The sequence below is a fragment of the Roseovarius sp. CAU 1744 genome (genome assembly GCF_039839345.1).
Classification (GTDB): Bacteria; Pseudomonadota; Alphaproteobacteria; order Rhodobacterales; family Rhodobacteraceae; genus Roseovarius.
Genome location: NZ_JBDOQV010000001.1, coordinates 562,064 through 617,258, shown reverse-complemented (window position 1 = coordinate 617,258; position 55,195 = coordinate 562,064). Strand labels below are relative to the sequence as shown.

Sequence of the window (55,195 nt, the reverse complement as noted above, 5' to 3'; positions counted from 1 at the left end):
TGATGATGGGCATGATTTCCTGCTCCTTAATCCGGTTTCGGGCGCACGACATGAAACGCCCCGCTCATGTAGGTCAGAGGCTGCTCGCCCGCGTCCGAAATCCCGGTCACGTCACCGATGCAGATCGCGTGGCTGCCATGGAGGACAGTGCGATTCAGCGAACAGGTAAAGGCCGTGGCCCGCGGCAGGATCGGCCCTTCGGCAGTTTGCGTCACCACAACACCCTCAAAGCGGTCCGGCGAGGTTGTATCGAAGGCGCCGGCAAAACGCGTGGCGACATCCACGGCATCCTCGCTCAGGATGTTCACGCAAAACACGCCGTTGTCCTGCACCGCCCGCGCGATCCGGCTGTCCGCCTTAAGGCATACCAGAACCGAGGGCGGATCAGCGCTGAGCGACGAAAACGCGCTGACCGTTGCCCCGGCCTGCCCCGCCGGGCCATCCGTGGTGACGACGGTGACGGTCGACGCGACCTTGCGCATCGCCGAAATGAAAGCCTGGCGCGCCTTGCTCATTGCGCTGCGTCCCGAACCGCAGATAGCCCGGTGAAATGCGGCATGACTTCCTCGGCGAAACACTGGATGGCGTCCAGCGACGCCGACGCGTCAAGCCCGAAGTTGAAATTCAGGATAACCCGGTCGATCCCCAGATCGGCATAGGGGCCCAGCTTGTCGATCATCTCCTGCGGCGTGCAAATCAATAGACTTTCTCCCAGCTCTTCCACGGTCTGCGCGCGTGGCAATTCGCGCACCATACCGTTATCCACGATTCCGGGGCCGGTAAAGACGTTGTCGAAACGGCTGTAGTAACGATAGGCCGCCTCGATCTTGCGCTGCCGTTCCGCCGCGTTTTGCGCCACATGCGCCACCCGGCTGAGCGAAAGCGTAAGATGTTCTCCCTCCCCGCCCATCTCATCCTTGGCCCGCCTGAAGCCGCTGACCTGGTCCAGAAGCAACTGGTGATTGCCTGATAGCGGCGTGGTCTGGATGTGAAACCCGCGCTTGGTGCAGTGATAAATGCCTTCTGGATTCATCACCGCCATCATCATCGAAATCGGGCGCACTGGCCGTGGCATGATCGTGAGCGGCTCGAACTGGTAATACTTTCCGTCCCAACTAACCTCCTCCTCAGAAAGCAGCGCCTGCAGGATATCGAGCGATTCGTTGAACCTTTCCTGGGTTTCCGCCATCGGCACGCCCAGCCGCTCCATCTCATAGGCAAAGGCGCCACGCCCGACCCCCAGCATCAAACGCCCCTCGGTGAAGATATCGGCCACGACGACCTCACCCGCATAGGTGCGCATGTCATGCAGCGGCAGCACGACGATCGACGTCATGATCCTGATGCGGCTGGTATGCGCCGCGATCTTGACGGCAAACTGCAGCGGTGCAGGCATCATCAGGCAGTTCATCAGGTGATGTTCGGTGATCGACACCGCGTCGAACCCCAGACGGTCCCCCAGAATCGCCTGGTCCAGCATGTCCCCATAGACACGGTCCCCGCCATAACTCTTGTCGGGATAATCGGCTGAAAGCTGAAGGCTGAATTTCATCGCTGCTTCTCCTGTCGCCCCGGCAGGATGGCAGAAGAATTTGAATAAATAAAACGAATTTAATCTATATTTAGAATCAGAAATTTTGCATTATTACCCCTATGAACATCAGCGCGATCCAGACATTCCTGACTGTTGTGCGCACCGGCAACCTCAACCGGGCGGCCGAGCAACTGAACGTGACGCAATCCGCCGTTACCGCGCGGCTCGATACGCTGGAACAGTCGCTTGGCGCCAGGTTGCTGATCCGTTCCCGCAAGGGGGCCAGCCTTACGAAACCCGGTTACGCCTTTCTGGAACAGGCCGAGGTGATCGTACGCAGCTGGGAGAACGCCCGCGCCCGCACCAGCCTGCCGCGCGGGGTGACGCGCATGTTCAGCCTGGTCTGCCATCCGACATTATGGAGCTGCCACGGTGCGAACTGGCTGGCGCAGGTGCGTCGGTCACATCAGGGCACCGCATTCGAGGTCTGGGCCGGGCTGCAGGGCGATGCCCGCAGATGGCTGCAAAGCGGGATGAGCGATGCGGCCCTGCTGCCCGAACCTCTCAGCGAACCGGGTATCGAAACCCGTGAATTCGACACCGATCGTATTGTGCAGGTTGCAACCCGGCCCCGCAGTCGGACGGAGTGGGATCCGAGCTACGTCTATGTCGATTACGGCCCGGCTATCCGGGCCCAGCACGCCCAGACCTGGCCTGGCGAAGACACCGCGGCATCATCCTATTCGAGCCCCGATTGGGCATTGGCGCATCTCTTGTCCGAGGGCGGCTCGGCTTACCTGCCGCAGAGCCTGGTCGCGGATCTGTTGACGCGTGAACGGCTCTTTGCGGTCGAAGGGGCACCGGAATTCACCCGCCGGTCCTTCCTCAGCTGGCGCGAATCCTCCGAAGCGGCGTTCTCCTGGCTGGTGGACGGCGACACCGGTCTAGCGGCGCCGCCCTAAAGGCTGGTCATCGGCCATCAACGCTGCCATAGATACCGCCATGACCCAGATCATCGAGTCCCTGTCCGAAATTTCCGACCGCTACGAAGCTCTGTTCGTTGATCTCTGGGGGTGCGTCCACAACGGCATTACCCCCTTTCCCGGTGCCGTTTCGGCGCTGCAGGCCTACCGGGCCACGGGCGGCAAGGTGGTGCTTGTCACCAACTCGCCCCGCGCCCGCGACCGGGTGGAAAAACAGCTTGCGCAGATCGGCGTGCCGGCGGACTGCTGGGATGCGATCGCCACCTCGGGCGACAGTGCCCGCGCGGCCATGTTCCGTGGCGTCGTGGGTGAAAAGGTCTATTTCATCGGCCAGGACGGGGACCGCAAGATTTTCGACCCGATCAGGATCGTCGAGAACCCGGTCAACGTCACGCCGGTCCCCCTTGAAGAGGCCGAGGGCATCGTCTGTGCCGGGCCGTTCGACCCCACGGCCGACCCCGACGTGATGCGCCCGGATTTCCTCTATGCCAAGCAGAAGGGGCTGAAGCTGCTTTGCGCCAACCCCGATATCGTCGTCGATCGCGGCGATCATCGCGAATGGTGTGCCGGCGCGCTGGCGCGGCTCTATTCCGAGATGGGCGGCGAAAGCCTGTATTTCGGCAAGCCGCACCCGCCGATCTACGACCTTGCCCTCCGCCGGCTGACCGCGCTTGGCAAGGTGGTCGATTCCGAGACGATCCTGGCCATCGGCGATGGCATTCTGACCGATATCGCCGGGGCGATGGGCGAGGATATCGATTCCCTCTTCATCTCGGGCGGGCTATCGGCAGCCGAGACCAAAACGTCGCACCAGCCGGATGAAACCATCCTAAGAGATTATCTTGAAAGAGAAAAATCCTCTCCGACCTACACGATCGGCCATCTGCGCTAGGCAAAAAAACACTTGATTTTCTGCGACTGCGAAGTAATAAAGTTCCAACTTTTTGCGCAAACACGATTTAAAATTGCGCGCCACGCCTGATCTGGAGGGTCGAATGTTGGACAATATGCCCCGCGGAACCATCACCATCGAAGAAATCGAGATGGGCATGACACGCAGCCTGCGCAAGGTTGTGACCGATCAGGATATCGAGATGTTTGCCGAGGTGTCCACGGATCGAAACCCGGTGCATCTGGACGATGATTATGCGCGCGACACGATCTTTGAAGGCCGTATCGCCCACGGCATGCTGACCGCCGGCCTGATCTCGGCCGTGATCGGCGAGCAACTGCCGGGCCACGGCACGGTCTATATGGGGCAAACGCTCAAATTCCTGGCCCCGGTGCGCCCCGGCGATATGGTCGAGGCCGAAGTCGAGGTTGTGGGGATCGACTATGCCAAGCGCCGGGTACAGCTTGATTGCCGCTGTCTGGTCAACGGCAAGAAGGTACTGATCGGCGAGGCCACGGTGCTGGCACCGACCGGCAAGTTCGACTGACCTCGCACAGGCACACCAGCAAAATCCAGATGTTTGAACGATCTGCGTGCGATCCTGCACGGTGAGCCATTAATCGTACGACAGTCCTGTTTTATCTGATTGCCACCACATCAGACATGACAGGAGGGTTTCATGCCCATCAAATTCGTAACCAAGAACATTCACGCCTATCTCGACTACCCCGTCGCGCTTGCCCTGATCGGCCTGCCTTTCCTCCTCGGGCTCGGGGCCGTCAACCCGATGGCACTGTGGCTGTCGGTGGCCACGGGTGTCGCGGCGTTCCTGCTGACGGTGCTGACCGATCACCACCTGGGGCTGATCCGGGTCGTACCTTACCCGGTGCATATGGCGGTCGACCTGATCGTCGGGCTGACGTTTCTGGCCGCGCCCTTCCTCTTTGGCTTCGCCGGCCTGGAAGCTGCATATTACTGGCTGAACGGTGCGGCCGTCTGCATCGTCATCGCCGCCCACAAGGCCGACGCTGCCACGCAACCTGCCGAGTGATTGCCGCGTACCGACTATCGCGCTTGCACAGTCTCGCATGGGGCGCTACCCCTGCCCCATGCGTATCATCCGTGACTATGATTACCTCGACCCGTCCGACCGTGGCGCTAGCGTGGCCATCGGCAATTTCGACGGTGTGCATATCGGGCATCGCACGGTGATCGACCTGGCCCGCAAGGCCGCCCGGGCAAATGATGCGCCGCTTGGCATTCTTACGTTCGAGCCGCATCCAAGACAGTATTTCGCGCCCGATGCCCCGCCCTTTCGCCTGATGGGATCCGAGGCGCGCGCCCACCGGCTTGAAAAGCTGGGCGTCGAACGGCTTTATGAATTGAACTTCAATGCGTCGCTGTCGGCCCTTTCGCCACGCGAGTTCGCCCGCAATGTCATCCATGACGGACTGGGGCTGACCCATGTGGTCGTGGGGTCCGATTTCTGCTTTGGCAAGGGCCGCGCGGGCGACGCCTCGGACCTGCGGAAATTCGGCGAAGAAATGGGGTTTGGCGTCACCATCGCGAAACTGCTCGAAGGTGACCGCGGTCAGGTTTCCTCGACCGCGATCCGTACCGCCCTGTCCGAGGGCCGCCCCCGCGATGCCGCCGCGATGCTGGGCCACTGGCACCGGATCGAGGGCCTGGTCGTGGGCGGCGAACAACGCGGGCGAGAGCTGGGCTATCCCACCACCAACATGTCCATCGAGGGGCTGCACCCGCCCCGGTTCGGCGTCTACGCGGTGCTGGTGGACGTGCTGGACGGCCCCCATCAGGGCAGCTATCAGGGCGCGGCCTCGCTTGGGGTCAGGCCGATGTTCAACGGCGAGGTGCCAAATCTCGAGACCTTCATCTTCGACTTTTCCGGCGACCTCTACGGTGCCGACCTGTCGGTTGCGCTGATCGACTATCTGCGGCCCGAGGAAACCTTTGACAGTCTTGATGCCTTCATCGCCCAGATGGATGCCGACTGTGCCCGGGCGCGGGATATTCTGGCCGCCCTATGACCGAGCCGATCGACCGAACGGGCCTGCGCCCCCGCTATTGGGAAACCGTGCGACCCGACCGCATGACCCGCAAGGAATGGGAGGCGCTCTGCGACGGCTGCGGCAAATGCTGCATGAACAAGCTCGAAGACGAGGACACCGCCGAGGTGGCGCTGACCTGCGTGGCCTGCCGCCTTTTCGATGATACCAGCTGCCGCTGCACCCAGTACGACATCCGCCATCAGTTCGTGCCGGAATGCGTGGTGCTGAGCCCGCAGAACATGGATCGGAACCTCTATTGGATACCTGAAACCTGCGCCTACAAGCTGATCTGGACGGGCCGGCCGCTTTTCGACTGGCATCCGCTGATTTCCGGCGACCCGCAAACCGTGCATGACGCGGGTGTTTCGATGCAAAACCGTACCGTGCCCGAGTTCGAGACCGACGAGGACGACTGGGAAGAACATATCATCGAGGAACCCGTTTAGATGTATTTCGCCTCAGACAATTGCGGACCGGCGCTGCCCTCGGTGATGCAGGCGGTCATGGATGCCAATGACGGCTATCAGCCCTCTTACGGCGATGACGCCCTGATGGGTGAGGTGCGCGCGCTCATCCGCACGCAATTCGAAGCGCCCGATGCGGCGGTCTATCTAGTCGCCACCGGAACCGCCGCCAATTCGCTGGCGCTTTCGACCCTGGCACAGCCCTGGCAGACCGTCTTTTGTACGCCGCTTGCGCATATCAACACGGATGAATGCCACGCGCCCGAGTTTTTCACAGGCGGCTCCAAGCTCAGCCTTGTGGGCGCATCAGACAAGATGACGCCGGATCAGCTGCGCGCGGCGATCGAACGCTGGACCTACGGCGACGTGCACGTGTCGCAGCGCGGGCCGGTATCGCTGACGCAGGTGACCGAGATGGGGCACGTCTATTCGCTGAAGGAACTCGCCGCGCTGACCGGCCTGGCCAAGACCTATCGCCTGCCGGTGCATATGGACGGGGCGCGCTTTGCCAATGCGCTGGCCGCGCTGGAGTGCACCCCGGCCGAGATGACCTGGCGCGCGGGCATCGACGTGCTCAGCTTTGGCGGCACGAAGAACGGCTGCATGGGGGTCGAGGCGGTGATTTTCTTCGATCCCAAACACGCCTGGGAATTCGAGCTGCGCCGCAAGCGTGCGGCACATCTCTTTTCCAAGCACCGGTACCTTTCGGCGCAGATGCTGGGCTATCTGAAGGACGGAACCTGGCGCCAGATGGCCGCCCGCGCGAACGCGGCCTGCGCGCGTCTGGCCGCCGGGCTACGCGATGCGCCGGGGGCCGTGCTGCAAAACGACCCGCAGGCCAACATGATCTTTGCCACCCTGCCCCGCGCCGCCCATCAGCGCCTGCATGATGCGGGCGCGGTCTATGGTCTGTTCGCGCCGCTCAAGGGGGATGACGCCAAAGAAGCCCTGCCGATGCGCCTGGTCTGCGACTGGTCGATCACCGACGATTTGATTGACCGGTTCCTGGATATTCTCACAGCCTGATGCAGCTTGATAGCATCGCCGCCTAGCGGCAAGGGCCGCGTCTTGTTGCCCTGAGGGCCGGCGGGGGTTGCGGTGGTTTCAGTGCCGCCGCAGGAACTGCAATATCTCGGCGCCGACGGGTCCCGCATGGGTCAGTGGCGCCATGTGACCGGCCCCGGCAACGATCGCGCGCCGCGCATCGGGCAGCCGCCTTTCCAGCCCCTCGCAGATCGCACCCACGATCGGCGGCGATTCCGTCCCGTTCACGATGAGAACGGGCATCGCGACCCGCGCCAGGCGATCCGGTTGCAGCAGGCCGCCGGGATCCTGGTGGAGCGCCGCGTTGCCTGCCGCGACCACGGGCATCCGTGTGGCCAGTTCCTGTTGTTTGGCCTTGGTCAGCGTGGAAAACGGTGCCCCCTCGCCCCAGATGCCAGTGAATTCGCGCGCCGCCTCCAGATGTTCCCCGGCGGTCATCGCAGCCTCGTACCCGGCCATCAGCCCGGTATGTTCCCGCGCCAGTTCGGGCTGGTCGGCAAAGGCCACGGCGAAAAACACCGGCTCGATCAGGGTCAGCGTCCGCACCATTTCAGGCTGTTCGGCCGCCAGCCGCAGCGCCACCGTCGCGCCGAAGGAATGGCCGATCACATCCGTCGGCGCGTCCAGAAAATCCCCTGCGATCCGGGTCGTGACACCCTGGATCTCGCCACGTGCGTCCCAATCCGCGCTGCGCCCGTGCCCGGGCATGTCAAAGGCCGTCATCGTCAGCGCGCCCGACAGGTGCCGCGCCAGACCGCCCCAGGCCGCACAAGACGCCAGCGAGCAATGAATCATCAGCCCCGCGCGCGGCCCCTGTCCATAGCTGGTCCAATAGGTGTCGAACCCCGCCTTCGATGCATTCGGCATAAGTTACAGTTTGCCGGCCAGATGCGCGTCCAGATCGTCCAGCCGATCCTGCCCCCAGAACAGCTGCCCGCTGTCTGCAACGTAGAATGGCGCACCGAACACGCCCACCTTGACAGCCTCTTCCAGGTTGGCGGCATAGGTCTCGGCCCCGGTCAGCAGGCCGCTATCGGCAAGCGCGGGGTCGAACCCGGCCGCGTCCAGGCATTCGCGGATCACATCATCCTGGGCGATGTCGCGATCCTCGGCCCAGACCGCGCGGGTAAAGCCGTGCGCCAGCGCCCCAAGGTCACCCGCGCCGTCCGACTGCGCCGCGATGATTGCATAGCTCGACGGAGCAGAATTTGTCGGAAAATGCGCGGGCTTCGGGTTCATCGGCATTTCGCGCTTGCGCGCCTGCCTTTGCATCTCCTGCGCACGGTAGCTCTGGCGCGACGGGTGCCTGTCGGCCGGAGCCACGCCACCGGTGCGCGCGAACAGCGCCACGATATCAAGCGGCTTGTAGGTGATTGTCGCACCGTGCCGGGCCGCAATCTGTTCTAGTGTTGTGCCCGCCAAATAGGTGAATGGCGACATGGTCGAGAAATAGTAGTCAATATGTGCCAATTTTGCGTCCCCTGCCCTTAGCATAGCTTTGCCAGACCCTAAGCCCATGTTAAGCGGTGTCAACGTCACGATTCTGTTATGCAGACCACTTTGGGGAAGTCGCCAATGCCAGCCAGACCAGAGCCGAAACTTATCTCGGGCAACGCCAACATGCCGCTCGCCACCGCCATTGCGCGACGCATGTCGATGCACCGGGGAACAAGCGTGGGTCTGTGCGACGCAAGGGTCGAACGGTTCAACGACGGCGAGATTTTCGTCGAGGTATACGAGAACGTGCGCGGCGAGGATATGTTCATCATCCAGCCCACCTCGAACCCCGCCAACGACAACCTGATGGAACTGCTGATCATGGCGGACGCGCTCAGGCGCTCCTCCGCGCAGCGGATTACCGCCGTGATCCCCTATTTCGGCTATGCGCGGCAGGATCGCCGATCCCGCGCGCGGACACCGATTTCGGCCAAGCTGGTGGCCAACATGATTGTCGAGGCCGGGATCGAACGGGTACTGACGATGGACCTGCACGCGGCGCAGATCCAGGGCTTTTTCGATATTCCCGTCGACAACCTCTATGCCTCACCGGTCTTTGCCCTCGACATCATGAAACAGTTCAAGGGCGCGCTGGGCGACATCATGATCGTCTCACCAGATGTGGGCGGCGTGGCGCGGGCGCGCGAACTGGCCAAGCGGATCAATGCGCCGCTGAGCATCGTCGACAAGCGCCGCGAGAAGCCCGGCGAGGTGGCGGAAATGACCGTGATCGGCGATGTGAAGGGCAAGAAATGCCTGATCGTCGACGATATGGTCGACACCGCCGGTACGCTTTGCAAGGCCGCCGAGGTGCTGATGGAAAACGGCGCGGCCGAGGTGCATTCCTACATCACCCACGGCGTCATGTCCGGCCCGGCCGTCGAGCGCGTGACCAAATCGGTGATGAAATCACTGGTGCTGACGGACACGATCGCCCCGCGCAAGAGCTTTGCCGACGCCCCCAACATCCGCACCGTCCCGACCGCACCGATCTTTGCCCAGGCGATCCTGAACATCTGGAACGGCACCAGCGTTTCGTCGCTCTTCGATACCGAGACCCTGGGCCCGATCTACGAAGGCCTCTACGCGGCAGAATAGCGGCTCTGCGGAAGAAGCTGTCATTGACGGAAACGGAATTTTTTGAAAATTCCGTGCTGGAAAATTTAAATTTTCCTTCCCGTTTTCTTCGAAGAAAACGGTTTGGGCCTCTACGACGAAGGCTGCAGCGAAGGGCGCTAGGTAAACGCCCGTGTCTTCCTGTACGCTATTGTCATGATCCGGCTGGCACCCCGGCCCTCTTCGTGGCAAACCTGAGTCGCGAAGCCAGCGGGACGTAGGGGGCACATCATGACAACGCAATTCGGCAAGGGCTGCCATCTGCACCTGATCGATGGCTCGGCGTTCATTTTCCGCGCCTATCACGCATTGCCGCCGCTCACCCGCAAATCCGACGGGTTGCCCATCGGTGCGGTCTCGGGCTTCTGCAACATGCTGCAGAAATACGTGGCCGACAATACCGGCTCTGAAGCGCCCACCCATGTCGCCGTGATCTTCGACAAGGGCAGCCACACTTTCCGCAACGACCTCTATCCCGACTACAAGGCCAACCGCGAGGCGATGCCCGAGGATCTGCGCCCGCAGATCCCCCTGACCCGCGCCGCGACCGAGGCGTTCAACATCGCCTGCAAGGAAATCGAAGGTTTCGAGGCCGACGACATCATCGCCACCCTCGCCCTGCAGGCCCGCGATGCGGGGGGCCGCGTGACCATAATCAGTTCCGACAAGGACCTGATGCAGTTGGTCGGCGGCGGGGTCGAGATGCTGGATGCGATGAAAAACAGGCGGATCGACAGCGAAGGCGTCGAAGAGAAATTCGGCGTCGGCCCTGACCGGGTGGTCGATGTGCAGGCGCTGGCCGGTGACAGCGTCGACAACGTCCCCGGCGCCCCCGGGATCGGCATCAAGACCGCGGCCCTACTGATCAACGAATTCGGCGATCTGGAAACGCTTCTGGACCGTGCCGGGGAAATCAAGCAGCCCAAGCGCCGCGAAACCCTGATCGAGAAGCGCGAACAGATCGAGCTGAGCAAGAGGCTCGTGCAGCTCGATACCAACACCCCGCTGGATTTCACACTGGACGATCTCGAGGTGCGCGACCCCGAGGCCGACAAGCTGTTGGCCTTTCTGGCCGAGATGGAGTTCCGCACGCTCAGCAAGCGCGTTGCCGACGCGCTTGGCGCCGAACCGCCGGTGATCCCCGACGCCCCCGCCCCCGCGGCCGAGGACACCGCCCCGGACTGGCCCGCCATCGCCCCGGATACATATGAATGCGTCCGCGACATGGGTGCGCTCGACACATGGATCCAGCGCATCAATGCGCGCGGTTACGTGGCCGTGGACACGGAAACCACGTCCCTGAATGAAATGCAGGCCGAACTGGTGGGTATCTGCCTCAGCGTCGAGCCCGGCCAGGCCTGTTACATCCCGCTCATCCACAAGGACGGCGACGGCGCGGGCGATCTCTTTGCCACCGAAACGCTGGCCGAAGGTCAGCTTGGCACCGAAGAGGTGCTGAAGGCGCTGAAGCCCGTGTTCGAGGACGACGCGGTGCTGAAGATCGGGCAGAACATGAAATACGACGCCAAGATCTTTGCCCGCAACGGGGTTGAAATCGCGCCCATAGACGACACCATGCTGATGTCCTACGCGCTCAACGCCGGCACTCATAACCACGGCATGGACACGCTGGCCGAGCGTTACCTTGGCCACACGCCGATCCCGATCAAATCGCTTCTGGGCACCGGTAAATCCGCCATCACCTTCGACCGCGTGCCGATTGACGAGGCGGTGAAATACGCCGCCGAGGATGCCGATATCACCCTGCGTCTGTGGCACATCTTCAAGCCGCAGCTTCACCGCGAGAAGGTCACGACGGTCTACGAGACCCTTGAACGCCCGTTGGTGCCGGTGCTGGCGCAGATGGAACGGCACGGCATCAAGGTCGACCGCGAGGTCCTGAGCCGGATGTCCAACGCCTTCGCCCAGAAAATGGCCGGGCTCGAGGCGGAAATCCACGAATTGGCGGGACGACAGTTCAATGTCGGCTCGCCCAAGCAACTGGGCGAAATCCTGTTCGATGAGATGGGGATCGAGGGCGGCAAGAAGGGCAAGACCGGCGCCTATGCCACCGGTGCCGATGTGCTCGAGGACCTGGCGACCGAACACGAGCTGCCCGCCCGCGTGCTGGACTGGCGGCAGGTGTCAAAGCTCAAATCCACCTATACCGACGCGCTGCAGGATCATATCGACCCGGACACCGGCCGCGTGCACACCTCTTATGTCCAGACCGGGGCCAGCACCGGGCGCCTGGCCTCGACCGATCCGAACCTGCAGAACATCCCCGTGCGCACCGAGGAGGGCCGCCGCATCCGCGAGGCCTTTGTGGCGGAGCCTGGCAACACCCTGCTATCGCTTGACTATTCCCAGATCGAGCTGCGAATACTGGCCCATGTCGCCGGTATCGACGCGCTGAAACAGGCCTTTGCCGACGGGCTGGATATCCACGCCATGACCGCCTCGGAGATGTTCGACGTGCCGCTGGACGAGATGACGCCCGAAGTGCGCCGCCGCGCCAAGGCGATCAATTTCGGGGTGATCTACGGCATTTCCGGCTTTGGCCTGGCGCGCAACCTGCGCATCCCCCGGTCCGAGGCGCAGGGTTTTATCGACCGCTATTTCGAACGCTTCCCCGGCATACGCGATTACATGGACGACACGGTGAAATTCGCCAAGGAACACGGGTTCGTCCAGACCCTCTTTGGCCGCAAGATCCACACCCCCGAGATCAACGCCAAGGGCCCCCATGCGGGCTTTGCCCGCCGCGCGGCGATCAACGCACCGATACAAGGGACCGCCGCCGACATCATCCGCCGCGCCATGATCCGGATGCCCGCCGCCATCGAGGGGCTGCCCTGCAGGATGCTGCTGCAGGTCCACGACGAATTGCTGTTCGAGGCCCGGGAAGACGCCGCCGAAGATGTAATCACCGCCGCCCGCGAGGTGATGGAAGGCGCCGCCAAGCCGGCGGTCAAACTCGACGTGCCGCTGATCGTCGATGCCGGCCAAGGCATGAACTGGGCCGAGGCACATTGATTTTCGTCCTGTGAGTTAAGAGGTAACCGATGTTCAAAACCCTGCGCGTCTCGCTCTGTCTGGGACTGGGCTTATGGCTGTCCGCCCCAGCCCTGGCGGGTGACAGCCCGTTCACCCGCCCCATGACCAACGACTCCGCATCCGGCGGCATGCGGTTTTCCTCGGGCGGAGAGGTGCATATCGCCGCGATGATCGTCAATGTAGATGGGCGGGTGGCTGTCTGTGGGTTCTGGAAGGAAGCCAACAGGGTTTCAAGCGCCAGCAAGTCGCTCTCGATGATGAAGAAGGGCATGGCGGTCGGTGTCATCCAGCACGGCAACAGAACCCTCTTGCGCGGCCTGACCTTCATGAACCAGGTGTCCGAGAAGGACTACGTGGTCGGTACCAGAGCCAACTGCAAGCTAACGCGGAAGAGCTGGCAACCGTCCTATTCCAACAAGAAGCTGAAAGTGCGCATTCCCCGATTCAGGTCGGTCGGCTGAACTGCAGGTGTTGTGTCAGTAAAGCTGCCAGTCATCGTCATGCGCGACCGCGCCGATCGCCATCCAGCGGGCGCGGGCGCGGGCGATACGGCTGTCGCCCCAGGTGCGGAACACCATGTCGAAACCGGTCTCGGTGATGTTTTCGGCCGAAATATCGGCACGGGCATTGGTGGCGCTGTCCATGTCCCACATCGACAGGGCCACATGCACCAGCGGGGGCGAAGTGAACGGCTCGCGGAATGTCAGGGCATGGCGCCGCTCGCGCGGGCCATTGCCGGTCCACATCTCGCCGCCATCCTCGTAATCCGAGAACAGCACATCTTCGCCCTGATCGACGCCAATCGCCTGTTTCAAAAACTTTTTCATCGGCCACACACTCAACACATGCGCTTTGCCCTACTATGACTTTTCGGCGAAATTGAGAAAGAAAAAAGAAAAGGGGCCGGAAAAGGCCCCTGATCCCGTTGGTTTACAGAACCGGTCAGTTCGCGCCCAAGCCGATCTCGCCGCCCATTGCGACCATATCCGCCAGAAGTTTGGCGGCATCGTCCACTGGGCCGGGTTCGTTGACGAAGGTTTCCTGCGCCTTGGCAAGCTTGTCCTTGGCTTCGCTGACCATCTCGTCAAAGGCTTCCTGGGTCATCTCGCCCTTGGGCACGGCGCGTTCGGCCAGAACCGAAATACCGCTGGGGCTGATCTCGGCGAACCCGCCGGTCACGACATATTCCGCCTCGCCTTCGCTGCTGATGACCCGCAGCACGCCGGGGCGCAGCGTGGTGATCAGCGGGGCGTGCTCGGGCAGCGCCGTCATGTCACCCTCGGCGCCCGGTATCTGCACTTCCTTGGCTTCGACCGAGGACAGCAGACGCTCGGGGCTTACCAGATCGAATTGCACTGTATCAGCCATATCGGCCTCCTCTAGTGGTGGCAGGTGGGGTGAGGCCCCACCCTACACCTGACAATTCCCGTAGGGTGCGTGCCTGCACGCACCGTCCGCTTACGCCGCGTCGGCAGCCATCTTCTCGGCTTTGGCTTTCACCTCGTCGATGCCACCCACCATGTAGAAGGCGCCTTCGGGCAGGTGGTCGTATTCGCCGGCAACCACCGCCTTGAAGGACGAGATGGTTTCCTCAAGCGGCACCTGCACGCCGGGCGAGCCGGTGAAGACCTGCGCCACGTCGAAGGGCTGGCTGAGGAAACGCTGGATCTTGCGGGCACGGGCCACGGTCAGCTTGTCCTCTTCGCTCAGTTCATCCATGCCGAGAATGGCGATGATGTCCTGCAGCGACTTGTAGCGTTGCAGGATCCCCTGCACGTCACGGGCCACCTTGTAGTGCTCCTCGCCCACGACCGCCGGGTCCATCAGACGCGAGGTACTGTCGAGCGGATCCACCGCCGGGTAGATGCCCAGCTCGGAAATCGCACGGCTGAGAACGGTGGTGGCGTCGAGGTGCGCAAACGAGGTCGCCGGCGCCGGGTCGGTCAGGTCGTCCGCAGGGACGTAGACGGCCTGCACCGAGGTGATCGAACCCGCCTTGGTCGAGGTGATGCGTTCCTGCATCGCGCCCATGTCGGTGGCCAGCGTCGGCTGGTAGCCCACGGCCGAAGGAATACGGCCCAGAAGCGCCGAACATTCCGACCCCGCCTGGGTGAAGCGGAAGATGTTGTCGACGAAGAACAGAACGTCTGTCCCGGACTGGTCGCGGAACTGTTCCGCCAGCGTCAGGCCGGTCAGGGCCACACGCATCCGTGCTCCCGGAGGCTCGTTCATCTGGCCATAGACCAGCGCCACCTGGGATTCTTCCAGGTTGTCGGGTTTGATGACCTCGGATTCAATCATCTCATGGTAGAGGTCGTTACCCTCGCGGGTCCGTTCCCCCACACCGGCGAAAACCGAATAGCCCGAGTGCACCTTGGCGATGTTGTTGATCAGTTCCATGATAAGAACGGTCTTGCCAACGCCGGCGCCGCCGAACAGGCCGATCTTGCCGCCCTTGGCGTAGGGCGCCAGCAGGTCCACCACCTTGATGCCGGTCACAAGGATCTCCGACGTGGTCGACTGCTCATCAAATGTGGGCGCGTCCTGGTGGATGGCGCGGGTGTCAGTGGCCTTGACCGGTCCCTTTTCGTCGATGGGTTCGCCAACGACGTTCAGGATGCGGCCCAGGGTGGCGTTGCCCACGGGCACGGTGATCGGCCCGTCCATGTCGGTTACTTCCTGACCGCGCACCAGCCCCTCGGAGCTGTCCATCGCGATGGTGCGGACGGTGTTTTCACCCAGGTGCTGAGCTACTTCCAGAACCAGGCGCTTGCCATTGTTGTCGGTTTCAAGCGCATTCAGAATTTCGGGCAGGTGGTCGTCAAACTGCACGTCCACCACGGCGCCGATCACCTGCGTGATTTTGCCTTTTGCGTTTGCCATTTCTCGTCTCTCCGGTTTCTCGTCAGAGCGCTTCCGCGCCCGAAATGATTTCAATAAGCTCGTTGGTGATCACGGCCTGGCGCGAACGGTTGAACTGGATCGTCAGCTTGTCGATCATCTCACCCGCGTTCCGGGTGGCGTTGTCCATGGCAGACATCCGTGCCCCCTGTTCCGACGCACCGTTTTCAAGCAGCGCGCTGAAGATCGCCGTGGCCACACCACGCGGCAGCAGCTCCGCAAGGATCGCCTGCTCATCGGGCTCGAAATCGTAGAAGGTGCTGTCATCGGCATCTTCCGCGCTCGTGTCCACATCTGCAGGAATGATCTGCTGCATGGTCGGGATCTGGCTGACCACGTTTTCGAACTTCGAATAGAAGATCTTGGCCACGTCAAATTCACCCGCCTCGAACCGATCCAGAATGCCCGCAGCGATCGACTGCGCGTCGCCATAGCCGACATTCTTGACCTCGGACAGGTCAACATGATCGATGAACAGGTCGCCAAAGTCGCGTTTGATCGCGTCCCGGCCCTTCTTGCCCACGGTGACGATCTTGACGGTCTTGCCTTCTGCCTTCAGCTTTTGCGCTTCGGCCTTGGCCAGCTTGGCGATGTTGCCGTTGAAGCCACCGCACAGACCCCGCTCGGCGGTCATCACCACCAGCAGCTGGGTCTGGTCGCTGCCCGTGCCGCTCAGCAGCTTGGGCGCATTATCGGACGACCCGACAGATGCCGCAAGCTTGGCCATCACGGCGTTGAACCGCTCGGCATAGGGGCGCGACATCTCGGCCTTTTCCTGGGCGCGGCGCAGTTTTGCGGCAGCCACCATCTGCATGGCCTTGGTGATCTTGCGGGTCGATTTGACCGACTCGATCCTGGTTTTAAGGTCCTTAAGACTTGGCATAGGCCCTCAGTCCTTCCCTTAATTGAAGTCGGCGGCGAACTCGTCGATCGCGGCTTTCAGCTTTTCTTCAGCCTCGCCCTTGATCTTGGGATCTTCCTTGGTGAGCCAGTCCAGCACGTCTTTCTTCTTGCTGCGCATGTGGTTCAGAAGACCCTCTTCGAAACGGCCGACCTGATCCACTTTGAGCTTGTCCAGATAGCCGTTGGTGCCCGCGTAGATCACGCAGACGATTTCGGCATTGGTCAGCGGCGAATATTGCGGCTGTTTCATCAGCTCGGTCAGGCGCGCGCCCCGGTTCAGCAGCTGCTGGGTCGCGGCATCGAGGTCGGAACCGAACTGCGCAAAGGCCGCCATCTCACGATACTGCGCCAGCGACAGCTTCACCGGACCGGCGACGGATTTCATCGCGTTGGTCTGGGCTGACGAGCCCACACGGCTGACCGAAAGGCCGGTGTTTACCGCCGGGCGGATGCCCTGGTAGAAGAGTTCCGTTTCCAGGAAGATCTGGCCATCGGTGATCGAGATCACGTTGGTCGGGATAAAGGCCGACACGTCGCCGCCCTGGGTTTCGATGATCGGCAGCGCGGTCAGCGACCCGGCGCCATTGTCCTCGTTCAGCTTGGCCGAACGCTCCAGCAGGCGGGAGTGGAGATAGAAAACGTCACCCGGATAGGCTTCGCGCCCCGGCGGACGGCGCAGCAGCAGCGACATCTGACGGTAGGACACGGCCTGTTTGCTGAGGTCATCATAGACGATCAGCGCGTGGCGGCCATTGTCACGGAAATGCTCGGCCATCGCGGTTGCCGAATAGGGCGCCAGGAACTGCATCGGCGCGGGGTCCGAGGCGGTCGCGGCCACAACGATCGAATATTCCATCGACCCGGCCTCTTCCAGCTTCTTCACCAGCTGCGCCACGGTCGAACGCTTCTGCCCCACGGCCACGTAGACACAGTAGAGCTTCTTCGACTCGTCGTCGCCCGCGGCTTCGTTGTAGGATTTCTGGTTCAGCATCGTGTCCAGCGCCACGGCAGTCTTGCCGGTCTGACGGTCGCCGATGATAAGTTCCCGCTGGCCCCGGCCAATCGGGATCATCGCGTCAACCGATTTAAGGCCGGTCGCCATCGGCTCATGCACCGATTTGCGCGGGATGATGCCCGGCGCCTTGACGTCGGCCAGGCCACGGGTCTTGGTCTTAATCGGGCCCTTGCCGTCCAGCGGGTTACCCAGGGCGTCAACAACACGGCCCAGCAGTTCGTCACCAATCGGCACGTCCACGATCGACTTGGTCCGCTTGACGGTGTCGCCTTCCTTGATGTCCCGGTCGGAACCGAAGATCACGACACCCACGTTGTCCGACTCAAGGTTCAGCGCCATGCCCATGATCGAGCCGGGGAATTCCACCAACTCACCGGCCTGCACATTGTCCAGCCCGTGCACACGCGCGATACCGTCACCGACCGACAGCACGCGGCCTACTTCGGTCACTTCGGCCTCTTTACCGAAATTCTTGATCTGGTCCTTCAGGATCGCAGAAATCTCTGCTGCTTGGATACCCATTTATCCGACCTCTTTCATTGCATTCTGGAGGGAGTTGAGGCGCGAGCGGATCGACGTGTCGATCATTTTCGAGCCCACCTTAACGACAAGACCGCCGATGAGGCTTTCATCAACGGTCGCATTGATCTTTACATCTTTGCCCATGCGGGCCTTCAGCGTCTGGGCCAGCTTGTCGGCCTGCGCGATCGTCAGTTCACGGGCGCTGGTCACCTCGGCGGTCATCTCGCCCTTGTCTTCCGAGATCATCTCCTGCAGCTGCTTTACCAGCTGGGGCAGGACGAACAGGCGCCGCTTGTCGGCCATCAGGCCAAGGCCGTTCTGCAACACGGTCTCAAGGTCCATCTTCTTGCCCAGTGCGGCAATCGCGGCACCCTGATCGGCCCGCGAGATAACGGGGCTGCTGATCAGGTCACGCAGATCGGCGCTGTCGGCAAGGGCTGATTGAAGGTCGCCGAGGTTGGCCTCGAGCTTGTCGAGAGATTTGCCCTCTTTCGAAATCTCGAAAATGGCTGTGGCATAGCGCGCGGCGATGCCGGAAGAAATCGAAGCTGGTTCGGACACGTCCACCCTTCCGATAATCTGGCCCCGGTTTGCTGCCGCCGCGATGGCGTCCTCCGGGGGCGTTTCCTGACGATGGTTTTTTCGTAAAACATCGAAATCCGGCGTGGGTGTAACAGAGCCGTGCGCACCTCGCAAGCCGCTTAGATTAACCTTCTGAAAAGCGAAAAATGTTTGTTTTCAGACCGTTGACGGACATGCGACCGTTTGCACCATTTTAATTGCCCCGCTCAGGGCCCTGAATTCCGCGTTTTGCGCGATTCCTTGGCGTGATCGCCGTCATATTTCGTGAGCAGCCGTTTCCGCTAACAGCATTTACGCGTGGCAGTTCGACATCGTCATGCACGTACCGAAAACCCAAAGATGGAACGACACGTTCAGTTGAGCCACTTGTTAAATATGTATGCGCAGCGGCAGTGAGATAAGCATCGTTATGGCAGGCTGGATTTCGCAGTTGCACGCCCGCCGCCTTATCCGGCGTTTCGCCATCGCCTGCGCGAACTCACGTCGAATCCTAGTTTAGTACGAGCTTTTCGAGTTGATCGATTTGTTCTTGGGTGGCCTGCGTCCGTATCTTCTCCGGCCATGTGCCGCCGTATTTCTCCAGCATCTTCGCATTTTGCTGCCGAACAAAGAGCACGCCTGCGAGATAGGTAATGATCGGACCAAGGAAAACCCATGACAACAAACCTAGTACAAAACTCTGTTCCTTTCGGACGGAATGTGGTTCGTTGATGATCGCCTCATCTCTCGCCTGTTCCATGACACGCAGGGCAAGCTCTACAACCTCGAACTTGAGCCGGTAGTGATCCATAACTGACAGTTTGATTAGCGGTGGGCTGGCGAGCGCGCGGAAAACCAAACCCACATACTGTCCGGACAATGAGACATACGCGGTCTCCCTCCCAAAAACAGCGTTCACGAACCGCCCCAAGCGTCTGACCTCTCGTGCCCGGTTGCGCGCGACCTGATCGGCGGCGACCCGAATATAAGCATAAAACTCTTCTGCTTCGATCCGCGACAGCTTAAGGCCCTGCCTCGTTCCGTCCCCATTCAGCAATCCACCCGCCTGCCATCCAATCGTGGGTTTTGGATTGCCCTTCGTCGCGACTATCACCGGCAGTTTCTTTACCATTCTTCCACGCACTCGTTGATGATGTAACCGTCGTCGTTCCCTATTGGGGCCCATGTCGGAGTGCAAGACTGATCTGTCTTGCCAGCTTACTCTCGGAATGACAGGCGGCGTTCCAGCCCGCCACCCTCACCTTGCCACCAGAAGCGGGAATGGTGGGCCATTCATTCGGAAACAGAGAACCCTGCAAGAGCGCTTGGCGGCTAAGTTTGTGACCGAAGCGGACGTCGTGTGCCACCCTTGATGACGGCCTCCCGAACGAAATGGGGGGACCTGTGCCCGGTCCGGCCCTTGCGCCCCCGTCAGATTATGGTTCCTGATGTTTCCCACCTAGATGCGGTACGGCTTGCTCGTTTCGAGTGTTATTCCAGCAGGGCGACGGGCGCGTCCGGGGCGCGATAGAAATCCAGCGGCTGGCGGTCGGCGGCCTCGGTCGTGCGCTTGTATTCGAACTCGATCTCGTCACCCTCTTCGCCGCTGGCGATGATCAGGCAACGCGCCAGGTGCCGGGTGCCGTCAAACAGATCGACCAGCCCGCGCAGATGCGGCGCCTCCTCCGCGTCGAGGGAGAAACCGTTTTCCCAACTGCGCAGGATCTTGTACTGCACATCCCCTGCCCGCACGTTCAGGCGGCTGCTTTTCTTCAACGCAGCCTTGCGCGCGGCATCAAGGCCGGCCTGCACTTCGGGGGATAGAAACGTCGACATGGTACGATTCCCTGGCGAATACCGGTCAAGAATGTCGCACAGCTTCGTAACGGTCACGTTAAATCTTGTGAATTCCGGTATTTAGGACCGCTGCGTCGCTTTTCGACCCTGAGCACGCGCCACAATAAGACTGCAAACCGCTCATTGTTTCCAAAACCCGAACAACCTTCCGCCCCGGCGCGGGCTAATCGTAAGGTTTTGTATTCTCGGGGTAAAACCAGACCAGGCAAACGGACCCGCCACCGCCATGATCACCGATGAAGACACCATCGGCATGGGCAAGATAGGCGGCGATGGCGGTGTATTCCTCGGCCTGCTTGCGCGACGCCTTGCCACCGCGGGTCAGCAACTCGCTGATTTCCTGGAGGTCGCCATAGCGCTGCGCGGCCCAGGCCGCCTGTTGCAGCGGCTGCGGCACCGACGGATGCCCCCAGCCCCACATGAAAGAGCCGTCATCCGAAAAGGTGCCCGCGACCTGGGCCCATAGAGTCAGTGCGTCCTGTGCCTCGGACCGAAGGACCAGAGCACCGGTTTCAAGGTCCAGCTCGAATCCCGACACCACGGGCAGGGGGTTCTTCTGTTTGACGTCGGCGACATAGGCCTTCGCCTCCCGGCTCAGCTTCTTGTAGGTCTTGGGAATTTTCCGAACACCCTGATCCGCCTTACGGTTCACGAACTCTGCCAGAAAATCTCTCATCTCCACCCTTTGCTGCCGGCTATCGCTTGATCCGGCTCCATTGCAGCACCGGCGCCAGCTTGTGCCACACGATTCCGTCGGCATCCGCATCCGCCCGTTCAACCGCCAGCTTCACCAAATCACCACCATGGCGGCGGTGCAAGCACTGCAAGAGCGTTTCGTCGTCACCGGTAACGGCATTGCACACCATCCGGCCCAGCGGCCGCAGGGCCGACCAGGCGGCCGAGACGGTCGCTTCGGCAAGGCCGCCACCGATGAAAATCGCATCCGGCGCCTCGAGGCCCTGAAACGCCTCCGGCGCCGTGCCCGCGACCAGTTCCAGCCGCGGCACCCCCAACGCAAGCGCGTTCGCCGCCGCCATGGCCCGCCGGTCCGCGCGCGGTTCGATCCCCACGGCGCGGGCGTACCGCGCGCCGCGCATCCATTCGACAGCGACCGAACCACACCCGGTGCCTACATCCCACAGAAGTGCCCCGCGCATCGGCATCAGCTTGGCCAGCGTTGTCGCGCGCACCTCCTGGCGGGTCATCGTTTCATCGCTTTGAAACAGCGCGTCGGCCAAGCCGGGAACCCGCGGCAGCAGCGCGGCATCGGTGGCCGCCACGCAATCGACCGCCAGCGTGTTGAATGCCGGCACCGTGTGGCTCCAGCTATCGGCCCTGCCGTCAAATCGGATTTCATCCGCGCCGCCCATCGCCGCCAGCACCGTCATCGGCGATTTGCCAAAACCCCGCTCCGTCAGGAAACGGGCGATCCGGGCCGGGGTGTCCTCGCCGGTTGTCAGGATCAGCAGCCGGGCACCGGGCTGGATAAAGGCAATCATCTGTTCCACCGGGCGGCCGTGCACGGTCAGGGTTTCCAGGTCCGCCATCGACCAACCCATGCGCGCGGCGGCCAGCTGAAAGGCGCTGAGCTGCGGATGATATGTGATCTCAGCGGGATCAATCGCCCGGCCGATCCGCGCGCCGATGGAAAACCACAGCGGATCGCCCGTGGCCATCACCACGACGCGCCGGTCGCGAAGCGCCCGGAGCAGTTCGATCAGCGCGTCGAAGGTTTCGGGCCAGTCCAGGCGTTCCGCGGTCAGCCCGTCGGATAGTGTTTCGTGCCGATCTCCTCCCACGATCACCTGGGCCGATTCAACGACCGCACGCGTGGCCGGCAGCAACCCGGCCATACCGTCCTCGCCGATGCCAACGATATGCAGCCATGTCTCAGACATCCCGTGCCTCCTTGCGGGCAGATTTCTGCGTTCAGCAAACGCTGCGGTACCGTCTACGGTGCCGGACCCCACTTGCAAAGAGGTAACCGGCGCTTGTGCGAATACGCACCGACCCTGCGCGGCCAACCGGGTTTCGGCCCGGCGCGGAAGTTCTAGATTTGCCGCAGAAGGAGAGTGCATTATGGGCCAACTGGTAAACGGCGTCTGGGAAGACAGCTGGTACGACACCAAATCATCAGGTGGAAAATTCAAGCGATCCACCGCCACATTCCGCAACTGGATCACGCCGGACGGCGCGCCCGGCCCCTCGGGCACAGGCGGGTTTCCGGCGGAAACCGGGCGCTATCACCTCTATGTCTCCTATGCCTGTCCCTGGGCGCACCGTACGCTGATCTTTCGCGCGCTCAAGGGGCTGGAGGAGCATATCGGCGTGTCGGTCGTGCACCCGGATATGCTGTCCGATGGCTGGAGCTTTGACGACGGTTTCCCGGGGGCGACGGGTGACACGCTCTATGGCCTGCCCTTCGCGCGCGACATTTACCGCAAGGCCGATCCGAAAATTTCGGGCCGGGTGACGGTACCGATCCTCTGGGACAAGAAACGCGAAACAATCGTCTCGAACGAAAGCTCCGAGATCATTCGGATGTTTGACAGCGCCTTCGACGGCCTGACGGGCAACACTCTCAGCTTCTGGCCGGAAGATCTGCGCGCGGCGATCGACCCCGTCAACCAGCGCATCTACGCTACCGTCAACAACGGTGTCTACAAGGCCGGGTTTGCCACCTCGCAGGCGGCCTACGACGCCGCGGTTGTTCCGCTCTTCGACAGCCTCGACTGGCTGGAGGAACGCCTGGGCACCAGCCGTTACCTGATGGGAGACCGCCTTACCGAAGCGGATTGGCGTCTCTTTACCACGCTGATACGGTTCGACCTCGTCTATCACCTGCATTTCAAATGCAACCGCGCCCGGATTATCGACTATCCGAACCTCTGGGGGTATCTGCGTGAGTTGTATCAATGGCCAGGCGTCGCCGGGACAGTTCATTTCGATCACATTGTCCGGCATTACCACTACAGCCACGAGACGGTGAATCCGAACCGCATCATCCCGATCAACCCGGTCATCGATTTCGATGCGCCGCATGGGCGCGATAGATCTTAGCAGGCGCGGCCGTAATGCTCGACCATCGCGGTCAGATCTTCGGGCGGCGTGTCGGTCTGCAGATAGGCGCACGCATTTGCGCTGAGGTTGAAAATCGAGCCGTCCGAGAAAAAGGACGTATCGGTGACGAAAATGACCTGGGTCTTGGGATAGCGGTAGCTGGCCAGATCGGCGATCGCAAAGGCACTTCCCTGGTCCAGCACCAGGTCCAGGACGATGATATCGAACCGTTGCGTCTGTAGCGCGCTGACCGCTCCCGCCTGGCTCTGTTCCAGGCGCACTTCCAGCCCCTGGCGTTCCATGTGTCTTTTCCACAAGCCACCCAAATCCGGCTGGCTTTCAACAATCAATACTTTCATGCCCGCTCCATTCGAGTTGTCAAAACTACCAATATTCGAGCCAAAATACCTATACCAACACCTTCCGTGATTGACCCCATTCGTTAACAAATGATTAACGGTTGCAGTTTGTGTTCGACGCCGGTTGCCGAAGCGGGCGAATTGCGCGAAATTCCGCCGGAATGAGCCGGGATGACCGGTTTCGTACCTGAGAATTGACTCAAGCCCGTGAAAACACGGCAGAAACCAGAGCCGGGATTCGGTAGGCAGTTTGGCCCATGATGACATCCGATCCCAATAAAGAAAGGGTCCGAAGGCAATGAAGCCAGCCCGAGACCACGGCGGCGGTGTGGATGCCGCAATCGTGCTTTACGGCGGAGAGCGCGCCGCCTGGCTCGATCTGTCGACCGGGATCAACCCGCAGCCATACCCGTTGCCGGAAATCCCCGCGCAGTCGTGGAACAACCTGCCCGACCACGCTGCTGCGGCCGCGCTGGAACAGGCCGCGCGGTCATTCTGGCGCATACCGGATGGCTGCGGCGTACTTGCGGCGCCGGGGGCGTCGGCGCTGATTGCCCGCCTGCCGGGCCTGACGCCGCCCGGTGTCGTCGACATCCCCGCCCCCACCTACAATGAACACGCTGCCGCGTTTTCCGCACATGGCTGGCGGCAAGGCCAGGACGGCGCGCAGGCAAAGGTCATCGTGCATCCCAACAACCCGACGGGCCACTGGTACAGCCCGGCGGACCTGAGCGCGTCCTTCATGGTGATCGACGAAAGCTTTGCCGACGTGGATCCGGCGCGGTCGATGGTGGCCTTCGCGGATCAGCCGGGGCGGATCGTCCTGAAGAGCTTTGGCAAGTTCTGGGGTCTGGCGGGGCTGCGCCTGGGTTTTGCGATCGGGCCAACCGACCTGATCGAAAGGCTCGCGCAGATGCTGGGGCCCTGGCCGGTTTCCGGCCCCGCCCAGGTGATCGCCACCGCCGCCCTGCGCGATTCCGATTGGGCGCAGGCCACACGGGACCGTCTGCAGCGGGACACGGATCGGCTGGATACGCTCATGCTGTCCGCAGGCGCCTCGCTCGAGGGGGGAACGACGCTCTTTCGTCTCTACCGTGTGAATGACGCCGCCGCCTGGCAGGACCGGTTTGCGCGCCACCATGTCTGGTCCCGCATCTTCCCCTATTCCAACACGCTGTTCCGCCTTGGCCTGCCCGGACCGGATCGCTGGCAACAGCTTGAGGCCGCTTTATGAGCGCGGCGCTGGTTCTCGCACTGGCGATGATATTGGACGCGGTGCTGGGCGAGCCGCGCTGGCTTTGGTCCCGCGTGCCGCATCCTGCGGTGCTGATGGGCCGCCTGGTGGGTCAGGTTGATCGGCACTTGAACAGGGGCAGCGCCCGAAGGGCGCGCGGCATGTTGGCGGTAATCATGCTGGCGGGCGCTGCGATCCTGCTGGGTTACGTGCTGTCATGTTTCGGCGCGCTGGTCGAATTGATCGTCCTCGCGATCTTGCTGGCGCATAAATCGCTGGTGGACCACGTGCGGGCGGTGGCGGATGCGCTGCGGATCTCGCTGGGGGATGGACGGCTGGCCGTGGCCATGATCGTGGGGCGCGACACCGCCGGGATGGATGCACCCGCGATTGCGCGCGGCGCCATTGAATCAGCTGCCGAAAACTTCTCTGACGGGGTGATCGCTCCTGCCTTCTGGTTTCTGATCGGCGGGTTGCCCGGATTGCTGCTCTACAAGATCACAAACACCGCTGACAGCATGATCGGCTATCGCAACGAACGCTATGCAGAATTCGGCTGGGCCGCCGCGCGGTTCGACGATCTGCTGAACCTGATCCCCGCGCGACTGACAGCGGCGATGATCGCGCTCAGCCACCGGGCGCATGACTGGCAGGCGATTGCCTGCGATGCCGGCCTGCACCGGTCGCCCAATGCCGGCTGGCCCGAGGCCGCCATGGCCCGGGCGCTCGGGGTGGCGCTGTCGGGACCACGCTCTTATGACGGGCAGATGCGCGACTTTCCCTATGTAAACGCCACCGGCAAGACCGCGATCGGCGCGCCCGAGATCGACGCCGCCTGCGCCGCGCTGTGGCGCACATGGGCAACAGCGCTCGTTGCAATTATGGCCGCCGCGGTTGTCATAGGCTGATGCCGCCCCTAGTTTGGCCGGATTGAAATGGCCCGGAGAGATCATGCGCATCCTCAGTCTTGTCGCCGCCATCGGTCTGGCTCCCCTTGCCGCTCACGCAAACTGTGGCGGCAGTTTCGACAGTTTCGTCAAGAACATGAAGGCCGAAGCGATTGCACTCGGCCACGGTGCGACCAGCGTCGATCGCTTCTTCGCCACGGTCAAACCAGATCAGAAGGTTATCGACGCGGACCGGCGGCAAGGTGTCTTTCAACTGAATTTCACCGAGTTTTCGCGCCGCCTCATCAGCCGAAGCCGCCTGAATACCGGGGCTGCCAAGGTGCAGGAGTTCGAAAGCACCTTCAAGCGGATCATCGACGATTACGGCGTGTCCCCGGGTGTGCTGCTGGCCTTCTGGGCGTTCGAGACCGATTACGGCTCGTTCCAGGGGGATTTCAACACGCTGAATGCCCTCGTTACGCTGGCCCATGATTGCCGCCGTCCCGAGCTTTTCCGCCCGCAGGTCTTTGCCGCGCTGAAACTCTTTGAGCGTGGCGATTTCGACCCCGTAAACACCACCGGCGCCTGGGCCGGTGAAATCGGCATGGTCCAGATGCTGCCCCAGGACATCCTGGACAACGGCGTGGATGGCGATGGCGACGGCAAGATAAGCCTCAAGACTTCCGCACCTGACGCGCTTTTGTCCGGCGCCAAGATGCTGTCGCATCTGGGCTGGCACCCGCATGAGCCCTGGCTGCAGGAGGTTTCGGTTCCGGACAATCTGGACTGGTCCCAGACCGGATTGCGCACCACGAGACCCGCATCGGAATGGGCTGCCCTTGGGGTCACCTCGCTTGACGGCAAGATCGCGGGCCCCCTGCCCGCCAGCATCATCCTGCCGCAGGGCCGCAAGGGCCCGGCCTTTCTGGCCTACCCGAATTTCAACGTCTATTTCGAGTGGAACCAGAGCTTTACCTACGTCCTGACCGCCGCCTATTTCGCCAACCGCCTCCAGGGGTCACCAATCTTTACCCCGGGCAATCCAGATCCCGGTCTCAACGGGGCAGAGATGAAACAGCTGCAGCGGAAACTGTCGGATCGCGGATATGACGTGGGCAAGATCGACGGCATCCTGGGTGCGGGGACACGCGCCGCCGTTCAGGCCGTTCAGGCCGAGCTTGGACTGCCCGCCGATGCCTGGCCGACCAAGGCGCTGTTGTCCAGACTGTGAAACATTGCCCGCCGCCGCGGAACGTCTCAGCGGCACGCATTATCAGAAATGTAACACATCTCTCACGCCTGTGATGACGCGAGAAGATCTTCAAGGCATTGTTTTTTATATATATTTAGGTAATCACAGCGCCGTGATATCTATTTTACCGCCAACATGAAATTATTTCGGGCGGTCAACCGTATCTATTCCAACTGCACACAAGCAAGGGCATGCGCCCGTTGGACAGAACATGATACGGAACGGCACAATTCACCTGAATGACGGGATCGCGCGACAGCTCGGCCTGTCCGCGCCTTCGAAGGCAGCCCTTGGCGCGATGGCGGCCTGGGTTGCGGTGTTCATCTATGCCGCGTCCAACTCGATCGTGACACTCCTCGTGAATATCGGCGAGGCCAACCCGCTGGCCGGGGGCGGCAATGCGATCACCTACACCAATCTCTACCTGATCGGCTCGCTGCTTTCCCTGCTGCCGATGGTGCTGCTCTACCGCCGCGATCTGACCCGGGCCAAGCTGCGGCGACTGACGCCGCGCCACTGGCGTCTGCTGATCGTCTCCGCCATCCTGTCCTCGGTCCTGACGCCGGGCCTGTTCTTCTATGCGCTCGAACATACGACGGTGACCAATATCGTGCTGGTGGGCCGGATCGAACCGCCGCTCTTTCTTCTGGCGACCTGGCTGTTGCTGCGTGAACGCCTGAATCCCTGGGCGATGCTGGCGGGTCTCATTGCGCTTGCCGGCGCAATCGTGGTGATCGGCACCGGCAGCAATGCGGGCACGTTCACCTTGGGCAAGGGAGAAGTGGCCACCGTGGCCGCGACCCTTTCCTTCATCGCTTCAACCATCGTGACGCGCGCGGGGCTGCGCGACGCACCCATCGGCATCTTTGCGGTGTTCCGCACGGTGATCGGTGCCAGCCTGTATTTCCTGCTCGTCGCGGCACTGTTCGGCCCCACCCAGTTCCAAGGCATCTTCGAACCGGTCGTCTGGCAATGGGTCTGGCTCTATGCGTTCATCGTCATCGTCTTGGGGCAAATCGCCTGGAATTACGGGCTGAAACATGCCCGCGCCGAAGATGTCTCTCTGGCCACGTCATTTTCACCGCTGGCCGCGATCCTGATCGCGATGATCCTGCTGGGCGAAGATCCCGGGCCCGGCCTGATCCCCGGCGCGGCGATTATCCTTGTGGCCATCGCCATCGGTCATTTCGGCAGAAACGCGGACGATCGCGCAAGCGCCACAGCCAAGGACCAAACGGCTGTCATCCGTCCTCATTGGGAGAGTGCGGGATGGGCGCACAGCCCGATGGCGGTCCGGCCCCTTGTCAGCCAAGCTGTGTTTGCCTCTCCTCCAGGAGGCAAATACGCTGCGACAAGGGGTCGGGCTGGACCATCTCTTGCACTGCCCCTTCGGCATCGGAATCGCCCGTCATTCCCGGGGCAGTCGCTGAACAGCAGTTAGCCGGCCTCCGGGCGATCGCCTCAGGCGACCATCTGCTCGGCTTTCTTGAGATCGACGCTGACCAGTTGACTGACACCCTGCTCCGCCATCGTCACACCAAAGAGCCGGTCCATCCGGCTCATCGTGACCGCATGGTGGGTGATGATAAGAAAGCGCGTTTCGGTCCGGCGGCACATCTCGTCCAGCAGGTCGCAGAACCGGCCGACATTGGCATCGTCCAGCGGAGCATCGACCTCGTCCAGCACACAGATCGGCGCCGGGTTGGCCAGGAACACGGCAAAGATCAGCGCCAGCGCGGTCAGGGTCTGTTCGCCCCCTGACAACAGGCTCAGCGTCGCCAGTTTCTTGCCCGGCGGCTGGCACATGATCTCCAGCCCCGCATCCAGCGGATCGTCGCTTTCGACCATCACGAGGTTGGCCTCGCCGCCGCCGAACAGGTGTTTGAACAGCATCGAGAAATTGCTGTTCACCTGCTCGAACGCGGTCAAGAGCCGCTCGCGTCCTTCGCGGTTGAGGCTGGCAATGCCGCTGCGCAGTGTCTTGATCGCCTCTTCCAGGTCAGTCTTTTCCGTGAGCAGTGACTGATGTTCTTCTTCGACCTCGCGGGCATCTTCCTCGGCCCGCAGATTTACTGCCCCCAACGCATCGCGCTGGCGTTTCAGCCGGTTCACATCCGCCTCGATCGCATCCGCGGCGGGCATGTTCTGCGGATCTGCATTCAGCGTCTCCAACAGGCGGTCGGGGGTGGTCTCCTGGTCTTCGCTGATGCGATCGGCCGCGTGGCCCAATGTCTCGCGGGCGGCTTCGAACCGCGCCTCGGACCGCGCCCGTGCCTCGCGTGCCTCGCTGGCGGTCCGCTCCGCGTTCCGTTCGGCCTCGACAGCCTGCCGAGCAGCGGCCTCGGCGGAAGACAATGCATCGGTGGCCTCTGCCCGGCGCGCCTCGGCCTTGTCGATCTCTGCGCCCAGTTCGCTGCGCCTGGCGGCAATCTCGTCGGGCGCGGCCATCGCCTGGGTCAGCTCGGTCTCGGACGCTTCCTTGCGGGCGGCCAGTTCGGTGCTGCGTTTCTCGGCGGTCTCGAGACGGTGCCGCCAGCCGCTGAGCTCCTTGGTGACCTCCTGCGCGCGCCGTGTCCGGGCCTCTCCCTCGCGGCGCAGTTCGTCATGCGACGACCGTTTCGCCATCATCGTCATGCGCGCGGCCTCGACCGTCATCTTGACGTCCTCGACACCGGCCCGCGCCGCGTCCAGATCCCCCAGATCAGCCAGGCCTTTCTCGGCCTCGGCCAGCTGCGCACGCGCGCTCATCGCTTCTTCTTCGTGGCGCGTGACCGCCAGCCCCAGCGACTCCAGCCGCGATTGCGCCAGGTTTCGGTCAGCCTCGGCCCTGGAAAGCGCCCGGTTGGCCTCGTTCACCGCCACATCCGCCAGGCGCCGGGCCTGGCGTGCATCGGCATCAGCCTTGGTGACATCGGCCAGCTTGACGCCCAATGCCTCATGCGCCAGCCGCGCACCATCGGCCCGCGCCGTGGCATGTTCCAGCTCCTGTTTCAGGACTTCCAGGCGATTGAGTTGCTGCAGCCGAAGCGCCGCCGCGCTTGGTGCATCCTCGGCCCAGGCGCGGAACCCGTCCCACCGCCAGAGGTCGCCCTGAAGGCTGACCAGCCGCTGGCCGGGTTTCAGATCGGCCTGCAGCCGCGGGCCATCCTCGGCCTCGACCAGCCCGATCTGGCTCATCCGCCGCGCCAGAACCTCGGGCACTGACACATAGTTCGACAGCGCGTTGACCCCGTCGGGCAGTGGCTGCGCCTGCGCATAGCCCGCCAGCGCGACCCAGCCCGACGGGCCATCGCCGCGGACCTCGGGGGCGCGCAGATCGTCGGCCAGCGCCGCCCCGAGCGCCTTTTCGTATCCAGAGTCGACCTTGAGCCGGTCCATGATCTGCCCGCCCTCGGCGGTGTCACGCTCGACCAGCTTGGCGAGCGCCGTGACCTCGGCGCGCAACGCATTGACTTCGCCTTCCGCCTCGGAACGCTCGGCGCGCGCCTCGGCCTCTTTCGCCTGGGTATCTGCCCTGGCATCATCGGCGGCAATCAGCGCGTCCTCCGCGGCCTGCGATGCGGCGATGGCAGCCTGTTCGGATACCTGTGCGGCGTCGTGATCCGTGCGCGCCTTCTCCAGCGCCTCCTGCGAGGCGGCCACGGCGTCACGGGCGCGCGCGGCCTCGGCCTCGGATTTCTCAAGCGTCTTCCGGCTGTCGCTCAACAGGCGTTGCGCCGACTGGTGGCGCGCGGCCAAGCGGGCCACGTCTTCGGTCAACTGGCTCAGATCGCTTTCGCGCTGCTGCAGGATGTTTGCCGCGTCGCGCGCTTCCTCCGACGCCGCTTCAAGGCGCGCTTCGTGGCCCTCGCTGGCCTTGCTCAGCTCAGTCGCTTCCCATTCCAGCCGTTCGATGGTCTCACCCGCGTCGCGATTCAAACCGCTTTCGCGTTCGATGTCATGGGCAAGCTGCTCGATCCGGTTCTGCAGCGTTTCGATCCGGTCGCGCGCCCCGGCTTCCTGCTCGTTGAGTGTATCGCGCTGCACCTGAAGGCGTTGCAGGATGGCCGCGGCAATCGCCTCTTCCTCGCGCAGGGGCGGCAGGGCCTCGTCGGATTTCTGCCGCAGCTTTGCGGCCTCCCGCGCCGCGCTTTCGGCCTGTGCCGCCGCGGTCGTGCGTTCGCGCAGTTCCGCCTCGGCCCGGGCGCAGGCCTCGTCCGCCTCTTTCCAGCGCCGATAGAGCAGCAGCCCCTCGGCCTGCCGCAGCTCTTCGCCGATCGCCCGGTACCGCGCCGCCTGCCGCGCCTGGCGCGCCAGCTGCGCCAGTTGCCCGGCCAGCTGTTCGATCACGTCATCGACGCGGGTCAGGTTGGTTTCCGCCCCTTTCAGCTTCAGCTCGGCCTCGTGACGGCGCTGATAAAGGCCCGAAATCCCCGCCGCCTCTTCCAGAATACGCCGTCGCGCCTTGGGCTTGGCGTTGATCAGCTCGCTGATCTGGCCCTGCCGCACCAGCGCCGGGCTGTGCGCCCCGGTCGAGGCATCGGCAAACAGCATCTGCACGTCGCGCGCGCGCACATCCTTGCCATTGACCTTGTAGGCGCTGCCCACGTCGCGGGTGATCCGGCGCACGATCTCGATATGATCGGCATCGTTGAACCCGGCGGGCGCCAGCCGGTCGGCATTGTCGATATGCACGCTGACCTCGGCGAAATTGCGCGCCGGCCGCGTCGCGGCCCCGGCAAAGATCACATCCTCCATGCCGCCGCCGCGCATCGCCGTCGGCCGGTTTTCCCCCATCACCCAACGCAACGCCTCCAGCAGGTTCGACTTGCCGCAGCCATTGGGGCCCACAACCCCGGTCAGCCCGTCCGCGATGAACAGGTCAGTCGGGTCGACAAAGCTCTTGAAGCCGGTCAGTCTGAGCTTGGAAAACTGCAATATCGCGCCCTGGTCAAATGATTCCGTATCATTCGGAATGTGACGATGCGAAACCTCATCTGTCAACGCAATACCACTGGATATGGCGTATCCGGCCCACTTATCCACAAGATTATGGGGCTCGATGGCGAAATCCTGCAGACAACCGCGCGTCATGAGGCAGCGGCCCTGCAGGCCAGAATAACCAGTGAAATTAGTTTCATTGGCAGCTATCGCGCACCTTCGCCCAGAACTCGGAAAGATTGTTTCCTAAAAAACGAAAACAAATTGCTTTGAACCAATCCGGCACGCCTTCGGGATGATAACCGCATAAAATCGCCACATTCGAAACTAAACTTAGAGGAGAGGTGGTGGCGTCAATTACCTATTGGAGTTGAGTCATGTTCTCAATCACTTCCACTAAGAAATCTAAGATATTACCAGCGTTCATTCTGGCCTCGGGCCTTCTGATTCCAAACACATTCGCACTGGCCGAGGGTGGGGGTGGCGACAATGGCGGAGGTGGCGCGGGCGGGGGCGTCGGTGGCGCGGTTGGCGGCGTCGGTGGCGCAGTCGGCGGGGCGGTCGGCGGGGCCGTTGGCGGCGGCGCTGGTGCCGGTGGTGCAGGTGCCGGCGGTGGTGTTGGCGCAGGGGCGGGTGTCGGCGGGGGTGTTGGCGCCGGGGCTGGTGTCGGCGGTGGTGTTGGTGCTGGTGCCGGAGGGGTCGGCGCAGGTGTCGGCGCAGGTGTTGGCGGCAGCGTCGGCGGTATCGGCGTAGGTGTTGGCGCAGGTGTCGGTGCCAGCGTCGGCGGAAGCGTCGGCGGTGGGACATCCGGCAGCTCCGGTAACACCGGCAGCAGCAGTAGCAGCTCTGATACCGCAAGTACCGGCTCTACGACCGGAAGTTCCAGCGCAACCAACAAGCGAAACGTCTCTGCCGCCAGTCTGGTGGGTCTTGTCCTTGTGTCTTCGGACCGCAAGGTACTGGGGATTATTCAATCCGCGACTGCGAACGCCAAGGGATACCAGGTCAAGGTGCAATTGAACAACCAGCTCGGCCTGAAGCGGCAGAATGTGACGCTAGATCTGCCCTCGGCAACGCCGCGCTACGGGCAAGTACGACTCGGCACACCGATGCGCCGGCTGGTCGAGATCATCGGCTAAACTGCATCTTCTGCTCCACATTGCCCGGACCGCAGCCAAAGCCGGCCCGGGCAATGTGCAGAATACGTTCTTGCCGGCCTCGTATCACCTTGGCGACCCCGCGCGGGGGACGCCTTGCCAAACCGCCCTGGCCATGTGACATTCGCGGACCAGATGCCGCCGCTGCGCTGTCAGCCCATTCCGCAAAAAAATCCGTCTCATGCCCAGACCGCTCATTTTTCTGCTAATCGGCCTTTTCTTTGGTACAGGATTGGGTTTCCTGCTGGCTGCGGGTACCGGGGCCGGTACGCCCGAACCCACGGACAGTGTCCACGATCACAGCGCACATGCCCATGACGGCCCGGCCCACGATCAGCTTACGGAGGCTGCTCGCCCCTATCCGGTGCTGACCATCAGGCTTCATCCCGACGGCACCCAAAGCCGGAACCTGGAGATCGGCGTCACCAATTTCGCCTTCGCGCCGGAGGCCGTGAACGGGCCGCACGTGCCGGGCCAGGGCCACGCCCATGTCTACGTCAACGGGGTCAAGATCGCCCGGGCCTACGCGCCCTGGGTGCATCTTGGCGCGCTGCCCAAGGGCAGGCACGTCATCCACGTTACGCTGAATGCCAATGATCACACGCAGCTGGCCCGGGACGGCGTACCGATGGAAGCCAGGACCGAAGTTACCATCGAATGAGCCCGACCCCATGATCGTGATTGAACCTGCCGACCCCCGCAGCCCCGGCCCCCAGACGCTTCTGGAGGCGAGCCAGGCGCTGATGCAGGCGCTTTATCCGCCCGAGGAGAACTTCTCGCTCGGCATCGAGGCGCTATGTGGCCCCGACATTCATTTCTTCGTGGCCCGCGATGGCGAACGCACCATCGGCACCGGCGCGCTTTGTGTTTGCGATGGGTATGGCGAGGTCAAATCCATGTTCACCGCCCAAGAGGCGCGCGGCAAGGGCGTCGCCGCCGCGCTCCTGCGGCAGATCGAGGATCAGGCCCGAGGGCTCGGCCTGCCAGTTCTCAGGCTTGAAACCGGCGCGGAACTGGCCCAGGCGGTGCGCCTGTATGAACGTCACGGCTTCAGCCTGCGGGGTGCATTCGGAGACTATGCCGAAAACGAAACCAGCATCTTCATGGAGAAATCCATTTGTGACTGACCTGCCCCCCAATGCCGCCCATCATGCCGGCAGGCGTCTGGCGCGGCAGCTTGAACAGCGGGGTTAGATGGGTTCGCAGGTCAGGTCCGCGAAGCTTTCGTAGACCACATCGATCGAACATTCGAATTCGAACGCACGCGGCAGCGGCTCCAGCCGCCCGCCACAATCCAGCCAGGCCCGCATCACCGCGGCATCACCTTCAATCCTGCGCACCCGGCAACCGCTGACCTTTTCGATCGCATAAACGCCGCGCGGGGCGACCGCCGCCAGGCGCGGGGCATATTCCGTATTCAGGCGGATCGCCTCGGCACGGGTGCCCTTGACCCGGATATCGAAGCTGCTCTTGCCGATATGGATGCGCGTCGCGGGTGTGTCGCGAAACTCCGGACCGGGTGCGTCACACCCAACCAGGGCCATCACCATCGCTGCTGTCAATCGCTTCATGGCGGCAGGGTCCGCCAAGCCGGTTAACAAACTGTTATCCGTCACCGTTCATGCCAAAATGCGCTTGCGTCTCTCTGCCACGCTGCGCAAATTCGCCGCAACCAAGGAGGGGGCGATGCCGAAACACCGCGTATTGACCGAATTCGGCATGGGCAGCAGCCTGCGCCGGCAGGATTACACCGAGGCTGCTAAACGCGCTGTCAAGGACGCGCTTTGGCACAATTCGATCAACATGGCCGAGCTTTTCGGTTTCGGAAAAGAGGCGATGCTGATCGACGTGGAAATCGCCGTGCAGCAACCGGAAAAGGTGGATACCGGCGCGCTGTCCGGGATCTTTCCCTATGGTCAGGTCAATGTCACCACATCGTTCGGCGGGCTCGACATTCCCCGTCCAGACGGCCATCCCACGGTGGTTGCCAATGCCGCCATTTCCGTGAGTTTCGACATGGCGCGCAAACAATGAGCGATCAGCGTTTCATCATCGAGATGGGCATGGGCAACGACCTGCACGGGATGGATTACACCAAGGCCGCCCGACGGGCGATCGAAGATGCCATTCGACACGCCACCCTGCCGATATTCGACACAACCGGCCTGGACCATACCGAGATGCGGGTGCAGGTAACGGTTGGTGTACAGGAGCCGGACAGGATCGACGCGGATGCGCTGGCAAAGGTGCTACCGCGCGGCCGCGCCAGCGTCTCCGCCGTCCGGGGCGGGCAGAACGTGACCAATCCCGAAACCGGTGAAACATTGGTGATCGCCACTGCCGCGGTCGAGGCATTCCTGCCCTACCAGGGCGATGACTGGCGACCGGCAGACTGCTAGCGCAGGCGCCGCCCTCTTGGCGAGGGGAGACCTGTGCATGGGTGATTCTTGTTCCGGGGGCGCTTGTTCCGGGCCGCATGTGGTCATACAATCTGACCAATCACCAAGGACGCGCCGATGCCCTTCCAGAAAGTCACACCTGAGAAACTCTCGACCGCGGTCACGCGGCAGATCGAAAAGCTGATCCTGCGCGGCATCCTGCGCCCTGGCGAACGGCTGCCGGCGGAACGGGAACTGGCCGAACGGCTGGGCGTTTCCCGCCCCTCTCTGCGCGAGGCCGTGGCTGAGCTGCAGAACAAGGGCTTGCTGGCAACCCGCGCCGGGGCGGGCATCTTCGTGGCCGATGTCCTGGGCAATGCGTTCTCACCCGCGCTTGTCCAGCTCTTTGCCGAACATGACGACGCAGCGATTGATTACATCGCCTTCCGCCGCGATCTCGAAGGGCTGGCGGCCGAGCGCGCCGCGCGGTTTGCTTCGGACACCGATCTGAAGGTCATTCAGACAATTTTCGACAAGATGGAAGCCGCCCATGCCAAACCCAACCCGCGGGATGAGGCCCAGCTGGACGCGGATTTCCACATGGCCATCATCGAGGCCAGTCACAACGTGGTGATGCTGCACATGATGCGCTCGATGTTTCAACTGCTGCGCGAAGGGGTTTTCTACAACCGGCAGGTCATGTTCAAGCAGCGCCTGACCCGTGAAATGCTGCTGGAGCAGCACCGCGCGATCAATACGGCCCTGCAGGCCCGTGATCCACGCGCTGCCCGCGCCGCCGTCACCGAACATCTGAACTATGTCGAGACCTCGCTGCTTGATCAGCACAAGGCCGACCAGAACGAGGCTGTCGCCCGGCAGAGGTTCGAACACGAGAAAACCCGCTGAGCATTGCCGCGTCGAGTGTCCGAGTAGCGCGCTCTTTGCCGATCAAGCGCCATCCTGAAAATCCGTCATCCGGTCATCGTGGCCCGGCCCTGATTTCGGCGCTGGTTTGGCGATTCTGAAAATAAAAAATTTTACCAATTGATAAAATTTCAGAATGTGGCACACTGAATGAAACTGAAAGCCACCCATGAGGAAGCCATGACCAATACTGCGCTGACCCCCGGTATCGCCGCTGGACGGCTGGATCAGGCCGGCTATGCGGATAATTTCTCGGACCTGCACCCGCCGCTGGAAGATCACGAAGCTCTTGTCGCTGCGGATCGTTGCTATTTCTGTCACGATGCGCCCTGCATCACGGCTTGCCCGACGGATATCGACATACCGCTTTTCATCCGGCAGATCTCGACCGGTACGCCCGAGGCCGCGGCAAGAACCATTCTGGGCCAGAACATCCTGGGCGGCATGTGCGCCCGTGTCTGCCCGACCGAGACCCTGTGCGAGCAGGCCTGCGTACGCGAGGCCGCCGAGGGCAAGCCGGTCCTGATCGGCCAGCTTCAGCGCTACGCGACCGACACGCTGATGAACCAGGGCACCCATCCGTTCACCCGGGCCGAGCCGACGGGGAAAACCGTCGCCGTTGTGGGCGCCGGGCCCGCAGGCCTGTCCTGCGCGCACCGGCTGGCGATGAAAGGTCACGATGTCACGCTTTACGACGGCCGCGACAAGCCCGGCGGGCTGAACGAGTTCGGCATCGCCTCCTACAAGACGGTCGACGGTTTCGCCGCGCGCGAGGTCGACTGGCTGATGCAGATCGGGGGCATCACGCTGGAAACCGGCAAGAGGCTGGGCCGGGATCTGAACCTTGACCAACTGAAAGCCGGTTTCGATGCGGTCTTCCTGGGCATCGGCCTTGGCGGGGTCAACGCGCTTGGCCTTGATGGCGAGGACAAGGACGGCGTGCTGGACGCGGTCGATTTCATCGCAGAGCTCAGGCAAGCCAGTGATCTGGCAGCCCTGCCGATCGGGCGGGACGTGGTGGTTGTCGGCGGCGGCATGACTGCCGTGGATGCCGCCGTGCAGGCCAAGCTGCTGGGCGCGCTCAATGTCAGCCTGGTCTATCGCCGGGGCCGCGACCGGATGAATGCCAGCGAGTTCGAACAGGATCTGGCTGCGTCCAAGGGGGTGCGGATCATCACCAACGCCTCGCCCAAGGCCGTGCATGGCAACGGCGCCGTCCGCGAGATCGAATTCGAATACACCGATGACGACCTGACCCCGACCGGCCAGACGGTCCGGCTTGCGGCGGACCAGGTGTTCAAGGCAATTGGCCAGACGCTCGCCGGTGACAACCTGCCCGATCTGGATGGCCGCAAGATCGCCGTCACCGGCGCCGGCCGCACCAGCATTGCCGGCTTCTGGGCCGGGGGCGACTGCGCAGCCGGGGGTGACGACCTGACCGTCACCGCGGTGGCCGAGGGGCGTGACGCGGCAGAGGATATCCACGAAACCCTGGTTTAATGATAGGCTGAGGGCATATTTCAGAACGCTGGAGGGAATTATGCCATGACCGATATCGAGACCCTTGTTGCCCGGCATTATTCGGGCGAAACCCTGCTCGACAGCATTCGCGCGGCCCTGAAGCAATCCGGTGTTGACCCCGACGCGCCGGGAATTGAAGACCTCAAGCCCGTGGATGAATTTCACACCGGCGGATTGGAAGCCACAGATGCCTTGCTGGACCAGCTTGAGATCACACCGCAGACCCGTGTGCTGGATATCGGCTGTGGCATCGGCGGCGCTGCCCGCCATGTCGCTGCACGTACCGGCGCACATGTACGCGGCTTCGACCTGACACCCGATTTCGTCGACACGGCCTCGGCGTTGTCCCGTCTTGTGGGTCTTTCCGATGCTACCCGGTTTCAGGTCGGCAGCGCGCTGGACATTCCCGAGCCGGACGACAGCGCCGATCTGGCGCTGATGTTCCATGTCGGCATGAATATCGAGGACAAACCTAAATTGTTTCAGGAGGCGGCGCGGGTTCTGGCGCCGGGCGGCACCTTTGCGCTCTTTGACGTCATGCGGGCGTCGGACACGCCGCTGACATTCCCGTTCCCCTGGGCCGAAGAGGCGGCGTTTTCCTTTGTCACGCCGCCCGAAATCTACCGCGCTGCGGCCAAAGCCGCCGGGTTCGAGTTGCAGGCGGAACGCAACCGGTCCGCCTTTGCCAGGGAATTCTTCGACCGCGTTCTTGCCCGCATCGCCGAGGCCGGCGGGCCACCCCCCGTGGGCATCCACCTGCTGATGCACGAAACCGGCAAAACAAAAATCGAAAACTATGTCACGCATCTGACAGCCGGGGATATCGCCCCGGTCGAGATGATCTTTCGCCTGCCGGGATAAGGCACGCGACAACAGGGAAAGGAAAGCCGATGGCTGATCTGACATCCAATTTCATCGGGATCAAATCCCCCAACCCGTTCTGGCTGGCCTCGGCGCCGCCGACGGACAAGGAATACAACGTGCGCCGCGCCTTCGAGGCCGGATGGGGCGGCGTGGTCTGGAAAACACTTGGCGAGGCGGGCCCGCCGGTCGTCAATGTCAACGGGCCGCGCTACGGCGCGATCTGGGGGGCCGACCGGCGCCTTCTGGGACTCAACAATATCGAACTCATCACCGACCGACCGCTTGAGGTGAACCTGGAAGAGATGACGCGGGTCAAGAAGGATTACCCGGATCGCGCGCTCATAGCCTCGCTGATGGTGCCGGTGAACGAAGACGCGTGGAAAGAGATCCTGCACCGGGTCGAAGATACCGGCTGCGACGGGGTCGAGCTGAATTTCGGCTGCCCGCACGGGATGAGCGAACGCGGCATGGGCAGCGCCGTGGGCCAGGTGCCGGAATATGTCGGGCAGGTCGCGCATTGGTGCAAGAAACACTCGGACCTTCCGGTTATCGTCAAGCTGACGCCGAACATCACCGACATCCGCAAACCCGCCCTCGCGGCGATGGAGGGCGGTGCCGATGCGGTCAGCCTGATCAACACGATCAACTCGATCACAAGTGTCGATCTGGACCTCTTCGCGCCCGAACCCACCATCGACGGCAAGGGAGCGCATGGCGGCTATTGCGGCCCGGCGGTCAAGCCCATCGCCCTGAACATGGTGGCCGAAATCGCCCGTTCACCCGAAATGACCGACCTGCCGATCAGCGGTATCGGCGGGATCACCACCTGGCGCGACGCCGCCGAATTCATGGCGCTTGGCGCGGGCAACGTGCAGGTCTGTACCGCGGCCATGACCTATGGGTTCAAGATCGTGCAGGAAATGATCTCGGGGCTGAGCCAGTGGATGGACGAGAAGGGCATCACCGACACCGCGCAGATCGTGCGCCGCGCGGTGCCCAATTGCAGTGACTGGCAGCACCTGAACCTGAACTACGTCGCCAAGGCGAAGATCAACCAGGATCTGTGTATCAGCTGCGGGCGGTGCTATGCCGCCTGCGAGGATACCTCGCATCAGGCAATTTCCATGTCCGATGACCGCGTGTTCGAGGTGCTGGACGACGAATGCGTGGCCTGCAACCTCTGCGTCAATGTGTGCCCGGTCGAGGGCTGCATCACGATGGAGCAGATGACCCCCGGCATGACCGATCCGCGCACCGGGAAGGTGGTTGAAAAGGAATACGCCAACTGGACGACCCACCCGAACAATCCGAACACCTGCGCGGCGGAATAACCCGCTCAATAGACGACAAGGGCTGTCCGGCGCCGTTTTGCGGCGCCGGTTTTTTCAGACAGGCCGCTGCGTGTCGATCCCTTTGTCGCGCAACTCTTCCAGCGCGGCTTCAGACTTGCTCAGCCCGGCCTGCCCCATCGCCGCCAGAACCTCCGGACGTTTCATGAACTGGATATCCGGGTAGGCGACGATCTCGACCCGGTTGCCCCAAGGGTCCAGGAAATCGAACCGCTTTTCCGACACGAAGGGAACGCCGTCCGCCTCCATCCGTGCGCGCAGCCCGTCGCGATCATCGACGACAAGGCCGAAATGCCGGGTTTCGTCGGTCTGGATATCGTCCACCTGCATCAGCGCCAGGAACTGATCGCCCATGTCGATAAACGCCGCCCTCTCGCCACGCCCACGCAGGTTGAACCGAAAGTATTTCCCGTAGAACGCAAGTGCCGCGTCGATATTGCCGACCTCGAGCGCCACGTGATTGATACCGATGAGATTGGGCCGAATTTCCGACATGACGTGCCTCCGCTTTTGTACCGGAAGGAGCCTAATACGCCGTCGCACCGGGGCAAACATGCGTCAGGGCACAAGCAACCTGCGGAAAAGCGCATCCAGATAGGTACCGGCGCCCTCATGCGCGGGTGTGCCTGCCATCAACACCTCGATCTGGGCCTCGAAATCGGCGTAATGCTGCGTTGTCGCCCAGATCGAAAAGATCAGGTGGCGGGGGTCAACCGGGGCCAGCCTGCCCGCGTCGATCCATTGCTGGATCACCGCCGCCTTTTCGTCCACCAGCGGTTTCAACCCGCTTTCCAGATGCGGCGCCATGCGCGGCGCGCCCTGCAGTATCTCGTTTGCAAACAGGCGGCTTTCGCGCGGGAATTCCCGGCTCATTTCCAGCTTGCGGGACACATAGCGCATTATTTCCTCAAGCGGGTCGCCGGTCGGGTCGATCTTGTGCAGCGGCGCCAGCCAGGTATCCATCAGCTGGTTCAACAGCGTGACATGGATGTCTTCCTTGCCGTCGAAATAGTAGAGGATGTTGGGCTTGCTCAACCCGGCCTGCGTGGCGATCTGATCCAGCGTCGCACCGCGAAAGCCATGTTTCGAAAACACCTCGAGCGCGGCATCCAATATGATCAGCCGGTTGCGCTGCTGTATCCGGCTGGGTTTCTTGGTGGGGGAACTGCTGGCCATGCAATCGTCCGCGTACTGTGTTCGTTCATACAATGAGGCATTTCCGGCCCCGGGAAAAGAGCGGGCTGCACGACAACCGGCTAGCTCTCGGCCCCGATCCCCTTGAGAATGATCGACTTGACCGACGCCTTGGCAGCCTCCCACTGATCGTCGCTCAGGGCAGCGCCGCCATTCAGCGTCTCGATCTGGTGGCCGAAATCGGCATAATGCTGGGTCGTGGCCCAGAGCATGTAGAGCAGGTGGCGCGGGTCGATCTGATCCATCTTGCCCTCGTCGATCCAGCGCTGAATCACCGCCATGCGCCCTTCGGTCCATTCCACCAGCGTGGTTTCCAGATAGTCCTGGATCACCGGTGCCCGGTGCATGACCTCCGATGCCCAGACTTTCGACCCGGCGGGGTGGCGCCGGCTGATTTCCATCTTGGCATCGATATAGGCGCCGATTCCCTCGACCGGGCCCGGGGCGTCATCAAAGATATCGGCAGCCTTCAGCCAGTCCTGGAAAATTGCCTGAACGACCTGCCGGTAAAGCGCCTCCTTGGTCGGGAAATAATAGTGCAGATTGGCCTTTGGCAGCCCCGCCAGATCGGCAATCAACTGCATCGTCGCCCCGCCAAACCCCGCCTCTGCAAAGACTTTTTCCGCAGCCTCAAGAATGACGCGCTCATTCTCCTGCCTGATTTCTTTCTTGCTCAGCGGTCGGGCGGTTTGCGGCATCTTTGGGCAATCTCAGAAATATCTTGACCAGTTGGTCAGGGTGTGGTGGTCTACTTCTTGACCATACGGTCAGGATGTGACCGATTGCAAGAGGGCCGGCAGATGCCCCGAGACAGGGAGAGAAACAGATGGCCGCAACCAGCGCAGCCCCCGGCGAAAACCTGAAAATCAATGGCGACCGCCTTTGGGACAGCCTGATGGAGATGGCCAAGATCGGCCCGGGCGTTGCGGGCGGCAACAATCGCCAGACCGTCACCGACGAAGACGGCGAGGGGCGCGCGCTGTTTCAGAAATGGTGCGAGGCAGCGGGCATGACCATGGGGCTCGACACGATGGGCAACATGTTCGCCCGGCGCGAAGGGACCGACCCCGACGCCCTGCCCGTCTATGTGGGCTCTCACCTCGACACGCAGCCGACGGGCGGCAAGTATGATGGCGTGCTTGGCGTTCTGGCAGGGCTGGAACTGATCCGCACGCTGAATGACCTCGACATCAAGACCAGGCACCCGATTGTCGTGACCAACTGGACCAACGAGGAAGGCACCCGATTTGCCCCCGCCATGCTGGCCTCGGGCGTGTTTGCCGGCATCCACGAGGAAGACTGGGCCTACGCGCGCGAAGATGCCGAGGGCAAGACATTCGGCGATGAGCTCAAGCGCATCGGCTGGCGCGGCGAGGAGCCGGTGGGCAGCCGCAAGATGCACGCGTTTTTCGAGCTGCATATCGAACAGGGCCCGATCCTGGAGGCCGAGGAAAAGGATATCGGCGTCGTCACCCACGGCCAGGGCCTGAGCTGGACGCAGGTCACGATCGAGGGCAAGGACAGCCACACCGGCTCCACCCCGATGCCGATGCGCAAGAACGCAGGGCTCGGCATGGCGCGGGTGCTGGAAATGGTGGAACAGATCGCCCTTGGTCACGCACCTGACGCGGTGGGCGCCGCGGGCCATATCGACATCTACCCCAATTCGCGCAACGTGATCCCGGGCAAGGCGGTTTTCACTGTCGATTTCCGTTCGCCCAACAAGGACGTGATCGAGGATATGGAGAACAAGCTGCGCATGGCCGCCTCAGAGATCTGCGGCCAGATGGGGCTGAGCGTCGCGTTTGAGAAGGTCGGCGGCTTTGATCCCGTGACCTTCGACGAGGGCTGCGTTACCGCCGTGCGCAACGCCGCCGAACGTCTGGGCTATTCGCACCGCAACATCATCTCGGGCGCGGGCCACGACACCTGCTGGATCAACCGCGTCGCCCCCACGGCGATGGTGATGTGCCCCTGCGTCGATGGCCTCTCGCACAACGAGGCCGAGGAGATTTCCAAAGACTGGGCCACGGCGGGCGCGGATGTACTGCTCCACGCGGTGGTGGAGACGGCGGGGATTGTGGAGTGACCCCTTGAGCAAGTTCCTGACATTCGGAAACATCGCCTCCGCCGTCACCTTTCTGGCAGCAGGATTTGCGATCGGGATCGTCTTGGGCAATCGCCAATCCTACGAAAGTGGTGTGCGCGCAGGCAGCGGAGAACTGGCAATCGCCTACGACACGCTTGAGAAATATGGCGACATCATCAATCAGCCGCCGGTCATGGACCAATACGACAAGGACAGCCGCGCGCAAATCCTCGAGATCATCAGCGAGGTCAACGACAAGAACTTCGTCCGGGTTCAGGACCTGATGCGCAAAAAGCTGACCTTGTTGAAGAAGGACGGATGCAAGGGCAACGGAGACCTCTTCACCGTCACCGAAGCCGAGCCCAGTTTTCGAAATTGCGAAACAGATCTAGTTGCTTTGTTTTCGATCAAGGCCACGAACTACGTCAATGTCTCGGTCGGAAGCGAACTCAAATCGCTCTATGAGGGACAACCGAAAACATGGCATGCTGAGGACGGTTCTTGCACAATCGCTATAGCCTCCATTTCGAACGAGAGCGGGCAAGGAACAGCCAAAGCCATGTTTCAAGGATGCAAAGGGAGTTAGCAAATGACCAAAGTCATCAAGAACGGCACCGTCTGCACAGCGGATCGCACGTGGAAGGCCGATGTTCTGATCGAGGGCGAGAAGATCAAGCAGATCGGCGAGGACCTCAAGGGCAACGAATATATCGACGCCGAAGGCGCTTATGTGATCCCCGGCGGCATTGACCCGCATACCCATCTGGAGATGCCCTTCATGGGCACCACCGCCGCCGAGACCTTCGAGACCGGCACCTGGGCGGCGGCCTGTGGCGGCACCACCATGCTGGTGGATTTCTGCCTGCCCGGTGCGGACGGTTCGATCAAGAACGCGATCAACGAATGGCACCGCAAATCCGCGCCGCAGATCTGCTCGGATATCGGCTATCACATGGCGATCACCGGCTGGAATGAGGATATCTTCAACGAGATGAAGGATGCCGTCGACATGGGCGTCAACTCGTTCAAGCATTTCATGGCCTACAAGGGCGCGCTGATGATCGAGGATGACGAGATGTTCGCCTCGTTCAAGCGCTGCGCCGAGCTGGGCGCGCTGCCGATGGTTCATGCCGAGAACGGCGATCTGGTGGCCGAGATGCAGGAGAAATATTTCAACCAGGGCATCACCGGCCCCGAGGGGCATGCGTATAGCCGCCCGCCGGAATTCGAGGGTGAGGCCGCCAACCGCGCGATCACCATCGCCGATGCCGCCGGCGTGCCGCTCTATATCGTGCATGTCAGCTGCGAGCAGGCGCATGAGGCGATCCGGCGGGCGCGCCAGAAGGGCATGCGGGTCTATGGAGAGCCGCTCATTCAGTTCCTGACGCTGGATGAATCTGAGTATTTCAACAAGGACTGGGACCATGCCGCGCGTCGGGTGATGTCGCCGCCGTTCCGCTCGAAGGACCATCAGGACAGTCTCTGGGCCGGGCTGCAGGCCGGGTCGCTGCAGGTCGTCGCCACCGATCACGCGGCTTTCGACACCGAACAGAAACGTGCAGGCCGCGAGGATTTCCGGATCATCCCCAACGGATCGAACGGGCTGGAGGAGAGGATGCCGGTGCTCTGGACCCGCGGCGTGGAAACCGGCCGCCTGACGCCCAATGAATTCGTCGCAGCCACCAGCACGAACGTGGCCAAGATTCTGAACATTTACCCCAAGAAGGGCGCGATCGTCGAAGGGGCGGATGCCGATATCACCGTGTGGGATCCGAAAATTACCAAGACGATCTCAGCCTCGAACCACCATTCGATCCTTGACTATAACGTGTTCGAGGGATTCGAGGTGACGGCCAATTCGCGCTACACGATCTCGCGCGGCGAGGTGATCTGGGCCTGGGGCCAGAACTCGCAACCCCAACCGGGCCGCGGCCGCTTCGTCCCCCGCCCCGCCTTCCCCTCGGCCCATGAAGCCCTGAGCAAATGGAAGGCCCTCACCGCGCCCAAGATGATCGAACGCGATCCGTTGAACATCCCCTCGGGGATCTGAGAAGAAAGCCAGTCACTTGAGCGAGCAGACCGTAATCCGCGCTGAAAACCTCAGCCTGACCTTCCAGACCAATGACGGCCCGGTTCATGCGCTGAAGGACGTGAACCTTGACGTCGAGAAGGGCGATTTCGTCAGCTTCATCGGCCCCTCGGGCTGTGGCAAGACCACCTTTCTGCGGGTCATGGCCGATCTGGAGCGGCAAACGGCGGGTACGATCACCGTGAACGGCGTGAGCCCCGAAGAGGCGCGGAAATCGCGCGCCTATGGCTATGTATTCCAGGCGGCGGGGCTGTATCCGTGGCGCACCATTGGCGGCAATATCCGCCTGCCGCTTGAAATCATGGGCTATGACCGGGCCGATCAGGACCAGCGGGTCAGCAGCGTCCTCGACCTGGTCGAACTGTCGGGGTTCGAGAAGAAATTCCCGTGGCAGCTCTCGGGCGGGATGCAGCAGCGGGCCAGCATCGCCAGGGCGCTGGCCTTTGACGCCGATATCCTGCTGATGGACGAACCCTTTGGCGCGCTGGACGAGATCGTGCGCGACCACCTGAACGAACAGCTTCTGCATCTGTGGGACTCGACCCACAAGACGATCTGCTTCGTCACCCATTCGATCCCCGAGGCCGTGTACCTGTCGACCAAGATCGTCGTCATGTCCCCGCGCCCCGGGCGGATCACCGATGTGATCGAGAGCACCCTGCCGCGCGAACGGCCGCTGGAAATCAGGGACACGCCGGAATTCATAGAAATCGCCCACCGCGTCCGCGACGGGCTCAGGGCGGGGCATGCCGATGAGATGTAGCCGCATGGCCTACCGGAATGCCCCCGCCCTTTCGATCGGGCGGGGGGCTTTCACCGTTCACGGTCATCGGCTCTCCAGCCTGTACCGTAACCCGATATCACCACCCATTCCCTTCATCGTTCTTAAAATACTCAAGAAAAGCGGCGCAATTCGCCGGTCGCTTCCGAGTATTTGTGGAACAGTGAAAGCAGGAGCCGCGTGATGCGAAACATCCTGCCCATTCTGACGGTCATCGCCGCTATATTCCTGCTCTGGTACGGGGCGGCGATCCAGCTCAACAAAACCTGGGCGCTGGACAAGGCGACGCGCGCCGGTGTCGAGCTGAGTTTCAGCGAACTGGTGGCGGACACCTGGAGCCAGGACAAACCCAGGCTGCCGGCGCCGCATCAGGTGGGTGTGGAGATCTGGAAAACCACCGGCGAAATGGTGGTCAGTGGCCGCGCCTTCTCCAAGCGCTCGCTGATTTATCACAGCTGGGTCACCTTCAGTTCGACCATGCTGGGTTTCGTGCTGGGCACGGGGCTGGGCATCGCCCTGGCCATCGGCATCGTCTATAACCGGACGATGGACATGAGCGTGATGCCCTGGGTGATCGCCAGCCAGACCATCCCGATCCTTGCCATCGCACCGATGATCATCGTGGTCTTGAACGCCATCGGTATTTCGGGGCTGGTGCCCAAGGCGATGATCTCGATGTATCTTTCGTTCTTCCCGGTGGTCGTGGGCATGGTCAAGGGGCTGCGCAGCCCGTCCGCGATGCAGCTGGACCAGATGCGCACATGGAACGCAAGTCCGTCCCAGACCTTCTGGCGGCTGCGCCTGCCATCCTCGATGCCGTATCTTTTCACCTCTCTCAAGATTGCCATGGCGGCAAGCCTGGTGGGCGCCATCGTGGGCGAGTTGCCCACCGGCGCGGTGGCGGGCCTGGGCGCGCGGCTGCTGGCCGGAAGCTATTACGGTCAGACCATCCAGATCTGGAGCGCGCTGATCATGGCGGCAACCCTTGCGGCGCTGCTGGTCGGCCTGATCGGCCTGCTCCAGCGGATGACCCTGAAACGCATGGGGATGGCGTGATGGGCTGGATCGCGTTCGGCATCATCGCATGGCTTGCGGGGTGGCAGGCAAACGCCTGGATGGCGCGCAGACCGCGCACGCGCCTTACCAGGCTGGCAGTGCCGACCCTGTTCGGCATCACGGTGATAATCGTCTGGGAATCACTGGTGCGCGGATTGCAGATTTCACCGGTCTTGCTGCCGGCGCCCACACAGATCGCCCAGACGTTCGCCGCATCGACCGCTATTCTGTGGGAAGATTTCGTGCAAACCGTGCTGAAGGGTGCGCTCTCGGGGTACGTTCTGGGCTGTGGCGGCGCGTTCCTGGTTGCGATTGCCGTGGACCGGTTTCCGTTCCTGCAGCGCGGCCTTCTGCCGATTGGCAATTTCGTGGCCGCGTTGCCGATCATCGGCATGGCGCCAATCCTGGTGATGTGGTTTGGATTCGACTGGCAATCGAAGGCGGCCGTGGTCGTGGTGATGGTGTTCTTTCCGATGCTGGTGAACACCGTGCAAGGGTTGCAGGACACGGACACGATGCAGCGCGACCTGATGCGCACCTATGCGGCAGGGTACTGGAAAACGCTTCTGAAACTCCGCCTGCCAGCGGCCATGCCCTTCATCTTCAACGGGCTCAAGATCGCCACCACGCTGGCGCTGATCGGGGCGATCGTGGCCGAATTCTTCGGCTCGCCCGTGCGCGGCATGGGGTTTCGCATTTCCACATCGGTCGGGCAACTGGCAATGGATCTGGTCTGGGCCGAAATCGTCGTGGCGGCAATTGTCGGCTCTGGATTCTACGGAATGGTTGCGCTTCTGGAAAAGACAATGACATTCTGGCATCCATCGCAGCGACACTGAACACAAGATAACAACTAGGGAGAATACGGATGAATAGACTCACCAAATCACTCGGGCTTGCCGCAATGGGCGCGTGGGCGTCGGTTGCGCAGGCGGCGGATGATGTCACGCTGCAGCTCAAATGGGTTACGCAGGCGCAGTTCGCCGGCTATTACGTCGCACAGGATAAGGGCTTCTACGAAGAGGAAGACCTGAATGTCACGATCAAGCCCGGCGGCCCGGATATCGCGCCCGCCCAGGTGATTGCCGGCGGCGGTGCCGACGTGGTGCTGGACTGGATGCCATCGGCGCTGGCCAGCCGTGAAAAGGGCCTGCCGCTGGTTAACATCGCGCAGCCCTTCAAGAGCTCGGGCATGATGCTGACCTGCCGCAAGGATGCCGGTATCGAAAGCCCCGAGGATTTCCCTGGCAAGACACTGGGTGTCTGGTTCTTCGGCAATGAATACCCGTTCCTAAGCTGGATGAGCCAGCTGGGTATCCCGACTGAAGGCGGCGGGGACGGTGTGACCGTACTGAAACAGGGTTTCAACGTCGATCCGATCCTGCAGGGCCAGGCGGCCTGCGTGTCGACCATGACCTATAACGAATACTGGCAGATCATCGATGCGGGCCTGACCCCCGACGATCTGGTCGTGTTCAAATACGAGGATCAGGGCGTCGCCACGCTGGAAGACGGCATGTATGTGCTGGAGGAAAACCTCAACGACCCGGCTTTCGTCGACAAGATGGTGCGCTTCGTGCGCGCGTCGATGAAAGGCTGGAAATGGGCCGAGGAGAACCCGGACGAAGCGGCAATGATCGTCCTGGACAACGATGCCTCGGGCGCACAGACGGAAGAGCATCAGAAGCGGATGATGGGCGAGATCGCCAAGCTGACCGCCGGATCGAACGGCGCGCTGGACCCGGCCGATTTCGAACGCACGGTGCAGTCGCTCCTCTCGGGCGGATCCGATCCGGTCATCACCAAACATCCCGGCGAAGCAGCCTGGACTCATGCGATCACCGACAAGGCGCTGAACTGAAGCCTGGTCAACCAACGAAAAGAGCGCCCTCTGAGGCGCTCTTTTTTTGTCCGATGTGTTTGCCACAATGCCGCCACAATCAAACCGGTGGTGGACGGTGGTCCGGACAACCGCAATATCTGGATGACGCACTGTAACAACGTGGAATAATTCCTTAGGAATGAACGCTTTATTTACGAAGATCCTTATGATAGCTTGAGAGGATAAAACAAAAGCCAGTCGAAAAATCGGCGGCGAGAGGCAGAAAAGAGCAGTTTCATGAAGGCGCGGAGCAGACAGCCGATCCGCTGGGGTCTGGTGGCGTTGGCCACAATCTGGATGTTGGTCATTGTACCGCTCAGTGCGGCAGCGGCACCCTATGCGGCAATGGTGATCGACGCACGGTCGGGCAAGGTGCTGCATTCACGAAATGCGGATACACGATTGCACCCGGCATCCCTCACCAAGATGATGACCCTCTATATCGTTTTCGAGGCGGTCGAGAATGGCGAGATCAGCCTTGATACCCAGGTGCGGATTTCCAAACACGCTGCCAGCGAACCGCCCAGCAAACTGGGCCTGAAGGCCGGGCAGCGCATCGCCCTGCGTTATCTGATCCGTGCGGCTGCGGTGAAGTCTGCCAATGATGCCGCCACCGCCCTGGCCGAGGCGATCGAAGGGTCGGAGGCGCGATTTGCCCGCCGGATGAATCGCACCGCCAAGGCAATGGGCATGACGCGTACGACCTTCAAGAACGCGCATGGCCTGACGGAATCGGGCCATCTGTCAACCGCCCGGGACATGACGACGCTGGGCCGCCACCTGTTTTACGACTATCCCGAATATTACAACCTGTTCTCCCGGATGACGGCAAATGCCGGTGTGAAAACCGTTTATCATACCAACCGCAAACTGCTGGCCAGCTATCGCGGTGCCGATGGAATCAAGACCGGGTACACCCGCGCTGCGGGCTTCAATCTTGTCGCCAGCGCCGAACGCGGCCGCGAGCGCATCATCGCAACCGTCTTTGGCGGACGTTCCACCCGGACGCGCAATGCAAGAGTCGCCGAGTTGCTGGATCTTGGCTTCAAGCGCGCGCCAACGCGCGTTGCGGTGCACCGCCCCGCCCGGCCCGCATATTACGGCAAGATCGGCAATGACACCCCCGGCGGCGTCGGCAAGACGGTTCGCCTGGCCGCGGCGGCGGCGGTCAAGAAAAGCCTGCGCCCGGCATTGCGCCCGCGCGCCGAGAACACGCCTGTTCTGGTGGCCGCCAAAGAGGATATCGACAAGGCGGTCATGGCAGCCCAAAGCGCAGAAGTGGCAGAGCTGAAGAAGCCGACCGGCGCCGAGGCGGCAACCATTCGCATGGTCCAGCCCAAGGCACGGCCCGGCTCGATCGTAAGCGCCAAGGCCGATCAAGAAGATCCGGTCCAGGAGGTCGTGACCCGGCTGTCCACCTCGGGCGGACGGCACTGGGGCATCAATGTGGGCCGCTACCCCAGCCAGTACAAGGCGCGTTCGGTATTGCTGCAAACCGCCTTGAACGAGATGAGCACGCTGGATGGCAGCCTGCGCAAGGTCGTGGCCCGGTCAAACGGCTATGACGCCAATTTCATGGGACTAACCCGCGAGACGGCTGACCTCGCCTGCCGCAGACTTCAGGCCAAACAAATCACCTGTTTCATGATCGGACCCAGTTGAACCCGCCGCGCTGACCTTTGGCTACTCTTGCATGAACGCCCTATTTCTTGGGGCGTTTATCATACTGGTCATCCAGGATGCGGCGGCTGTCGCCCTCCGGATCGTCATACTGGTTTGACCGGACGGTATAGATGAACCCGATCAGCCCGATGCCGCCCAGGACCAGTGAAATCGGGATCAGGTAGGACAGAACGTTCATTTTCCCTATCTCAGTCTCAGCGCGTTCAGCGACACGGTGATCGAGCTGGTCGACATCGCCAGCGCCGCGATCAGCGGCGTGGCCAACCCTGCCACCGCCAGCGGCACGGCAATGATATTGTAGATCGTGGCAATACGGAAGTTTTCTCGGATGCGCCGTATCGCTGCCCGCGCGGTGTCACAACCCGCCGACACGGGCGACAGATCCCCCCCCAGGAGAACGATATCGCTGGCCACCCGGGCCGCATCCAGCGCCGAGGCCGGTGAAATCGACACATGCGCCGCCGCCAGCGCCGCCGTGTCGTTCAACCCGTCGCCCACCATCAGCACCTTGGCGCCCTTGTCGCCAAGCGCCTGAATGTGCTCGGCCTTATCCGCGGGAAGCGCCTCGGCCAGCCAGTGACGAATACCCAGACGGGCGGCCAGCTCCTCGACGGCAGGCGTGGTATCGCCGGACATCAGATACACCTCCTTGCCGCTTTGTCGCAGCGTCTCGACAAGCTCGGCGGCGCCATCGCGCAGGCGGTCGGCAAAGATGAAGGCGACGGCCGGCGCATCGCCGACGGCAAGAAATGTCGCCGTTTCCCGAAGGCCTTGCGCGCCTGCCCAGGCGGCGCGGCCCAGGCGGACCTCCTGCCCCTGCCAATTCCCCATGACCCCATGACCCGGCACTTCGGTCACGGCCTCGACCCGCGCCGCCGGGATCCCGGCCTGTCGGGCCGCCCGAAGGATGGCCTGCGCCAGCGGATGCGATGACCCTTGCGCGAGCGCGGCCGCGATCCCGACCGCCTGCCGCGGCAGCTTGTCCAGGTTGGTCAGTTCCGGCGTACCGGCGGTCAGCGTCCCGGTCTTGTCGAAGACCACCGTGTCCACCTGTGCCAACCGTTCCAGCGCGGTCGCGTCCTTGACCAGCATCCCGCGGCGAAAGAGGCGACCGGAGGCGGCGGTCGTCACGGCAGGAACCGCAAGGCCCAATGCGCAGGGGCATGTGATGATCAGCACCGCCGCCGCGATGTTGAGCGCGGTGCGCAGATCACCGCTATAGAGATACCAGCCCGCGAAACTGAGCGCCGACAGGATGTGCACCCCGGGCGCGTACAGCTTGGCCGCCTTATCCGCCAGCGAGGTATAGCGCGAGCGCCCGGATTCCGCGATGGCCACCAGGTCAGCCATGCGATGCAACGAGGTATCGGCGCCAACGGCCGTCGCGCGTATGGTCAATGGCCCGGTCAGGTTGACCTCGCCGGCCGAGACCGCCTGCCCCGGTCCGGCGACGACGGGCAAGGTCTCACCGGTCAGCAGGGACCGGTCCAGTTCCGACATTCCGGTCAGGATCTCACCGTCCACCGGCATCCTGCCACCGGGGCGAACCAGGATGGTATCGCCAACTTTCAGGTCGGCCACCATCACCGTTTCCTCGCGCTCGCCGGTCAGGCGGATCGCGCGCGGCACCTCCAGCGCGGTCAGTTCTTCGGCCGCCGACCGGGCAATCGCGCGGGTGCGGTGATCCAGGTAGCGGCCTGCCAGCAGAAAGAAGGTCAGTGTCAGCGCCGCGTCAAAATAGGCATGTTCACCCGAAAGGGATGTCTCCCACAGCGAGGTCACGACCGCCAGCAATATCGCCAGGGTGATCGGCACATCCATGTTGAGCTGCCGGTTTGACAATGCAGCCCAGGCATTTCGGAAAAACGGTTGCCCGGCAAAGGCGATCGTCGGCAGGGCAATGGCCGCCGAGATCCAGTGGAACAGATCGCGTGTGGCGGCCTCTGCCCCCGACCAGACGGCGACCGACAGCAGCATCACGTTCATCGAGGCAAAGCCCGCAACTGCCAGGCGCATCAGCAGGTCACGCCCCTCTTCGCCGGTTGCCGTGGCGTTCAGTGCCCCGGCATCCAGTTCATGGGCCTCATAGCCCAGCCCTTCGACCAGTTGCACCATCTCTTGCGCCGAAACCTCCTCGGCGGCGGCTATCGTCGCACGTTTCAGGGTCAGGTTCACGCGGGCCGAGTTGACGAGGGGATGCGCGTTCAGCCCGCGTTCGATCTTGGAGATGCAGGCGGAACAGTGGATCGTGGGCAGCGACAGGGCGATCTGCGCGGTCTGTGGCCCGGCGCTGTCGGCGAGAGCCTGCGCGGTGGGGGCGGCAGCGCAGGCCGGACAGGCCGAAACGGCAGGGCGCAAGGTGGCGGTCATTTCTTCACCAGCACAACGCGCTGCGTGAATTCGGTGCCATCGGCGGCGATGGCCACCATGCGGATATTCCAGTTGCCGTCGGCCAGCCTGACAGGCGCGGTGTAGGCCGCGCCATCAAAGGTGAATTCCGGTTTCTGGTCGTCATGGACATGGGTTGCGCGCCCGACCGTGGCGTCAAGCGATTGCACACTGACCGGATCGCCGGCCCGATCGGTGATCGCCAGCCGCAATTCCCCATCCGCATGATCGGCCCTGATCACCCAGCCCAGTGCCTCCTGCGCAGCTTTGCGGTCATCGAATTCCTGGCTGGCAACGTAGGAATTCCTGACTTCGAGCCCCGGAAAGGTTTTGACCGCGTTCCAGGCCAGCACAAGATTGACGCCGATTATCAGGCTGAAGGCGGCGACAAAACCCGCCAACACCTGCCGTCCCGTGATCTGTCGCCCTGCCATCACTTGCCCTTTCCGTTAAAGATCGTGTCCTTGTAGGCGCGGTCGCCGTTGGTGATGTCTTCGACCCAGATCCGGACATCGCTGCGGTCGCTCGTTGCCGGTTCCGACCCGGCAGGCGCCTGAATGTAGACACGCTGATTGTACGTGCTGTCAGCGGGCACCAGAAGCGTATCGAAGTCCGACCCCTCTCGCGACAGGCTGAGCGACGGATCGCCCACGGCGGACAAGCGAAAGAAACGATCCTCGCCATGCTTGTTGAGCAGCCGCACCTCATAGGTGTTCCTGATCGCCCCGTCGGCCATGGTAACGAAGGTCGGATTGCGCACCGGCGCGACAGTCATTTCGATTTCCGCGCGAATAAAGAGGGCAAAGACCAGGCCGACGCCAACCAGCGCCCAAAGCGCGGTGTAAAGCAGTGTCCGGGGGCGCAGGATATGCTTGATAACGGGTTTGGGGGGCCGGCCCGCCCGCTCATGTTGTTCATCGGTCAGCGCCATGTAGTCGATCAGACCGCGGGGTTTGCCGATCTTGGCCATGATGTCATCGCAGGCGTCGATGCACAAAGCGCAGGTGATACATTCCAGTTGCTGGCCATCGCGAATGTCGATGCCGACCGGGCAGACATTGACGCAGGCCATGCAGTCGATGCAGTCGCCTTGTGCTTCGCCCGCCTTGGCCGCCTCGGAATGTTTGCGCGGTTCGCCGCGCCATTCACGATATCCCACGACCAGCGTATCCTCGTCCATCATCGCCGCCTGGATGCGCGGCCAGGGGCAGGCGTAGATGCAGATCTGCTCGCGTGCGAAGCCACCGAACAGAAAGGTCGTGCCGGTCAGAATTGCAACGGTGGTATAGGCCACCGGATGTGCAGTGAGCGTGAAAAGATCGGCCATCAGCGTCGGTGCATCGGCAAAATAGAACACCCAGGCGCCGCCGGTCGCCACGGCGATCAGCAGCCAACTGATCCACTTGACCAGGCGCAGACTGAACTTGCGAAAATCCCACTTCTTCTGGCGATGCAGGCGCAGACGCGCGTTGCGGTCCCCTTCGATCCAGCGTTCCACCAGGATGAAGAGATCCGTCCAGACCGTCTGCGGGCAGGCATAACCACACCAGACACGGCCAAGCGCCGATGTGAACAAGAACAGTCCCAGCCCAGCCATCACCAGCAGGCCGGCGACGAAATAGAACTCGTGCGGCCAGATCTCGATCCAGAAGAAGAAGAAACGCCGGTTCGCCAGATCGACCAGCACGGCCTGGTCGGGCAGGTTCGCCCCGC

At 62.4% G+C, this 55,195-nt stretch carries 58 protein-coding genes (2 of these 58 cut by a window edge); 33 read left to right on the top strand and 25 right to left on the bottom strand.

From position 1 onward, the window contains the following. The 3 genes in view from AAFO92_RS03030 to AAFO92_RS03020 are tightly spaced (at most 13 nt apart) and all read right to left on the bottom strand, a layout consistent with a single transcriptional unit that may run on beyond the window. On the bottom strand, positions 1–13 hold the 5' end (the start) of the coding sequence (locus AAFO92_RS03030) for a 2-hydroxymuconate tautomerase (RefSeq protein ID WP_347533171.1). Its footprint begins 182 nt before the window's first position; only the first 13 of its 195 coding nucleotides appear in the window; the start codon lies at positions 11–13; the stop codon falls past the left edge of the window. A gap of 13 nt (positions 14–26) precedes the next feature. After that, the gene (locus tag AAFO92_RS03025) at positions 27–515 is read right to left on the bottom strand and encodes a flavin reductase family protein (RefSeq protein WP_347533170.1); all 489 of its coding nucleotides are present in this window, start codon (positions 513–515) and stop codon (positions 27–29) included. After that, complete coding sequence (locus tag AAFO92_RS03020; RefSeq protein ID WP_347533169.1) at positions 512–1,552, bottom strand: LLM class flavin-dependent oxidoreductase; 1,041 nt, start codon at positions 1,550–1,552, stop codon at positions 512–514. Before AAFO92_RS03020 ends, AAFO92_RS03025 begins: the two co-directional genes overlap by 4 nt. Before the next feature lie 101 nt (positions 1,553–1,653). On the opposite strand from AAFO92_RS03020, the gene AAFO92_RS03015 reads away from it, so the two are divergent. The 7 genes from AAFO92_RS03015 (at position 1,654) to AAFO92_RS02985 (ending at position 6,968) form a co-directional block, all read left to right on the top strand. After that, positions 1,654–2,496 (top strand): LysR family transcriptional regulator, encoded by an 843-nt coding sequence (locus AAFO92_RS03015; protein ID WP_347533168.1) that lies wholly within the window; start codon positions 1,654–1,656, stop codon positions 2,494–2,496. 40 nt (positions 2,497–2,536) lie between these two features. Beyond that, entirely contained in the window at positions 2,537–3,409 is an 873-nt protein-coding gene (locus AAFO92_RS03010) for a TIGR01459 family HAD-type hydrolase (protein WP_347533167.1), read from the top strand. A gap of 103 nt (positions 3,410–3,512) precedes the next feature. After that, complete coding sequence (locus tag AAFO92_RS03005; RefSeq protein ID WP_347533166.1) at positions 3,513–3,956, top strand: MaoC family dehydratase; 444 nt, start codon at positions 3,513–3,515, stop codon at positions 3,954–3,956. Between the two features lie 132 nt (positions 3,957–4,088). Continuing rightward, positions 4,089–4,460, top strand: a complete 372-nt coding sequence (locus tag AAFO92_RS03000) for a hypothetical protein (RefSeq protein ID WP_347533165.1) — start codon at positions 4,089–4,091, stop codon at positions 4,458–4,460. A 58-nt stretch (positions 4,461–4,518) separates the two neighbouring features. Beyond that, complete coding sequence (locus tag AAFO92_RS02995) at positions 4,519–5,457, top strand: bifunctional riboflavin kinase/FAD synthetase (RefSeq protein WP_347533164.1); 939 nt, start codon at positions 4,519–4,521, stop codon at positions 5,455–5,457. Further along, positions 5,454–5,924 (top strand): YcgN family cysteine cluster protein, encoded by a 471-nt coding sequence (locus AAFO92_RS02990; RefSeq protein WP_347533163.1) that lies wholly within the window; start codon positions 5,454–5,456, stop codon positions 5,922–5,924. The genes AAFO92_RS02995 and AAFO92_RS02990 overlap by 4 nt, the downstream gene beginning before the upstream one ends. Then, positions 5,925–6,968 carry a beta-eliminating lyase-related protein gene (locus tag AAFO92_RS02985; protein WP_347533162.1) on the top strand — a complete coding sequence of 348 codons (1,044 nt, stop codon included), beginning with the start codon at positions 5,925–5,927 and terminating at the stop codon, positions 6,966–6,968. Between the two features lie 78 nt (positions 6,969–7,046). On the opposite strand, the gene AAFO92_RS02980 is transcribed toward AAFO92_RS02985, so the two are convergent. Both AAFO92_RS02980 and AAFO92_RS02975 read right to left on the bottom strand, forming a co-directional pair. Next, on the bottom strand, positions 7,047–7,853 hold the full coding sequence (locus AAFO92_RS02980) for an alpha/beta hydrolase (RefSeq protein ID WP_347533161.1): 807 nt from the start codon (positions 7,851–7,853) through the stop codon (positions 7,047–7,049). 3 nt (positions 7,854–7,856) lie between these two features. Further along, the gene (locus tag AAFO92_RS02975; protein ID WP_347533160.1) at positions 7,857–8,456 is read right to left on the bottom strand and encodes a 2-hydroxychromene-2-carboxylate isomerase; all 600 of its coding nucleotides are present in this window, start codon (positions 8,454–8,456) and stop codon (positions 7,857–7,859) included. A gap of 105 nt (positions 8,457–8,561) precedes the next feature. Between AAFO92_RS02975 and AAFO92_RS02970 the strand changes: the two genes are divergently transcribed. The 3 genes from AAFO92_RS02970 (at position 8,562) to AAFO92_RS02960 (ending at position 13,117) form a co-directional block, all read left to right on the top strand. Then, positions 8,562–9,581 (top strand): ribose-phosphate pyrophosphokinase, encoded by a 1,020-nt coding sequence (locus AAFO92_RS02970; protein ID WP_347533159.1) that lies wholly within the window; start codon positions 8,562–8,564, stop codon positions 9,579–9,581. A 249-nt stretch (positions 9,582–9,830) separates the two neighbouring features. Then, complete coding sequence (gene polA / locus AAFO92_RS02965) at positions 9,831–12,635, top strand: DNA polymerase I (protein WP_347533158.1); 2,805 nt, start codon at positions 9,831–9,833, stop codon at positions 12,633–12,635. A 29-nt stretch (positions 12,636–12,664) separates the two neighbouring features. Next, positions 12,665–13,117: a hypothetical protein gene (locus tag AAFO92_RS02960; protein WP_347533157.1), complete on the top strand. Its 453-nt coding sequence runs from the start codon at positions 12,665–12,667 to the stop codon at positions 13,115–13,117. 15 nt (positions 13,118–13,132) lie between these two features. Here the strand turns inward: AAFO92_RS02960 and AAFO92_RS02955 are convergent, their stop codons facing one another. The 10 genes from AAFO92_RS02955 to cbiE all read right to left on the bottom strand — a co-directional run bounded on the left by AAFO92_RS02955 (position 13,133) and on the right by cbiE (position 22,313). Then, positions 13,133–13,483, bottom strand: a complete 351-nt coding sequence (locus tag AAFO92_RS02955) for an H-type lectin domain-containing protein (RefSeq protein WP_347533156.1) — start codon at positions 13,481–13,483, stop codon at positions 13,133–13,135. Positions 13,484–13,598: 115 nt separating this feature from the next. Further along, the gene (locus AAFO92_RS02950) at positions 13,599–14,024 is read right to left on the bottom strand and encodes a F0F1 ATP synthase subunit epsilon (RefSeq protein ID WP_347533155.1); all 426 of its coding nucleotides are present in this window, start codon (positions 14,022–14,024) and stop codon (positions 13,599–13,601) included. Between the two features lie 90 nt (positions 14,025–14,114). Beyond that, positions 14,115–15,539 (bottom strand): F0F1 ATP synthase subunit beta, encoded by a 1,425-nt coding sequence (atpD, locus tag AAFO92_RS02945; RefSeq protein WP_347533154.1) that lies wholly within the window; start codon positions 15,537–15,539, stop codon positions 14,115–14,117. A 22-nt stretch (positions 15,540–15,561) separates the two neighbouring features. Further along, positions 15,562–16,440, bottom strand: a complete 879-nt coding sequence (locus AAFO92_RS02940; protein ID WP_347533153.1) for a F0F1 ATP synthase subunit gamma — start codon at positions 16,438–16,440, stop codon at positions 15,562–15,564. 18 nt (positions 16,441–16,458) lie between these two features. Further along, the gene (gene atpA, locus AAFO92_RS02935) at positions 16,459–17,997 is read right to left on the bottom strand and encodes a F0F1 ATP synthase subunit alpha (RefSeq protein ID WP_347533152.1); all 1,539 of its coding nucleotides are present in this window, start codon (positions 17,995–17,997) and stop codon (positions 16,459–16,461) included. Then, complete coding sequence (locus AAFO92_RS02930) at positions 17,998–18,558, bottom strand: F0F1 ATP synthase subunit delta (RefSeq protein WP_347533151.1); 561 nt, start codon at positions 18,556–18,558, stop codon at positions 17,998–18,000. It abuts the gene before it with no gap. A gap of 511 nt (positions 18,559–19,069) precedes the next feature. Beyond that, positions 19,070–19,690, bottom strand: coding sequence for a hypothetical protein (locus tag AAFO92_RS02925; protein ID WP_347533150.1), 621 nt, complete (start codon positions 19,688–19,690; stop codon positions 19,070–19,072). A gap of 359 nt (positions 19,691–20,049) precedes the next feature. Then, the gene (locus AAFO92_RS02920; protein ID WP_347533149.1) at positions 20,050–20,394 is read right to left on the bottom strand and encodes a hypothetical protein; all 345 of its coding nucleotides are present in this window, start codon (positions 20,392–20,394) and stop codon (positions 20,050–20,052) included. A 184-nt stretch (positions 20,395–20,578) separates the two neighbouring features. Beyond that, positions 20,579–21,091, bottom strand: a complete 513-nt coding sequence (locus AAFO92_RS02915) for a DUF6882 domain-containing protein (RefSeq protein ID WP_347533148.1) — start codon at positions 21,089–21,091, stop codon at positions 20,579–20,581. Between the two features lie 19 nt (positions 21,092–21,110). Further along, positions 21,111–22,313, bottom strand: coding sequence for a precorrin-6y C5,15-methyltransferase (decarboxylating) subunit CbiE (cbiE, locus tag AAFO92_RS02910; protein ID WP_347533147.1), 1,203 nt, complete (start codon positions 22,311–22,313; stop codon positions 21,111–21,113). A gap of 181 nt (positions 22,314–22,494) precedes the next feature. Between cbiE and AAFO92_RS02905 the strand changes: the two genes are divergently transcribed. After that, the gene (locus AAFO92_RS02905) at positions 22,495–23,475 is read left to right on the top strand and encodes a glutathione S-transferase family protein (RefSeq protein WP_347533146.1); all 981 of its coding nucleotides are present in this window, start codon (positions 22,495–22,497) and stop codon (positions 23,473–23,475) included. On the opposite strand, the gene AAFO92_RS02900 is transcribed toward AAFO92_RS02905, so the two are convergent. Continuing rightward, positions 23,472–23,834: a response regulator gene (locus AAFO92_RS02900; RefSeq protein ID WP_347533145.1), complete on the bottom strand. Its 363-nt coding sequence runs from the start codon at positions 23,832–23,834 to the stop codon at positions 23,472–23,474. The genes AAFO92_RS02905 and AAFO92_RS02900 overlap by 4 nt on opposite strands. Positions 23,835–24,132: 298 nt before the next feature. Here AAFO92_RS02900 and AAFO92_RS02895 point away from each other — a divergent pair, with 298 nt between their 5' ends. The 4 genes from AAFO92_RS02895 (at position 24,133) to AAFO92_RS02880 (ending at position 28,648) form a co-directional block, all read left to right on the top strand. Next, positions 24,133–25,068 (top strand): threonine-phosphate decarboxylase, encoded by a 936-nt coding sequence (locus AAFO92_RS02895; RefSeq protein ID WP_347533144.1) that lies wholly within the window; start codon positions 24,133–24,135, stop codon positions 25,066–25,068. Next, positions 25,065–25,976, top strand: coding sequence for an adenosylcobinamide-phosphate synthase CbiB (gene cbiB / locus AAFO92_RS02890; protein ID WP_347533143.1), 912 nt, complete (start codon positions 25,065–25,067; stop codon positions 25,974–25,976). Before AAFO92_RS02895 ends, cbiB begins: the two co-directional genes overlap by 4 nt. A 43-nt stretch (positions 25,977–26,019) precedes the next feature. Continuing rightward, positions 26,020–27,186: a lytic murein transglycosylase gene (locus tag AAFO92_RS02885; protein ID WP_347533142.1), complete on the top strand. Its 1,167-nt coding sequence runs from the start codon at positions 26,020–26,022 to the stop codon at positions 27,184–27,186. Between the two features lie 232 nt (positions 27,187–27,418). Continuing rightward, positions 27,419–28,648 (top strand): DMT family transporter, encoded by a 1,230-nt coding sequence (locus AAFO92_RS02880; protein ID WP_347533141.1) that lies wholly within the window; start codon positions 27,419–27,421, stop codon positions 28,646–28,648. A gap of 20 nt (positions 28,649–28,668) precedes the next feature. Here AAFO92_RS02880 and smc read toward each other — a convergent pair whose 3' ends face one another. Then, on the bottom strand, positions 28,669–32,124 hold the full coding sequence (gene smc / locus AAFO92_RS02875) for a chromosome segregation protein SMC (protein ID WP_347533353.1): 3,456 nt from the start codon (positions 32,122–32,124) through the stop codon (positions 28,669–28,671). A 483-nt stretch (positions 32,125–32,607) separates the two neighbouring features. Here smc and AAFO92_RS02870 point away from each other — a divergent pair, with 483 nt between their 5' ends. From AAFO92_RS02870 to AAFO92_RS02855, 4 genes are all read left to right on the top strand, one after another. After that, the gene (locus tag AAFO92_RS02870) at positions 32,608–32,880 is read left to right on the top strand and encodes a hypothetical protein (protein WP_347533140.1); all 273 of its coding nucleotides are present in this window, start codon (positions 32,608–32,610) and stop codon (positions 32,878–32,880) included. A 185-nt stretch (positions 32,881–33,065) separates the two neighbouring features. Next, positions 33,066–33,266, top strand: coding sequence for a hypothetical protein (locus AAFO92_RS02865; protein WP_347533139.1), 201 nt, complete (start codon positions 33,066–33,068; stop codon positions 33,264–33,266). Between the two features lie 199 nt (positions 33,267–33,465). Further along, positions 33,466–33,945 carry a hypothetical protein gene (locus tag AAFO92_RS02860; RefSeq protein WP_347533138.1) on the top strand — a complete coding sequence of 160 codons (480 nt, stop codon included), beginning with the start codon at positions 33,466–33,468 and terminating at the stop codon, positions 33,943–33,945. Between the two features lie 10 nt (positions 33,946–33,955). After that, positions 33,956–34,411 carry a GNAT family N-acetyltransferase gene (locus tag AAFO92_RS02855; RefSeq protein ID WP_347533137.1) on the top strand — a complete coding sequence of 152 codons (456 nt, stop codon included), beginning with the start codon at positions 33,956–33,958 and terminating at the stop codon, positions 34,409–34,411. A 63-nt stretch (positions 34,412–34,474) separates the two neighbouring features. Here AAFO92_RS02855 and AAFO92_RS02850 read toward each other — a convergent pair whose 3' ends face one another. After that, the gene (locus tag AAFO92_RS02850) at positions 34,475–34,855 is read right to left on the bottom strand and encodes a hypothetical protein (RefSeq protein ID WP_347533136.1); all 381 of its coding nucleotides are present in this window, start codon (positions 34,853–34,855) and stop codon (positions 34,475–34,477) included. A gap of 115 nt (positions 34,856–34,970) precedes the next feature. Between AAFO92_RS02850 and AAFO92_RS02845 the strand changes: the two genes are divergently transcribed. From AAFO92_RS02845 to preA, 6 genes are all read left to right on the top strand, one after another. After that, positions 34,971–35,318 carry a Lin0512 family protein gene (locus AAFO92_RS02845; protein WP_347533135.1) on the top strand — a complete coding sequence of 116 codons (348 nt, stop codon included), beginning with the start codon at positions 34,971–34,973 and terminating at the stop codon, positions 35,316–35,318. Then, complete coding sequence (locus AAFO92_RS02840; RefSeq protein WP_347533134.1) at positions 35,315–35,683, top strand: Lin0512 family protein; 369 nt, start codon at positions 35,315–35,317, stop codon at positions 35,681–35,683. The genes AAFO92_RS02845 and AAFO92_RS02840 overlap by 4 nt, the downstream gene beginning before the upstream one ends. 117 nt (positions 35,684–35,800) lie before the next feature. Then, positions 35,801–36,568 carry an FCD domain-containing protein gene (locus AAFO92_RS02835; RefSeq protein ID WP_347533133.1) on the top strand — a complete coding sequence of 256 codons (768 nt, stop codon included), beginning with the start codon at positions 35,801–35,803 and terminating at the stop codon, positions 36,566–36,568. 198 nt (positions 36,569–36,766) lie between these two features. Beyond that, positions 36,767–38,086, top strand: coding sequence for an NAD(P)-dependent oxidoreductase (locus tag AAFO92_RS02830; protein ID WP_347533352.1), 1,320 nt, complete (start codon positions 36,767–36,769; stop codon positions 38,084–38,086). Positions 38,087–38,131: 45 nt separating this feature from the next. Continuing rightward, positions 38,132–38,968, top strand: a complete 837-nt coding sequence (locus AAFO92_RS02825) for a methyltransferase domain-containing protein (RefSeq protein ID WP_347533132.1) — start codon at positions 38,132–38,134, stop codon at positions 38,966–38,968. A gap of 29 nt (positions 38,969–38,997) precedes the next feature. Next, positions 38,998–40,302, top strand: coding sequence for an NAD-dependent dihydropyrimidine dehydrogenase subunit PreA (preA, locus tag AAFO92_RS02820; RefSeq protein WP_347533131.1), 1,305 nt, complete (start codon positions 38,998–39,000; stop codon positions 40,300–40,302). A gap of 54 nt (positions 40,303–40,356) precedes the next feature. On the opposite strand, the gene AAFO92_RS02815 is transcribed toward preA, so the two are convergent. The 3 genes from AAFO92_RS02815 to AAFO92_RS02805 all read right to left on the bottom strand — a co-directional run bounded on the left by AAFO92_RS02815 (position 40,357) and on the right by AAFO92_RS02805 (position 42,212). Then, positions 40,357–40,815 (bottom strand): VOC family protein, encoded by a 459-nt coding sequence (locus tag AAFO92_RS02815; RefSeq protein WP_347533130.1) that lies wholly within the window; start codon positions 40,813–40,815, stop codon positions 40,357–40,359. Between the two features lie 63 nt (positions 40,816–40,878). Beyond that, complete coding sequence (locus AAFO92_RS02810; protein WP_347533129.1) at positions 40,879–41,496, bottom strand: TetR family transcriptional regulator C-terminal domain-containing protein; 618 nt, start codon at positions 41,494–41,496, stop codon at positions 40,879–40,881. An 80-nt stretch (positions 41,497–41,576) separates the two neighbouring features. After that, the gene (locus tag AAFO92_RS02805; RefSeq protein WP_347533128.1) at positions 41,577–42,212 is read right to left on the bottom strand and encodes a TetR/AcrR family transcriptional regulator; all 636 of its coding nucleotides are present in this window, start codon (positions 42,210–42,212) and stop codon (positions 41,577–41,579) included. A 128-nt stretch (positions 42,213–42,340) separates the two neighbouring features. On the opposite strand from AAFO92_RS02805, the gene AAFO92_RS02800 reads away from it, so the two are divergent. The 8 genes from AAFO92_RS02800 to AAFO92_RS02765 all read left to right on the top strand — a co-directional run bounded on the left by AAFO92_RS02800 (position 42,341) and on the right by AAFO92_RS02765 (position 51,073). Next, positions 42,341–43,603 (top strand): Zn-dependent hydrolase, encoded by a 1,263-nt coding sequence (locus tag AAFO92_RS02800; protein ID WP_347533127.1) that lies wholly within the window; start codon positions 42,341–42,343, stop codon positions 43,601–43,603. A gap of 4 nt (positions 43,604–43,607) precedes the next feature. Next, complete coding sequence (locus AAFO92_RS02795) at positions 43,608–44,189, top strand: hypothetical protein (protein ID WP_347533126.1); 582 nt, start codon at positions 43,608–43,610, stop codon at positions 44,187–44,189. 3 nt (positions 44,190–44,192) lie between these two features. After that, positions 44,193–45,653 carry a dihydropyrimidinase gene (gene hydA, locus AAFO92_RS02790; protein ID WP_347533125.1) on the top strand — a complete coding sequence of 487 codons (1,461 nt, stop codon included), beginning with the start codon at positions 44,193–44,195 and terminating at the stop codon, positions 45,651–45,653. A 16-nt stretch (positions 45,654–45,669) separates the two neighbouring features. Next, positions 45,670–46,455, top strand: a complete 786-nt coding sequence (locus AAFO92_RS02785; protein ID WP_347533124.1) for an ABC transporter ATP-binding protein — start codon at positions 45,670–45,672, stop codon at positions 46,453–46,455. 201 nt (positions 46,456–46,656) lie between these two features. After that, positions 46,657–47,529 carry an ABC transporter permease gene (locus tag AAFO92_RS02780; protein ID WP_347533123.1) on the top strand — a complete coding sequence of 291 codons (873 nt, stop codon included), beginning with the start codon at positions 46,657–46,659 and terminating at the stop codon, positions 47,527–47,529. Then, on the top strand, positions 47,529–48,368 hold the full coding sequence (locus tag AAFO92_RS02775; protein ID WP_347533122.1) for an ABC transporter permease: 840 nt from the start codon (positions 47,529–47,531) through the stop codon (positions 48,366–48,368). Before AAFO92_RS02780 ends, AAFO92_RS02775 begins: the two co-directional genes overlap by 1 nt. A 29-nt stretch (positions 48,369–48,397) precedes the next feature. Next, positions 48,398–49,390 carry an ABC transporter substrate-binding protein gene (locus tag AAFO92_RS02770; protein ID WP_347533121.1) on the top strand — a complete coding sequence of 331 codons (993 nt, stop codon included), beginning with the start codon at positions 48,398–48,400 and terminating at the stop codon, positions 49,388–49,390. A gap of 258 nt (positions 49,391–49,648) precedes the next feature. Beyond that, positions 49,649–51,073, top strand: coding sequence for a D-alanyl-D-alanine carboxypeptidase family protein (locus tag AAFO92_RS02765; RefSeq protein ID WP_347533120.1), 1,425 nt, complete (start codon positions 49,649–49,651; stop codon positions 51,071–51,073). A gap of 40 nt (positions 51,074–51,113) precedes the next feature. Here AAFO92_RS02765 and ccoS read toward each other — a convergent pair whose 3' ends face one another. The 4 genes in view from ccoS to ccoG are tightly spaced (at most 5 nt apart) and all read right to left on the bottom strand, a layout consistent with a single transcriptional unit that may run on beyond the window. Continuing rightward, the gene (gene ccoS, locus AAFO92_RS02760) at positions 51,114–51,272 is read right to left on the bottom strand and encodes a cbb3-type cytochrome oxidase assembly protein CcoS (RefSeq protein ID WP_347533119.1); all 159 of its coding nucleotides are present in this window, start codon (positions 51,270–51,272) and stop codon (positions 51,114–51,116) included. 5 nt (positions 51,273–51,277) lie between these two features. Next, a complete protein-coding gene (locus AAFO92_RS02755) occupies positions 51,278–53,464 on the bottom strand; it encodes a heavy metal translocating P-type ATPase (protein ID WP_347533118.1) in 2,187 nt (728 codons plus the stop codon). Beyond that, positions 53,461–53,916, bottom strand: coding sequence for a FixH family protein (locus AAFO92_RS02750; RefSeq protein ID WP_347533117.1), 456 nt, complete (start codon positions 53,914–53,916; stop codon positions 53,461–53,463). The genes AAFO92_RS02755 and AAFO92_RS02750 overlap by 4 nt, the downstream gene beginning before the upstream one ends. Next, positions 53,916–55,195, bottom strand: the 3' portion of a protein-coding gene (ccoG, locus tag AAFO92_RS02745; protein WP_347533116.1) for a cytochrome c oxidase accessory protein CcoG. It continues 157 nt past the right edge of the window; the window shows 1,280 of its 1,437 coding nt (coding positions 158–1,437); its start codon lies off the right edge, out of view — the gene reads right to left on this strand; its stop codon occupies positions 53,916–53,918. The genes AAFO92_RS02750 and ccoG overlap by 1 nt, the downstream gene beginning before the upstream one ends.

What these genes read in the sequence shown, in the direction of transcription:
- AAFO92_RS03025 (WP_347533170.1), bottom strand. Translation starts at nt 515, where the DNA reads ATGAGCAAGGCGCGCCAGGCTTTCATTTCGGCGATGCGCAAGGTCGCG.
- AAFO92_RS03020 (WP_347533169.1), bottom strand. Translation starts at nt 1,552, where the DNA reads ATGAAATTCAGCCTTCAGCTTTCAGCCGATTATCCCGACAAGAGTTAT.
- AAFO92_RS03015 (WP_347533168.1), top strand. Translation starts at nt 1,654, where the DNA reads ATGAACATCAGCGCGATCCAGACATTCCTGACTGTTGTGCGCACCGGC.
- AAFO92_RS03010 (WP_347533167.1), top strand. Translation starts at nt 2,537, where the DNA reads ATGACCCAGATCATCGAGTCCCTGTCCGAAATTTCCGACCGCTACGAA.
- AAFO92_RS03005 (WP_347533166.1), top strand. Translation starts at nt 3,513, where the DNA reads ATGTTGGACAATATGCCCCGCGGAACCATCACCATCGAAGAAATCGAG.
- AAFO92_RS03000 (WP_347533165.1), top strand. Translation starts at nt 4,089, where the DNA reads ATGCCCATCAAATTCGTAACCAAGAACATTCACGCCTATCTCGACTAC.
- AAFO92_RS02995 (WP_347533164.1), top strand. Translation starts at nt 4,519, where the DNA reads ATGCGTATCATCCGTGACTATGATTACCTCGACCCGTCCGACCGTGGC.
- AAFO92_RS02990 (WP_347533163.1), top strand. Translation starts at nt 5,454, where the DNA reads ATGACCGAGCCGATCGACCGAACGGGCCTGCGCCCCCGCTATTGGGAA.
- AAFO92_RS02985 (WP_347533162.1), top strand. Translation starts at nt 5,925, where the DNA reads ATGTATTTCGCCTCAGACAATTGCGGACCGGCGCTGCCCTCGGTGATG.
- AAFO92_RS02980 (WP_347533161.1), bottom strand. Translation starts at nt 7,853, where the DNA reads ATGCCGAATGCATCGAAGGCGGGGTTCGACACCTATTGGACCAGCTAT.
- AAFO92_RS02970 (WP_347533159.1), top strand. Translation starts at nt 8,562, where the DNA reads ATGCCAGCCAGACCAGAGCCGAAACTTATCTCGGGCAACGCCAACATG.
- polA (WP_347533158.1), top strand. Translation starts at nt 9,831, where the DNA reads ATGACAACGCAATTCGGCAAGGGCTGCCATCTGCACCTGATCGATGGC.
- AAFO92_RS02960 (WP_347533157.1), top strand. Translation starts at nt 12,665, where the DNA reads ATGTTCAAAACCCTGCGCGTCTCGCTCTGTCTGGGACTGGGCTTATGG.
- AAFO92_RS02955 (WP_347533156.1), bottom strand. Translation starts at nt 13,483, where the DNA reads ATGAAAAAGTTTTTGAAACAGGCGATTGGCGTCGATCAGGGCGAAGAT.
- AAFO92_RS02950 (WP_347533155.1), bottom strand. Translation starts at nt 14,024, where the DNA reads ATGGCTGATACAGTGCAATTCGATCTGGTAAGCCCCGAGCGTCTGCTG.
- atpD (WP_347533154.1), bottom strand. Translation starts at nt 15,539, where the DNA reads ATGGCAAACGCAAAAGGCAAAATCACGCAGGTGATCGGCGCCGTGGTG.
- AAFO92_RS02940 (WP_347533153.1), bottom strand. Translation starts at nt 16,440, where the DNA reads ATGCCAAGTCTTAAGGACCTTAAAACCAGGATCGAGTCGGTCAAATCG.
- atpA (WP_347533152.1), bottom strand. Translation starts at nt 17,997, where the DNA reads ATGGGTATCCAAGCAGCAGAGATTTCTGCGATCCTGAAGGACCAGATC.
- AAFO92_RS02925 (WP_347533150.1), bottom strand. Translation starts at nt 19,690, where the DNA reads ATGGTAAAGAAACTGCCGGTGATAGTCGCGACGAAGGGCAATCCAAAA.
- AAFO92_RS02920 (WP_347533149.1), bottom strand. Translation starts at nt 20,394, where the DNA reads ATGTCGACGTTTCTATCCCCCGAAGTGCAGGCCGGCCTTGATGCCGCG.
- AAFO92_RS02915 (WP_347533148.1), bottom strand. Translation starts at nt 21,091, where the DNA reads ATGAGAGATTTTCTGGCAGAGTTCGTGAACCGTAAGGCGGATCAGGGT.
- cbiE (WP_347533147.1), bottom strand. Translation starts at nt 22,313, where the DNA reads ATGTCTGAGACATGGCTGCATATCGTTGGCATCGGCGAGGACGGTATG.
- AAFO92_RS02905 (WP_347533146.1), top strand. Translation starts at nt 22,495, where the DNA reads ATGGGCCAACTGGTAAACGGCGTCTGGGAAGACAGCTGGTACGACACC.
- AAFO92_RS02900 (WP_347533145.1), bottom strand. Translation starts at nt 23,834, where the DNA reads ATGAAAGTATTGATTGTTGAAAGCCAGCCGGATTTGGGTGGCTTGTGG.
- AAFO92_RS02895 (WP_347533144.1), top strand. Translation starts at nt 24,133, where the DNA reads ATGAAGCCAGCCCGAGACCACGGCGGCGGTGTGGATGCCGCAATCGTG.
- cbiB (WP_347533143.1), top strand. Translation starts at nt 25,065, where the DNA reads ATGAGCGCGGCGCTGGTTCTCGCACTGGCGATGATATTGGACGCGGTG.
- AAFO92_RS02885 (WP_347533142.1), top strand. Translation starts at nt 26,020, where the DNA reads ATGCGCATCCTCAGTCTTGTCGCCGCCATCGGTCTGGCTCCCCTTGCC.
- AAFO92_RS02880 (WP_347533141.1), top strand. Translation starts at nt 27,419, where the DNA reads ATGATACGGAACGGCACAATTCACCTGAATGACGGGATCGCGCGACAG.
- AAFO92_RS02860 (WP_347533138.1), top strand. Translation starts at nt 33,466, where the DNA reads ATGCCCAGACCGCTCATTTTTCTGCTAATCGGCCTTTTCTTTGGTACA.
- AAFO92_RS02855 (WP_347533137.1), top strand. Translation starts at nt 33,956, where the DNA reads ATGATCGTGATTGAACCTGCCGACCCCCGCAGCCCCGGCCCCCAGACG.
- AAFO92_RS02850 (WP_347533136.1), bottom strand. Translation starts at nt 34,855, where the DNA reads ATGAAGCGATTGACAGCAGCGATGGTGATGGCCCTGGTTGGGTGTGAC.
- AAFO92_RS02845 (WP_347533135.1), top strand. Translation starts at nt 34,971, where the DNA reads ATGCCGAAACACCGCGTATTGACCGAATTCGGCATGGGCAGCAGCCTG.
- AAFO92_RS02840 (WP_347533134.1), top strand. Translation starts at nt 35,315, where the DNA reads ATGAGCGATCAGCGTTTCATCATCGAGATGGGCATGGGCAACGACCTG.
- AAFO92_RS02835 (WP_347533133.1), top strand. Translation starts at nt 35,801, where the DNA reads ATGCCCTTCCAGAAAGTCACACCTGAGAAACTCTCGACCGCGGTCACG.
- AAFO92_RS02830 (WP_347533352.1), top strand. Translation starts at nt 36,767, where the DNA reads ATGACCAATACTGCGCTGACCCCCGGTATCGCCGCTGGACGGCTGGAT.
- AAFO92_RS02825 (WP_347533132.1), top strand. Translation starts at nt 38,132, where the DNA reads ATGACCGATATCGAGACCCTTGTTGCCCGGCATTATTCGGGCGAAACC.
- preA (WP_347533131.1), top strand. Translation starts at nt 38,998, where the DNA reads ATGGCTGATCTGACATCCAATTTCATCGGGATCAAATCCCCCAACCCG.
- AAFO92_RS02815 (WP_347533130.1), bottom strand. Translation starts at nt 40,815, where the DNA reads ATGTCGGAAATTCGGCCCAATCTCATCGGTATCAATCACGTGGCGCTC.
- AAFO92_RS02810 (WP_347533129.1), bottom strand. Translation starts at nt 41,496, where the DNA reads ATGGCCAGCAGTTCCCCCACCAAGAAACCCAGCCGGATACAGCAGCGC.
- AAFO92_RS02805 (WP_347533128.1), bottom strand. Translation starts at nt 42,212, where the DNA reads ATGCCGCAAACCGCCCGACCGCTGAGCAAGAAAGAAATCAGGCAGGAG.
- AAFO92_RS02800 (WP_347533127.1), top strand. Translation starts at nt 42,341, where the DNA reads ATGGCCGCAACCAGCGCAGCCCCCGGCGAAAACCTGAAAATCAATGGC.
- hydA (WP_347533125.1), top strand. Translation starts at nt 44,193, where the DNA reads ATGACCAAAGTCATCAAGAACGGCACCGTCTGCACAGCGGATCGCACG.
- AAFO92_RS02780 (WP_347533123.1), top strand. Translation starts at nt 46,657, where the DNA reads ATGCGAAACATCCTGCCCATTCTGACGGTCATCGCCGCTATATTCCTG.
- AAFO92_RS02775 (WP_347533122.1), top strand. Translation starts at nt 47,529, where the DNA reads ATGGGCTGGATCGCGTTCGGCATCATCGCATGGCTTGCGGGGTGGCAG.
- AAFO92_RS02770 (WP_347533121.1), top strand. Translation starts at nt 48,398, where the DNA reads ATGAATAGACTCACCAAATCACTCGGGCTTGCCGCAATGGGCGCGTGG.
- AAFO92_RS02765 (WP_347533120.1), top strand. Translation starts at nt 49,649, where the DNA reads ATGAAGGCGCGGAGCAGACAGCCGATCCGCTGGGGTCTGGTGGCGTTG.
- ccoS (WP_347533119.1), bottom strand. Translation starts at nt 51,272, where the DNA reads ATGAACGTTCTGTCCTACCTGATCCCGATTTCACTGGTCCTGGGCGGC.
- AAFO92_RS02755 (WP_347533118.1), bottom strand. Translation starts at nt 53,464, where the DNA reads ATGACCGCCACCTTGCGCCCTGCCGTTTCGGCCTGTCCGGCCTGCGCT.
- AAFO92_RS02750 (WP_347533117.1), bottom strand. Translation starts at nt 53,916, where the DNA reads ATGGCAGGGCGACAGATCACGGGACGGCAGGTGTTGGCGGGTTTTGTC.